This is a genomic window from Paenarthrobacter sp. NPDC090522 (assembly GCF_044769225.1).
Taxonomy (GTDB): Bacteria; Actinomycetota; Actinomycetes; order Actinomycetales; family Micrococcaceae; genus Arthrobacter.
The window spans coordinates 1-54,869 of the sequence record NZ_JBIVXL010000022.1; the positions used below are offsets into that span (position 1 = coordinate 1).

58 protein-coding genes, 1 pseudogene and 1 riboswitch (1 of these 60 running past the window's edge) are annotated in these 54,869 nt (G+C 63.4%); of the genes and pseudogenes, 29 read left to right on the forward strand and 30 right to left on the reverse strand.

What is annotated here, in order from left to right; genetic code table 11:
• Window positions 1-362 (reverse strand): annotated as a pseudogene (locus tag ACIQT2_RS20755) (tyramine oxidase); the annotation flags it as partial.
• 158 nt (window positions 363-520) lie between these two features.
• On the opposite strand from ACIQT2_RS20755, the gene ACIQT2_RS20760 reads away from it, so the two are divergent.
• A complete protein-coding gene (locus ACIQT2_RS20760) occupies window positions 521-739 on the forward strand; it encodes a hypothetical protein (RefSeq protein ID WP_402950314.1) in 219 nt (72 codons plus the stop codon).
• A gap of 251 nt (window positions 740-990) precedes the next feature.
• Here the strand turns inward: ACIQT2_RS20760 and ACIQT2_RS20765 are convergent, their stop codons facing one another.
• The 5 genes from ACIQT2_RS20765 to ACIQT2_RS20785 form a co-directional block, all read right to left on the reverse strand.
• Window positions 991-2,478 carry an APC family permease gene (locus ACIQT2_RS20765; RefSeq protein ID WP_402950317.1) on the reverse strand — a complete coding sequence of 496 codons (1,488 nt, stop codon included), beginning with the start codon at window positions 2,476-2,478 and terminating at the stop codon, window positions 991-993.
• A gap of 621 nt (window positions 2,479-3,099) precedes the next feature.
• Complete coding sequence (locus tag ACIQT2_RS20770; protein WP_402950319.1) at window positions 3,100-3,942, reverse strand: pyruvate, water dikinase regulatory protein; 843 nt, start codon at window positions 3,940-3,942, stop codon at window positions 3,100-3,102.
• Entirely contained in the window at window positions 3,943-6,345 is a 2,403-nt protein-coding gene (gene ppsA, locus ACIQT2_RS20775; protein WP_402950321.1) for a phosphoenolpyruvate synthase, read from the reverse strand.
• Window positions 6,346-6,609: 264 nt separating this feature from the next.
• Window positions 6,610-6,948: a DUF1801 domain-containing protein gene (locus ACIQT2_RS20780; RefSeq protein ID WP_402950323.1), complete on the reverse strand. Its 339-nt coding sequence runs from the start codon at window positions 6,946-6,948 to the stop codon at window positions 6,610-6,612.
• A gap of 190 nt (window positions 6,949-7,138) precedes the next feature.
• Window positions 7,139-7,498 carry a hypothetical protein gene (locus ACIQT2_RS20785; protein ID WP_402950325.1) on the reverse strand — a complete coding sequence of 120 codons (360 nt, stop codon included), beginning with the start codon at window positions 7,496-7,498 and terminating at the stop codon, window positions 7,139-7,141.
• Between the two features lie 141 nt (window positions 7,499-7,639).
• Between ACIQT2_RS20785 and ACIQT2_RS20790 the strand changes: the two genes are divergently transcribed.
• Together ACIQT2_RS20790 and ACIQT2_RS20795 are read left to right on the forward strand one after the other, a co-directional pair.
• Entirely contained in the window at window positions 7,640-7,765 is a 126-nt protein-coding gene (locus ACIQT2_RS20790; RefSeq protein WP_402950327.1) for a hypothetical protein, read from the forward strand.
• Window positions 7,762-8,418, forward strand: coding sequence for a nucleoside/nucleotide kinase family protein (locus ACIQT2_RS20795; RefSeq protein ID WP_402950330.1), 657 nt, complete (start codon window positions 7,762-7,764; stop codon window positions 8,416-8,418). Before ACIQT2_RS20790 ends, ACIQT2_RS20795 begins: the two co-directional genes overlap by 4 nt.
• Window positions 8,419-8,463: 45 nt before the next feature.
• On the opposite strand, the gene ACIQT2_RS20800 is transcribed toward ACIQT2_RS20795, so the two are convergent.
• Complete coding sequence (locus ACIQT2_RS20800) at window positions 8,464-9,129, reverse strand: GntR family transcriptional regulator (RefSeq protein WP_402950333.1); 666 nt, start codon at window positions 9,127-9,129, stop codon at window positions 8,464-8,466.
• Window positions 9,130-9,260: 131 nt separating this feature from the next.
• Between ACIQT2_RS20800 and ACIQT2_RS20805 the strand changes: the two genes are divergently transcribed.
• The 8 genes from ACIQT2_RS20805 (at window position 9,261) to ACIQT2_RS20840 (ending at window position 14,879) form a co-directional block, all read left to right on the forward strand.
• Window positions 9,261-9,791 carry a type II 3-dehydroquinate dehydratase gene (locus tag ACIQT2_RS20805; RefSeq protein ID WP_402950336.1) on the forward strand — a complete coding sequence of 177 codons (531 nt, stop codon included), beginning with the start codon at window positions 9,261-9,263 and terminating at the stop codon, window positions 9,789-9,791.
• Between the two features lies 1 nt (window position 9,792).
• Complete coding sequence (locus tag ACIQT2_RS20810) at window positions 9,793-10,527, forward strand: fumarylacetoacetate hydrolase family protein (protein ID WP_402950339.1); 735 nt, start codon at window positions 9,793-9,795, stop codon at window positions 10,525-10,527.
• Between the two features lie 11 nt (window positions 10,528-10,538).
• Window positions 10,539-11,297: an SDR family NAD(P)-dependent oxidoreductase gene (locus ACIQT2_RS20815; protein WP_402950341.1), complete on the forward strand. Its 759-nt coding sequence runs from the start codon at window positions 10,539-10,541 to the stop codon at window positions 11,295-11,297.
• Window positions 11,298-11,397: 100 nt separating this feature from the next.
• The gene (locus tag ACIQT2_RS20820) at window positions 11,398-11,985 is read left to right on the forward strand and encodes a dihydrofolate reductase family protein (RefSeq protein WP_402950345.1); all 588 of its coding nucleotides are present in this window, start codon (window positions 11,398-11,400) and stop codon (window positions 11,983-11,985) included.
• 49 nt (window positions 11,986-12,034) lie between these two features.
• Window positions 12,035-12,613, forward strand: coding sequence for a dihydrofolate reductase family protein (locus tag ACIQT2_RS20825; RefSeq protein ID WP_402950348.1), 579 nt, complete (start codon window positions 12,035-12,037; stop codon window positions 12,611-12,613).
• 234 nt (window positions 12,614-12,847) lie between these two features.
• Complete coding sequence (locus ACIQT2_RS20830; RefSeq protein ID WP_402950351.1) at window positions 12,848-13,540, forward strand: histidine phosphatase family protein; 693 nt, start codon at window positions 12,848-12,850, stop codon at window positions 13,538-13,540.
• Between the two features lie 23 nt (window positions 13,541-13,563).
• Window positions 13,564-14,112 (forward strand): DUF3090 domain-containing protein, encoded by a 549-nt coding sequence (locus ACIQT2_RS20835; RefSeq protein WP_400336583.1) that lies wholly within the window; start codon window positions 13,564-13,566, stop codon window positions 14,110-14,112.
• The gene (locus ACIQT2_RS20840; RefSeq protein WP_402950354.1) at window positions 14,112-14,879 is read left to right on the forward strand and encodes an SCO1664 family protein; all 768 of its coding nucleotides are present in this window, start codon (window positions 14,112-14,114) and stop codon (window positions 14,877-14,879) included. Before ACIQT2_RS20835 ends, ACIQT2_RS20840 begins: the two co-directional genes overlap by 1 nt.
• 22 nt (window positions 14,880-14,901) lie before the next feature.
• Here ACIQT2_RS20840 and ACIQT2_RS20845 read toward each other — a convergent pair whose 3' ends face one another.
• The 8 genes from ACIQT2_RS20845 to ACIQT2_RS20880 are packed head-to-tail and all read right to left on the reverse strand — an operon-like array spanning window position 14,902 to window position 22,234.
• The gene (locus tag ACIQT2_RS20845) at window positions 14,902-16,065 is read right to left on the reverse strand and encodes a pyridoxal phosphate-dependent aminotransferase (protein WP_402950357.1); all 1,164 of its coding nucleotides are present in this window, start codon (window positions 16,063-16,065) and stop codon (window positions 14,902-14,904) included.
• Window positions 16,062-17,000: an NAD(P)-dependent oxidoreductase gene (locus ACIQT2_RS20850; RefSeq protein ID WP_402950360.1), complete on the reverse strand. Its 939-nt coding sequence runs from the start codon at window positions 16,998-17,000 to the stop codon at window positions 16,062-16,064. The genes ACIQT2_RS20845 and ACIQT2_RS20850 overlap by 4 nt, the downstream gene beginning before the upstream one ends.
• Entirely contained in the window at window positions 16,978-17,775 is a 798-nt protein-coding gene (locus ACIQT2_RS20855; RefSeq protein ID WP_402950363.1) for an aldo/keto reductase, read from the reverse strand. Before ACIQT2_RS20855 ends, ACIQT2_RS20850 begins: the two co-directional genes overlap by 23 nt.
• A 34-nt stretch (window positions 17,776-17,809) precedes the next feature.
• A complete protein-coding gene (locus ACIQT2_RS20860; protein WP_402950365.1) occupies window positions 17,810-18,967 on the reverse strand; it encodes a M24 family metallopeptidase in 1,158 nt (385 codons plus the stop codon).
• 48 nt (window positions 18,968-19,015) lie between these two features.
• A complete protein-coding gene (locus tag ACIQT2_RS20865; protein ID WP_402950368.1) occupies window positions 19,016-19,693 on the reverse strand; it encodes a 4-carboxy-4-hydroxy-2-oxoadipate aldolase/oxaloacetate decarboxylase in 678 nt (225 codons plus the stop codon).
• Window positions 19,690-20,736, reverse strand: a complete 1,047-nt coding sequence (locus ACIQT2_RS20870; protein ID WP_402950371.1) for a biotin-dependent carboxyltransferase family protein — start codon at window positions 20,734-20,736, stop codon at window positions 19,690-19,692. Before ACIQT2_RS20870 ends, ACIQT2_RS20865 begins: the two co-directional genes overlap by 4 nt.
• Entirely contained in the window at window positions 20,736-21,446 is a 711-nt protein-coding gene (locus ACIQT2_RS20875) for an allophanate hydrolase subunit 1 (protein WP_402950374.1), read from the reverse strand. Before ACIQT2_RS20875 ends, ACIQT2_RS20870 begins: the two co-directional genes overlap by 1 nt.
• The gene (locus ACIQT2_RS20880; RefSeq protein ID WP_402950378.1) at window positions 21,443-22,234 is read right to left on the reverse strand and encodes a LamB/YcsF family protein; all 792 of its coding nucleotides are present in this window, start codon (window positions 22,232-22,234) and stop codon (window positions 21,443-21,445) included. The genes ACIQT2_RS20875 and ACIQT2_RS20880 overlap by 4 nt, the downstream gene beginning before the upstream one ends.
• A 263-nt stretch (window positions 22,235-22,497) precedes the next feature.
• On the opposite strand from ACIQT2_RS20880, the gene ACIQT2_RS20885 reads away from it, so the two are divergent.
• The 8 genes from ACIQT2_RS20885 to ACIQT2_RS20920 all read left to right on the forward strand — a co-directional run bounded on the left by ACIQT2_RS20885 (window position 22,498) and on the right by ACIQT2_RS20920 (window position 30,203).
• Window positions 22,498-23,514: a 2-hydroxyacid dehydrogenase gene (locus tag ACIQT2_RS20885; protein WP_400336573.1), complete on the forward strand. Its 1,017-nt coding sequence runs from the start codon at window positions 22,498-22,500 to the stop codon at window positions 23,512-23,514.
• 7 nt (window positions 23,515-23,521) lie between these two features.
• Window positions 23,522-24,229, forward strand: a complete 708-nt coding sequence (locus ACIQT2_RS20890; protein ID WP_400336572.1) for a GntR family transcriptional regulator — start codon at window positions 23,522-23,524, stop codon at window positions 24,227-24,229.
• Window positions 24,230-24,313: 84 nt separating this feature from the next.
• Entirely contained in the window at window positions 24,314-25,102 is a 789-nt protein-coding gene (locus ACIQT2_RS20895) for an SDR family NAD(P)-dependent oxidoreductase (RefSeq protein ID WP_400336571.1), read from the forward strand.
• Complete coding sequence (locus ACIQT2_RS20900; protein ID WP_402950382.1) at window positions 25,095-26,018, forward strand: sugar phosphate isomerase/epimerase family protein; 924 nt, start codon at window positions 25,095-25,097, stop codon at window positions 26,016-26,018. Before ACIQT2_RS20895 ends, ACIQT2_RS20900 begins: the two co-directional genes overlap by 8 nt.
• 13 nt (window positions 26,019-26,031) lie before the next feature.
• Window positions 26,032-26,820, forward strand: a complete 789-nt coding sequence (locus ACIQT2_RS20905) for an SDR family NAD(P)-dependent oxidoreductase (protein WP_402950385.1) — start codon at window positions 26,032-26,034, stop codon at window positions 26,818-26,820.
• Window positions 26,813-27,595, forward strand: coding sequence for an SDR family NAD(P)-dependent oxidoreductase (locus tag ACIQT2_RS20910; RefSeq protein WP_402950387.1), 783 nt, complete (start codon window positions 26,813-26,815; stop codon window positions 27,593-27,595). Before ACIQT2_RS20905 ends, ACIQT2_RS20910 begins: the two co-directional genes overlap by 8 nt.
• A 25-nt stretch (window positions 27,596-27,620) precedes the next feature.
• Complete coding sequence (locus ACIQT2_RS20915; protein WP_402950390.1) at window positions 27,621-28,661, forward strand: L-idonate 5-dehydrogenase; 1,041 nt, start codon at window positions 27,621-27,623, stop codon at window positions 28,659-28,661.
• 222 nt (window positions 28,662-28,883) lie between these two features.
• Entirely contained in the window at window positions 28,884-30,203 is a 1,320-nt protein-coding gene (locus ACIQT2_RS20920; RefSeq protein WP_400336566.1) for an MFS transporter, read from the forward strand.
• A 15-nt stretch (window positions 30,204-30,218) separates the two neighbouring features.
• Here the strand turns inward: ACIQT2_RS20920 and ACIQT2_RS20925 are convergent, their stop codons facing one another.
• Complete coding sequence (locus ACIQT2_RS20925) at window positions 30,219-30,428, reverse strand: hypothetical protein (RefSeq protein ID WP_402950392.1); 210 nt, start codon at window positions 30,426-30,428, stop codon at window positions 30,219-30,221.
• A 381-nt stretch (window positions 30,429-30,809) separates the two neighbouring features.
• Between ACIQT2_RS20925 and ACIQT2_RS20930 the strand changes: the two genes are divergently transcribed.
• From ACIQT2_RS20930 to ACIQT2_RS20940, 3 genes are all read left to right on the forward strand, one after another.
• Window positions 30,810-32,207: an MFS transporter gene (locus tag ACIQT2_RS20930; RefSeq protein WP_402950394.1), complete on the forward strand. Its 1,398-nt coding sequence runs from the start codon at window positions 30,810-30,812 to the stop codon at window positions 32,205-32,207.
• A gap of 74 nt (window positions 32,208-32,281) precedes the next feature.
• The gene (locus ACIQT2_RS20935; protein ID WP_402950397.1) at window positions 32,282-33,031 is read left to right on the forward strand and encodes an SDR family oxidoreductase; all 750 of its coding nucleotides are present in this window, start codon (window positions 32,282-32,284) and stop codon (window positions 33,029-33,031) included.
• Window positions 33,032-33,062: 31 nt separating this feature from the next.
• Window positions 33,063-33,977, forward strand: coding sequence for a LysR substrate-binding domain-containing protein (locus ACIQT2_RS20940; RefSeq protein ID WP_402950400.1), 915 nt, complete (start codon window positions 33,063-33,065; stop codon window positions 33,975-33,977).
• On the opposite strand, the gene ACIQT2_RS20945 is transcribed toward ACIQT2_RS20940, so the two are convergent.
• The 4 genes from ACIQT2_RS20945 to ACIQT2_RS20960 all read right to left on the reverse strand — a co-directional run bounded on the left by ACIQT2_RS20945 (window position 33,966) and on the right by ACIQT2_RS20960 (window position 35,868).
• Complete coding sequence (locus ACIQT2_RS20945; protein WP_402950403.1) at window positions 33,966-34,493, reverse strand: DUF427 domain-containing protein; 528 nt, start codon at window positions 34,491-34,493, stop codon at window positions 33,966-33,968. The two genes, ACIQT2_RS20940 and ACIQT2_RS20945, sit on opposite strands and share 12 nt — an antisense overlap.
• 38 nt (window positions 34,494-34,531) lie before the next feature.
• Complete coding sequence (locus ACIQT2_RS20950; RefSeq protein ID WP_402950405.1) at window positions 34,532-34,810, reverse strand: winged helix-turn-helix transcriptional regulator; 279 nt, start codon at window positions 34,808-34,810, stop codon at window positions 34,532-34,534.
• Window positions 34,807-35,211 carry a VOC family protein gene (locus tag ACIQT2_RS20955; RefSeq protein WP_402950408.1) on the reverse strand — a complete coding sequence of 135 codons (405 nt, stop codon included), beginning with the start codon at window positions 35,209-35,211 and terminating at the stop codon, window positions 34,807-34,809. Before ACIQT2_RS20955 ends, ACIQT2_RS20950 begins: the two co-directional genes overlap by 4 nt.
• Window positions 35,212-35,301: 90 nt before the next feature.
• Window positions 35,302-35,868, reverse strand: coding sequence for a pyridoxamine 5'-phosphate oxidase family protein (locus tag ACIQT2_RS20960; protein WP_402950410.1), 567 nt, complete (start codon window positions 35,866-35,868; stop codon window positions 35,302-35,304).
• 128 nt (window positions 35,869-35,996) lie between these two features.
• Here ACIQT2_RS20960 and mtr point away from each other — a divergent pair, with 128 nt between their 5' ends.
• Complete coding sequence (gene mtr / locus ACIQT2_RS20965; RefSeq protein ID WP_402950412.1) at window positions 35,997-37,421, forward strand: mycothione reductase; 1,425 nt, start codon at window positions 35,997-35,999, stop codon at window positions 37,419-37,421.
• Between the two features lie 117 nt (window positions 37,422-37,538).
• Here the strand turns inward: mtr and ACIQT2_RS20970 are convergent, their stop codons facing one another.
• From ACIQT2_RS20970 to ACIQT2_RS21005, 8 genes are all read right to left on the reverse strand, one after another.
• Window positions 37,539-38,669: an ABC transporter substrate-binding protein gene (locus tag ACIQT2_RS20970; protein ID WP_402950415.1), complete on the reverse strand. Its 1,131-nt coding sequence runs from the start codon at window positions 38,667-38,669 to the stop codon at window positions 37,539-37,541.
• Between the two features lie 645 nt (window positions 38,670-39,314).
• Complete coding sequence (locus ACIQT2_RS20975; protein WP_400336556.1) at window positions 39,315-39,596, reverse strand: hypothetical protein; 282 nt, start codon at window positions 39,594-39,596, stop codon at window positions 39,315-39,317.
• A 125-nt stretch (window positions 39,597-39,721) separates the two neighbouring features.
• Window positions 39,722-41,368, reverse strand: a complete 1,647-nt coding sequence (locus ACIQT2_RS20980) for a dipeptide ABC transporter ATP-binding protein (protein WP_402950417.1) — start codon at window positions 41,366-41,368, stop codon at window positions 39,722-39,724.
• On the reverse strand, window positions 41,365-42,318 hold the full coding sequence (locus ACIQT2_RS20985) for an ABC transporter permease (protein ID WP_402950419.1): 954 nt from the start codon (window positions 42,316-42,318) through the stop codon (window positions 41,365-41,367). The genes ACIQT2_RS20980 and ACIQT2_RS20985 overlap by 4 nt, the downstream gene beginning before the upstream one ends.
• Window positions 42,319-42,328: 10 nt before the next feature.
• Window positions 42,329-43,276, reverse strand: a complete 948-nt coding sequence (locus tag ACIQT2_RS20990) for an ABC transporter permease (protein WP_402950421.1) — start codon at window positions 43,274-43,276, stop codon at window positions 42,329-42,331.
• Between the two features lie 7 nt (window positions 43,277-43,283).
• Complete coding sequence (locus ACIQT2_RS20995) at window positions 43,284-44,921, reverse strand: ABC transporter substrate-binding protein (RefSeq protein WP_402950423.1); 1,638 nt, start codon at window positions 44,919-44,921, stop codon at window positions 43,284-43,286.
• Window positions 44,918-46,333, reverse strand: coding sequence for an NtaA/DmoA family FMN-dependent monooxygenase (locus tag ACIQT2_RS21000; protein WP_402950425.1), 1,416 nt, complete (start codon window positions 46,331-46,333; stop codon window positions 44,918-44,920). The genes ACIQT2_RS20995 and ACIQT2_RS21000 overlap by 4 nt, the downstream gene beginning before the upstream one ends.
• 41 nt (window positions 46,334-46,374) lie before the next feature.
• Complete coding sequence (locus ACIQT2_RS21005) at window positions 46,375-47,472, reverse strand: LLM class flavin-dependent oxidoreductase (RefSeq protein ID WP_402950427.1); 1,098 nt, start codon at window positions 47,470-47,472, stop codon at window positions 46,375-46,377.
• Window positions 47,473-47,507: 35 nt separating this feature from the next.
• Window positions 47,508-47,617, reverse strand: a riboswitch (SAM riboswitch).
• A gap of 226 nt (window positions 47,618-47,843) precedes the next feature.
• Between ACIQT2_RS21005 and ACIQT2_RS21010 the strand changes: the two genes are divergently transcribed.
• Complete coding sequence (locus ACIQT2_RS21010) at window positions 47,844-49,187, forward strand: PLP-dependent cysteine synthase family protein (RefSeq protein ID WP_400336549.1); 1,344 nt, start codon at window positions 47,844-47,846, stop codon at window positions 49,185-49,187.
• Between the two features lie 260 nt (window positions 49,188-49,447).
• Window positions 49,448-49,621: a hypothetical protein gene (locus ACIQT2_RS21015; RefSeq protein ID WP_400336548.1), complete on the forward strand. Its 174-nt coding sequence runs from the start codon at window positions 49,448-49,450 to the stop codon at window positions 49,619-49,621.
• Window positions 49,622-49,690: 69 nt separating this feature from the next.
• On the opposite strand, the gene ACIQT2_RS21020 is transcribed toward ACIQT2_RS21015, so the two are convergent.
• Window positions 49,691-50,632 carry a LysR family transcriptional regulator gene (locus ACIQT2_RS21020; protein WP_400336547.1) on the reverse strand — a complete coding sequence of 314 codons (942 nt, stop codon included), beginning with the start codon at window positions 50,630-50,632 and terminating at the stop codon, window positions 49,691-49,693.
• Window positions 50,633-50,755: 123 nt separating this feature from the next.
• Here ACIQT2_RS21020 and ACIQT2_RS21025 point away from each other — a divergent pair, with 123 nt between their 5' ends.
• Genes ACIQT2_RS21025 through ACIQT2_RS21035 form a run of 3 tightly spaced genes read left to right on the forward strand, consistent with a single transcriptional unit; the run spans window position 50,756 to window position 53,390 of the window.
• Window positions 50,756-51,748: a DUF1852 domain-containing protein gene (locus ACIQT2_RS21025; RefSeq protein WP_400336546.1), complete on the forward strand. Its 993-nt coding sequence runs from the start codon at window positions 50,756-50,758 to the stop codon at window positions 51,746-51,748.
• Window positions 51,749-51,768: 20 nt separating this feature from the next.
• Complete coding sequence (locus ACIQT2_RS21030; protein WP_400336545.1) at window positions 51,769-52,815, forward strand: methionine synthase; 1,047 nt, start codon at window positions 51,769-51,771, stop codon at window positions 52,813-52,815.
• A gap of 2 nt (window positions 52,816-52,817) precedes the next feature.
• Window positions 52,818-53,390 carry a flavin reductase family protein gene (locus tag ACIQT2_RS21035; protein WP_400336544.1) on the forward strand — a complete coding sequence of 191 codons (573 nt, stop codon included), beginning with the start codon at window positions 52,818-52,820 and terminating at the stop codon, window positions 53,388-53,390.
• A gap of 115 nt (window positions 53,391-53,505) precedes the next feature.
• Here ACIQT2_RS21035 and ACIQT2_RS21040 read toward each other — a convergent pair whose 3' ends face one another.
• Window positions 53,506-54,681, reverse strand: a complete 1,176-nt coding sequence (locus ACIQT2_RS21040) for a phosphotransferase (RefSeq protein ID WP_402950430.1) — start codon at window positions 54,679-54,681, stop codon at window positions 53,506-53,508.
• A gap of 85 nt (window positions 54,682-54,766) precedes the next feature.
• Between ACIQT2_RS21040 and ACIQT2_RS21045 the strand changes: the two genes are divergently transcribed.
• A protein-coding gene (locus ACIQT2_RS21045) for a MarR family winged helix-turn-helix transcriptional regulator (RefSeq protein WP_400336542.1) crosses the window boundary here: on the forward strand, window positions 54,767-54,869 show its beginning. The gene runs 362 nt beyond the window's last position; only the first 103 of its 465 coding nucleotides appear in the window; it begins with the start codon at window positions 54,767-54,769; its stop codon lies beyond the right edge, outside the window.

The window sequence follows — 54,869 nt, forward strand, 5'->3', positions numbered from 1 at the left end:
GGGTCCTTCCGGCACGCATCCTCACACTCAGCGAACTCATCCAACATGAACGGCGGCTGGACATTCTCCGCCAACTGCTTCCACGAATCCACCGTGCCGGCCTCGAGATCAACCACGGCCTCAAACGACCGCGCTACCGCACGATCCACCAACACCGCATCAGCCTCACGCCGAACCGGAACACCGGCCCGCAAATCCTCCTTGGACGGCTCACGCAACTCCACACTAATAAACCGGAACGACTCAGCCGCAGCAGGCCCCTCCTTCAACACCGCCACCGCACGCGCGATCTCCACCCGCGACAACGGATCCAACGGATGCGAAACACCCACCAAAACCTCAGTATCAGCATTCAAAGTCACAACTAACTCCTTTGTTTCCTGGGAAGGGACGCCAGCTGACGGTCCGCAGGCCCTGGGAAGCGGTGTGTCTACATCCCGCAGGGCCCGGTGTTACTCATCAGGGCGACACGTACAAAACGCGCCATTGATGCGCCGGAACCGTTCAGCATTGTCCGGAAATGGTCATCAAGGCCGATGGAACGGAGCGTAACGAGCACCGTTGGCCCGGTGGGGCCGGCGGCGGTCGTACGTTGCCTGGCATGCCCTGGTTTCCAGGGACTCAGAAAAGCTCTGCGATGAGCCCGTCTGCTGTGATGCCAGTCACCCGCATTCCTTTCATGCAGCAAAACTACGCCATGAATTTCTTTGATGCGAGCGATTTATTGAGAATTACCTGAGAAATTATCCGACATTAATTCCCACTGTAGTTAACATTTTGGAAACATCGGCGAAACATGCTGCCGTGCCGGGGAAACGCCATGTGGCCCACCACCGCACGAAGACAGCTGAAGGCCCTGACGGTCCCATGCCACTCCGTGGTGGTCATGTGCCGTCAGGGCCTTCAGCTGCATTTGTTGGGCCACGGGCCTGCGAGGGAGCGGCGCACGAAGCCCGAGCGGGTCTTTCGCGCGCCGTTCCCGCCCGCTTCCTACGGGGTGGGATCCAGTACCCTTTCCTGCTCGGTTGCGTCGACGGTCTGCACCGTTTCCTCTATGGGTTCGCCGTGGGGACGTCGCTTCTCCCGCTGGGAGTAAAGCCAGATGGGCAAGTACAGGGCAAGGACCAGGAAGCCTACCCAGGTTGATGTCCAGCCGATCTCCAAGCTGTTCAGGTAGACCACGCCCACCACGCAGAACGGCACGTTGAACAGGCCAAAGACCAGGGCCACATGCTTCCAGCCCTTCGGCGCCTTGAACGGACGCTCCAGGTTGGCAAAGGCCGGGTGCTTCTTTGCCCGGACGTAAGCCAGCAGGCTGATCCCGTTGGCGAGTGTGTAGCCGATGGCCGAGGCTGCGAGGATGGCGGCCGCGTTGCCCATGGAGATGAGGACCAGGTTGAACGCACCGATGATGAGCATGGCCACGAACGGTGTTCCCTGGCGGTTGGTCTTTCCAATGAAAGCCGGCAGGTTTCCTTCGGTTGACATGGAGTGCATGGCCCGGGATGAACCCAGGTAGGCCGTTTGGATGATCAGGACCATTGCCGCAACCAGCATGATGATCGTGACGATCGAACCGGCCTGGCCAAAGACTGCCTGGGCTACCGGGATCAGCGGAGATACGGCTTGGGCCTGCACGCCATCAACACCAAGGACGCCAATGACGGCGGTTTGCAGGAGGACGTAGAGCACCAGGCAAATCAGGCCACAGGCCAGCAGCGCCTTGGGGACGTCCTTGGCCGGGTTCTTGTATTCGGGTCCGTAGATTGCCGCCGTTTCCCAGGCGCAGGCGCTCCACTGCGAGATGGCAAAGATGCCGAAGAGCATCAGGATGTGGTGCAAGTCCCAGCCCCAATCGGACGGCCACCAGTTTCCGGTGATGTTGGACATGTCAACGTGGCCCGTGGCGAACGGTGCGACAGCCAGGACCACCAGCGGAATCAGCGAGATGGCAGCCAGGATGTACCCGAGAATGGCGCCGTCCTTCAGCCCGAACCAGTTAACCACATACAGGCCACCAAAAATCACGACACCGGAGATCAGGGCAAGCTGGTATTCGCTGAACGTCTCCCCCAGCACCGGGAACAGGCCGTGCAAATAGCCGCCCACCAGGATGGCGAAGATGGCGAGAATGGGATTCCATCCGAACCAGTAGCTCCAGGCGGTGAACCCGCCGATCAGCTTGCCCTTGTCGTACTTGCCCTTGAAGTCTTCATTGCGGAAGACCAACTGCGCAAATCCAGGCAGTCCTGATGCCTTGGGAAAAGTGGTGGCCATCTCGGCGTAGGCAGCGTTTTGCAGGAAGCCCTGAAGCACCGAAATCGCCCAGATGAGGATGGCCGCGGCAGACACATACATCGGCAGGTATCCCAGGGAGGGCAGGATCAGCAGGGGCACGCCCAGGGCAATGGCCATGCCCTGCTTCCAGTTGATCGACCTCTTCAGATGGTCGACGCCATCTACACGATTTTCACTCATAACATCTCCTTGATGTACTGACAGCAGGTGGCCGCGCGGCATCGATCCCGGCCCGGTGGAAGCGTGGAAAGCATCCGCGGACACGCAAAAGAGTCCGCGGGAAGGGGAATCCCAGGCAGGGAGGCGCGAAATGGTCACAATCGGTGGGATCCCGGGGCCGGTGAAACAACGGTCGCGCACCCGGAACCAGGCTTTGAGGCAGGCCGGGACGTCACCGCTTCGCCGGCGGTAACGGCCCCGGAATCTGCAGGCGGTGCCGGCCGGAGATCGCCTCAACCCCGGTGGGGGTGGAAGGAAACCACCGGCAAACCCGGCACACTCTGCTCCAACGGATTTGACCGGTTCAACTTCGAACACAGCCAGTGTGATGCGGGTCACTTGCATTCATTGATGGATCAAAACTACGCCGTTGAAAGCAATTTCGCGAGGCGTTTATCAAGAATTAAGTGAGAAATTAGATGGAGTATTTTCCCAACCCAGTTAACATGCTGGAAACATACCTGAAACATGCCTGAGAGCATTCCGGGAGTTGTAAAGACGACCATGATGGTGTGGCAGGAAACAAAGACGGCGTCCGCATGCCGGGCATCAACTGCGGCATGAGGGGCATCCACGACCCTGTCAGTGGTGCAGTTGCATCTTCTGGAGCACCGTCGCGGAGATCTCTTCGACGGACATGGAAGCCGAGTTCACGTAGGGAATGTTGTTGGCCCTGTACATGTCCTCGGCGTTGCGGAGTTCAAAGGTGCATTGCGGCAGCGAGGCATAGTTGCTCCCGGGACGCCGTTCCTGCCGGATCTGGCTCAACCGGACCGGCTGCGACGTGAGGCCGAAACATTTGGTTGCGAACGGCAGCAATGGCCTGGGCAGCGAAAGGGTTTCGAAGTCTTCTTCCACCAACGGGAAGTTGGCGGCAAGGATCCCATGCTGCAGCGCCAGGTACATCGTGGTGGGAGTCTTACCGCACCGGGAGGGGGCGATCAGGATCAACTCCGCGCGTTCCAGCGCCCGAAGCGACTGGCCGTCGTCGTGCTCTATGGCGTATTCGACGGCGGCCATCCGCGACTGATACCGGACGGCGTCACCGACGCCATGCGCCTGGCCTGGGAGGCCATTGGCCGAGGAGCCGAGTGCTTGCTCCAGCTGACCGATATGGGCGCCGAACAAATCGAAAAAGTGGCCTGTGCTTTGTGACAGGACGGCACGGACGTCGGGGTTCACCGTCGTCGAGAAGACCAAAGGCCGCGGCCCGGCAGCAGCCACCCGGTCGATGACAGCTACGACGTCGTACGCCTGTTCCACCGTGGTGATGAAGGGAATGGTGCGACGTTCCAGTCGTTGGGCCGGGAACTGGGTCAGCAGCGTGTTGCCGAGGGTCTCGGCCGTGATTCCGGTGCTGTCGGAAAGGAAGAACACCGTGGGGGCGGGCTGGGTGCCAGCCCCCACGGTGTGGTGGTCGACCATTTAGACGGCGGCACGGGTGCCGGTGCGGGCCAGGCGGAGCCAGGTTTCGGTGACGGCGTCCGGGTTCAGGGAGATGGAGCTGATGCCCTGTGCCAGGAGCCATTCGGCGAAGTCCGGGTGGTCACTGGGGCCTTGGCCGCAGATACCGACGTACCGGCCTTTGCGGCGGCAGGCACTGATCGCCATTTCCAGCAGCTTGGTCACGGCGGGGTTGCGCTCATCGAAGCCTTCGGCCACGAGGGCTGAGTCGCGGTCCAGGCCCAGGGTGAGCTGGGTGAGGTCGTTGGATCCGATGGAGAACCCGTCGAAGTACTCCAGGAACTCATCTGCCAGGAGGGCGTTGGCCGGAAGTTCGCACATCATCACGATCTCCAGGCCGTTCTCGCCGCGGCTGAGCCCGTTGGCCGCGAGCAGCTCGATGACGCCGCGGGCCTCGTCCAGGGTCCGGACGAACGGGACCATGAGCTTGATGTTGCTCAGGCCCATTTCGTTGCGGACGTATTTCAGGGCTTCGCATTCGAGCTCGAACGCCTGCCGGAAGGATTCTGACAGGTACCGGGAAGCGCCCCGGTAGCCGATCATCGGGTTCTCTTCCTCGGGTTCGAACGCCGGGCCACCAATCAGGTTGGCGTACTCGTTGGACTTGAAGTCCGAGAGCCGGATGATCACCGGTTCCGGGGCGAACGCCGCGGCGATGGTTGAGATACCCTCGGCCAAACGCTTGATGTAGAAGTCCCGCGGGCCGTCGTAAGCGGCGGTCTTCTCCCGGATCTGCCGCACCGTGAAGTCATCCAGGGTCGCAGGCCGGGCCACTTCGCCGGCCACGGCGAGCAGCGCGTTGGGGTGGATACCGATCTGCCGGTTGATAATGAATTCCAGCCGGGCCAGGCCAACACCGTGGTTGGGGAGCTTGGCGAAGCTGAACGCCTGTTCCGGGGTGCCGACGTTCATCATGATCTTCACCGGAGCCTCGGGCATGGTCTCCAACGACGTTTCCTGAAGCGTGTACTCCAACAAGCCCTCGTAGACCAGCCCGGCTTCGCCTTCGGCGCAGGAGACCGTGACGGGGGTGCCGTCCTTGAGGATCTGGGACGCGTACCCGGTTCCGACGACGGCGGGGATGCCCAGTTCACGGGCGATGATCGCAGCGTGGCAGGTCCGCCCACCCCGGTCCGTGACGATCGCCGCGGCTTTCTTCATGATCGGTTCCCAGTCCGGGTCCGTCATGTTCGCCACCAGCACGTCGCCCTCCTGAAAGGATGCCATCTGGTCGATCGAGGACAACACCCGCACCTGCCCGGCGCCGATCCGCTGACCAATGGCCCGGCCTTCAACCAGCACAGTGGACCGCTCGGCAAGCCGGTAACGGGACACCGAGCCCGCGGCCTTGCGTGACTCGACCGTTTCCGGGCGGGCCTGCAGGATGTAGAGTTCCCCGTCCACCCCGTCCTTGCCCCACTCAATATCCATCGGACGGCCGTAATGGGCCTCGATGGCCAGCGCGTGCCGGCCCAACTGCTCCACCTCGGCATCGGACAGGCTGAAGCGCTTCCGCAGCTCCGGGGCCACCGGGATGAAGTCCACGGTGCGGCCCACCTCACGGGACTCGGTGTAGACCATCTGGATGGCCTTCTCCCCCAGCCCCCGCTTCAGCACGGCCGGACGCCCGGCCACCAAGGCAGGCTTGTGGACGTAGAACTCATCCGGGTTCACCGCACCCTGGACCACGGCCTCACCCAGACCGTACGAGGACGTAATGAATACCGCGTCCTGGAAACCGGTCTCAGTGTCCATGGTGAACATCACCCCGGACGCGCCGACATCGGAACGGACCATCCGCTGCACACCTGCCGACAAAGCAACTTCCGAGTGTGTGAAGCCGTGATGGACGCGGTAAGCAATCGCCCGGTCGTTATACAGGGACGCAAACACGTCCTTGATCGCCACCAGGATGTTCTCAATACCGTGAATGTTCAGGAACGTTTCCTGCTGGCCGGCGAAGGAAGCATCCGGCAAATCCTCAGCCGTCGCAGACGAACGCACAGCCCACGACACGTCATCGCCGTGCTCCTGGGTTAGGCGTGCATACGCGGACCGGATTTCATCTTCGAAACCCGCAGGAAACGGCGTTACACGGATCAGATCCCGGATCTGCTGGCCGACACTGGCCAAAGCGGCCACATCGCCGCTGTCCAGGCCCTCCAGAATATTCACGATCCGGGCATCCAGCCCGGATCCACTCAAGAACCGCCGATAAGCATCGGCCGTGGTAGCAAAACCGTCCGGAACCTTCACCCCTGCAGAGGCGAGGCTGCCAACCATCTCGCCAAGAGAAGCGTTCTTGCCGCCAACCTGGTCAAGGTCGGACAGGCCAAGATCGGAAAACCAGAGAACGTCAGTCATAAATGGTGTCCTTCGTTGGGCACGCGCTGACAAGCGCTGAAATATAGGGTGATGCAAGAGTGGGCGGATCACCTGCGAAGAAGCAAACGGATGTGACCAGCACAACTTAACGCAATCGTCATGAAAGACCCATGACTTTGCGAAAGAGCGCAAACCCCTTAAGGGCAACAAAGCACGACGGCGGGAGGCCGCTTTGGTTCCCGGGGAACCGAAACCGGCCTGCCGCCGTCGTTCACTCGTTCCTGGGTCCGCCAGTGGCGGACGTCAGCCGGCCGCCTTGACCACCAGGGCCTTGATCCTGGCCTCGGTGGCATCGTCCAGCGAGGTGATGTTCCAAGCGACGGGGTGCATGTGGGCTCCCTCCTCATGGGCAGGATTCACCACTTCCCCAAAGCCGAAGACGATATATTCCTTGTCCGGTTTGATGTAGCAAACATCCTTGCCGTCCTTCACGTAGAACGGCAGTCCCCAGCGGACGATAGGCTCCAGGGACGGCGCGTTGTCCCTGATGATCCGGTGCAGGCGTTCGCCGATCTCCCGATAGGGTGCCGGAGCCTCGCCGAGTTTGGCGAGGACTGCTGCATCGCCTTTCTTCGTAAACATGGTGTCGCGGCCTCCTTGGGGCGGATTGCGGGTCAACGGGCAGTATGGAAAGGATAGCCGCAGGCCCAACGGTCGACGAAGCTACGCTGCCTCATCATCCTCGCTGTCGAGAATGCGACGGATCCTGGCAATGTCCAACGATTGGTTGCCCCACTGGAGGTTCAACTCGTACAGGGCCCTGCGGCAGTTGTCACACATGGCTTCTCCAGGGATGGTCCGGCGGGTTGGACCGTGCCGTCAGGGACGGACAGGTGGGGATTTCGCCGTCGAAACCCCCGGGCCCCAGTCCTTCACGCGCAAGGTCGTGGAGCAGTTGGTGGTAGCTGGAGAGTGCCAAGGCCGGAAGCTGATGCAAAGAAGCCAACGTCGCTTGCGGCCTGTCCACGCGGAACAGGGCCAGCAGCGCCTGGTCTTCCTGGGCGTCATTCAGGGCCCGGTAGGTGCCTACGGGGCACTCCCTCACAAGTGCCTGAGCGTAGAGACTCAGCTGGCGGGGCGGCGTCTGGTTGCCGGCCCGCCGCCAAATGGTGACTGTATCTTCGTGGTCCACGATGACCCTCGATTCCCTGGTTGTCCGCGGAACCGGCCCCCGTCTCAGCCCCTCTGATGTGTCTAGTATATGAACATTTAATGTCACAGTTCAAGAGTGAATTAGGTTTAAAGGTACTGTTCCAGGTATAGGGTAATCACCATGGTCATGCACTTCCCCGCCTCCGACGGCGACGCCGAGGCGGACACGCCTGCCCACCATCACGAGGCCACCGAGCGGTACTCTCAAGAGCTGCGCACCCTTCTGGATGGAGCGCTCAAAGATTGAATTCCTCCCGCGCCGAACAATCAGTGCCTGCCGTCCTCTACGATATTTCCGACCTTGAGCGGCGCCTTCGTGGCGCAGCCAGTCCGGGCGAGCGGATGATCGTCGGGTTGGTGGGGGCTCCGGGCGCGGGCAAATCCACTCTTGCCGAACGCCTGGCCGAGCAGTTTGGCCCAGACGGCGCCGTCGTTCCCATGGATGGATTCCACTTGGCGAACTCCATCATCGACGGGACGCCGCTGCGGGAACGGAAGGGCGCGATCGACACGTTCGACGTCGGCGGGTATCTTTCCCTGCTTCAACGGCTGCGGCGCAACGATGAGGATGTCATCTACGCGCCTGCCTACCGCCGGGGCCTTGAAGAGCCCGTAGCGGCATCCATCGCTGTTCCCAAGTCGACCACTTTCGTCTTCACGGAAGGCAATTACCTCTTGGCCCGGCAGGGCCGCTGGAGCGAAGTCCGCAGTTACCTGGACGAAGTCTGGTTCGTTGAGACATCACAGCAGATCCGTGTGGCCCAGCTCATCCAACGACACGTAACCTCCGGAATGGCACCGGCTGATGCTGAAGCCTGGGCGAATGGTCCGGATGAAGCCAACGCGCGGTTCATCGAGTCAACGAGGAATTTCGCCGACCTCGTTGTCAGGCGGCGCTAGGGTTCGCGATCTGCCCGGTCCCGGTCCAAGTCGATGACCAGCGGGTTATTTGGCCGCGTCTTCCGGGAGCGTGCTGAGAATGCTCTGGACGCTGGTCTGCAAGTGTTCCCTCATAGCCTTGTCGGCCGCGGCTGCGTCACCCGCTTTGCAGGCCTCCAAAATACGGCTGTGCTCGTCATCCAACTGGGGCGAAGGGCTGCTGGTCGTCGCATAGATCTGCAGGTATGCCGATGAGGATCCTCGCAGGTTGTCGATCAATTCCACCAGCTGCTCCATGCCGGAGAGCCTGTATAGACCCATGTGGAACTGGTGGTTCAATTCCACATACCGGTCCGGATCCGTGCACTGGGTCATTTCATCGATGATCGCCTGGAGGGGTGCGGCATCGTTTTCGTGGAAATTGCCGGCAGCATGCCTGACTGCGAGGGCTTCCAATTCCGTGCGAATGGCGTACTGCTCGCGCAACTCCGCAACCGAGGGGGCGAAGACCGTAGCGCCCCGCTGCGGTGAATGGCGCACCAATCCCTCATGCCGAAGGATGGCAATGGCTTCGCGCACCGGAGTGGTACTCACGCCAAAACGGGCGGCCAGTTCGTTCTGGCGCAGCTTCTCCCCCGGCGCGATCCGCCCAGCGGCGATCTCGGCGCGGAGTTCGGCCGCGATCGCCCCCGCAATGGTGGTTGAGCGGAGCTGACCCGTGACTGTTGACATGGGCCAAGTATCGCAGGCAACTAGGACTTGAGACAATATGCATATTCGACATTGACCACTTCGGAAAATATGCATATTGTCAGTTGTGTTGCGGCAAGGTTGCCGCGACCTACTGCGAAAGGAATCCCACGATGCAAGGACTCCGGGTCCCGAACGCCCCACAATGGCGGATTGCCGTCATCCAGGGCCCTAACATGTCCGCTCTCGGTAAACGAGATCCTGGCCTCTTCGGCTCTGTAAGGTCCTTGGAAGACCTGAACGATCAGCTGGATGGTTTTGCCGCGAAGATCGATGTTGAACTCCGACATTTCTCGTCAAACATCGAGGGGGAAATCCTCAACTTCATCCATGACAGCGATGACGTTGACGCGTTCATGATCAACCCCGCCGGACTCACGATGTTCGGCATGGCCACCCGTGACGCGCTCCTGGATTCCGGACGGCCCTACCTTGAGGTTCACTTCGCCAACCTCGCCCAGTGGTTCAGCACCTCCGGCACTCCGGACGCGAAATCCATCTTCAGCCATGGGGCGTCCGGAGTCATGGAGGGCCTGCGGCATCACGGCTATGTCGGTGGAATGCTCGCGCTCACCCTCGCCCTGGACGACCAATCGTTCCTGGGCAAAACCGCTCGTACAAACACCCACCGGAAGGAGTCCTGACATGACCACCTGCACCCAGTCCCCCACCGTTCCCGCCACATCCGGTGCCGCAGACGGGCTGCCGATAGGGCCGCCGTCGAAAATCATTTGCGTTGGGTTGAACTACCGCGACCACGCCACCGAGGCAGGCCTCGGCGCGCCAACCCGCCCCCTTCTCTTTGCCAAGTGGCCGAATACGCTTGTTGGCAATGGCAGTGAGATCCTGGTGCCCGAGGGCCTGCGCACCGACTACGAAGCAGAACTGGCCGTTGTCATCGGCCGACGGGCTCGGAACATCCCAAGCGAAGAAGCCCTTGACTACGTGGCCGGCTACCTCTGCGCCAACGATGTTTCCGCAAGGGAACTGCAGTTCGACGACGGCCAGTGGGTTCGCGGCAAAAGCCTGGACACGTTCTGCCCCATAGGTCCGGCCATGGTCCCGGCTGACCAGGTCCCGGACCCCCAGAACCTGGGGATCAAGCTCTGGTTGAACGGAATCCTCATGCAGGACTCCACCACAGCCAACATGATCTTCAGCGTTGCCGACATTGTCAGCTTCGTCTCGCAGACAGCCACGTTGGAGCCTGGCGACCTCATCCTGACTGGCACGCCCGCCGGCGTGGGCGTCTTCCGCAACCCTCCCGTCGGCCTGAAGGACGGCGACGTTGTCACCGTGGAAATCGAAGGCGTCGGTAAACTCACCAACCGCGTTAAGTCCGTTCAACGCTCGACGGCGCACGCTGGCCAGCGCGACTGAAGGAACCATCCATGCAACTCAACGGAAAAGCTGCCCTCATAACCGGCGGCGGCCAGGGAATCGGCGGCGGAATCACCCGGCGGTTCCTCGAGGAAGGCGCAAGGATCGCCATCGTGCAACGCCGCCCGCTGGAGGAACCCCTGGCCAGCCACCCGAACGTGCACTTGATCCAGGCGGACCTGACCGACATGGCGGCGATCCCTACCGCCGTCGAACAAGCAGCCGGGCACCTGGGTGCCATAGACGTCCTGGTCAACAACGCCGGCATCATGTTCGAGCGTGGCGTGGAGGACATCCTGCCCAGCGAATGGGATCTCATGATGGCCCTGAATCTGCGGGCGCCACTCTTCCTGATCCAAGCCGCACTTCCCCACCTCCGGCGCAGCGGCGGCGGAAGCATCATCAACGTCGGCTCGATCGAGGGACTCGCTGCCAATCCTGGGCACGCTACCTACTCAGCCTCGAAAGCCGGCCTCCACGGAATGACGAAGGCGCTGGCCGTCGATCTGGGCGCAGACGGCATCCGTTGCAATGCCATAGCCCCGGGATGGATCGCTTCCGAACTCAGCGAAAAGTACCTCGACGCCCAAGCCGACCCGGTTGCTGCCCGAGCGGGGCTTAGGGCCTTGCACCCGGCCGGCCGCATCGGGCAACCGGGGGACGTCGGGGACCTGGCCGTGTTCCTGGCCAGCGACCGCGCGGGATTCATGACAGGTGAGGTGCTGGTCCTGGACGGAGGACGGATGGCGAAGCTTCCACTGCCGTTTTAGGCCGGCAGGGCATTGACTCGCTGCTTGCGTTGGCAAAGACTGGTGAACCTGTCCCCCAGCCACCTGCTGAAAGCCCGCAAATCGCGGTCAGGAGGAAGCAATGTCCACGATCACCGTGTTCGAAAGCGTCACCTTGGACGGCGTCATGCAGGGTCCGGGCCGCGCCGATGAAGACACAAGGAACGGCTTCACCCATGGTGGCTGGGCGAACGGTTTCCAGGACGAGGTGTCCATGAGCTACGCAGGCGAGGGCATGAGCGCCGGCGGGGGCCTCCTTTTTGGGCACCGCACTTACGACGACGTGTTGGGGCACTGGACCTCCGTGGGGCCCAACCCCTTTGTTGACGTGCTGCTTGGTTCGGACAAGTTCGTCGCCTCCCGGAATCAAGAAGCCACGCTGCCCTACGGGAACAGCGAACTCCTTGCGAGCGACGCCGTGCAGGGCCTGGTGTCGCTCAAGGAGCGGTACCCAGCCGACCTCATGATCATGGGCAGCGGCGATCTGGTGCGCCAACTCCACGCCGCGGGCCTTGTGGATCGCTACAGCCTGCTGATCCATCCGATTATCCTCGGATCAGGAACCCGGCTCTTTTCCGACTCGACCCGTGCCGACCTTGAGCTCGCGCGCAGTCTTGTCACCACCACGGGCGTCATCATCGCCGAGTACACGGTAAGGCCGCCACGGTAGCCACTACGTTTCCACCCCCACCACACGATCCCGTTCGCCAAGGAGACCCATGCCAGCGATGTATACGTTCGATGTCTTCTCCAGCCTCGATGGCTTTGGCGCCGCAACAGGCAATTGGACCGGTTACTGGGGTAAACAGGGCCCGGAACTGTTGGAGCACCGTCTTGCCCAGTACAGCCAGGACCAGCGAATGGTGTTCGGAGCAACCACCTACCGGGCCTTCACGGAAATGCTCGCGGCCGACGGCTCCGAAGCGGAGGTCCACGATCCCTGGGTCACGGCAATGATCAACCTGCCCGCAACGGTTGTTTCAAGCACCCTGGAGGAACCCCTCGACTGGAACGATGCGACCCTGGTCAGCGGCGACGCAGTTGACGTTGTCGCGCGCCTCAAGAGCGAATCCAATGTTCCCCTCCGCTCCCACGGAAGCCTCGCAATGAATCGTTCACTCATGGCAGCGGGACTGGTGGACCGGCTGCAGGTAACCATCTTCCCCGTCATCACCGGTCAAACCGGACTCGGTCCGATCTTCAGGGACGCTCAGGACTTCGACCTTGAACTGATCGGCCACACGACCCTCGACGGCCACACCCAGGAACTGATCTATCGGCCCACGCTGCACGGCTGAAGCACCTGACTGCCCGTGGATATCCAAGGACAGCGGTGCCTCGATACCAAGTGACTAGTCCCGCACCTCCAGTTGGAAGCCGCATCGGCAGCGGAGCACGGGGTGCCGACCCTCACGGCCGGCGTCTTCGCCGTCCCGGTCTACCTGTTCAGGCACCGGCCTCCGCAGGCTGGCAGGGTGCGTTTCCATCACTTCCGGAAGGAAAGTCGTCGGCCACGTGGCTAGGCTGGACGGATGGCGACAGTTATCCTCGTGCGGCACGGCCGCACCACAGCCAATGCCACGGGACAGTTGGCAGGCAGGGCTCCGGGAATCAGCCTGGACCAGACCGGGCACGAACAGGCTGTCCGGACCGGAGAGCGGCTCGCGGCCGTTCCGGTGGTGGGGGTGGTTTCCAGTCCCTTGGAACGCTGCCTGCAGACCACCCAACACATCCTCGACCGCCAGCCCGGCAGGCCGCATGCACCCATCGATCCGGACCTCACCGAATGCGACTATGGCCAGTGGCAGGGACGCGCGCTCAGTGAGCTTGCGAACGAGGAATTGTGGCCGGTGGTGCAATCGCACCCGTCCGCCGTCGTGTTTCCCGGCGGTGAAGCCATGGCCGCGATGCAGGCGCGCTCGGTAGCAGCCATCCGCCGACACGATGCAGCCTTTGAGGCCGAGCACGGTGCCGGGGCCGTATGGGTGGCCGTCAGCCACGGGGACATCATCAAGTCCATCCTCGCGGACGCGCTCGGCATGCACCTTGATTTGTTCCAGCGCATCAATGTGGGCCCCGCGTCCGTGTCGATTGTCCACTACGGAGCCACCAGGCCCAGCGTTTATGCCACCAACACAGAGGCGGGCGATCTGTCCTGGCTCTCCAAAGGCATCCTGAGCGGCGACGCTCCGGTGGGCGGTGGCGCCGGGCAGAAGACTCCCTGAACTCCGTGTGCAAAAATACTCACATGCCTACGCGCGTTCACGAGTTCGATTGGCCTGACCGGGTTGTCATTGGCACCGTTGGCCTCCCCGGGGCACGCACGTTCTACCTTCAGGTGCGTGCCGGGAAACAGATGGTGAGTATCGCCCTTGAGAAGCAGCAGTCATCCCTGCTCGCGGAAAAGATCGACGAGATTCTCGACCAACTCATCACCGTGGAGGGCAACCCCTTCAGTGTCCCCAAGGGAACGCCCGTTGAACTCGTGGACAACGACCCGCTGGAGGAACCGCACGAGCAATTCCGAACCGGCGCCATGAGCCTGGGCTGGGATCCATCCACTGCCCAGGTGGTCATCGAGGCCTACCCCATCGCCGACGTCGATCCCGACGAGGAACCCCTTGAGGCGGAGGTCGCGGAGTTCGCCGAGATGATGGTGGTGCGCATGCCGGTCGGTGCGGCGCGCGCCTTCGCCAAGCGCACCCGCGAGATCGTGGCCGCCGGACGCCCGATGTGCGAGCTGTGTGGCTACCCCATCGACCCCGAGGGCCACACCTGCACGCCTCCCGAGGCCTGATGCGGGATCAGGACCTGCTGGCCGGTGAGCTGACGCTCACAGGCCGCATCACCACCGCATCGAACGCTACCTTCCTGGGCAGCATCGGCGACGTCCAGGTGGTTTACAAGCCCATTGCAGGCGAAAGTCCGCTATGGGATTTTCCGCATGGCACCCTCGCCTACAGGGAGGTGGCGGCGTACCTGGTCTCGGAGGCCTTCGGTTGGGACATTGTGCCGCATACGTGGCTGCGCGAGGGCCCCTTGGGCGAAGGCATGGTCCAGCTCTGGAAGCAGCAGGACCCAGACCACCCCGCCGTTGACCTGATGGCTTCCGACCATGTGCCCGAAACCGGCTGGAAACAGGTCCTCGAAGGGCAGGACGGGACCGGACAGATGGTGGCACTGGTTCATGAGGACACGCCGGCGCTCAGGCGGATGGCCGTGTTCGACATCGTGGCCAACAACGCTGACCGCAAGGGCAACCACGTCCTGGCCATGACGGATGGACACAGGCACGGCGTGGACCACGGGCTTACCTTTCACAGTGAGCACAAGCTGCGCACGGTACTTTGGGGATGGTTGGGTGACTCCCTGACCCCCGAGGAGCAGGACGGCATTGGCCGAGTCAACAAAGGACTTGACGGCGGCCTGGGCCAGGACCTCGCGGAACTGCTTCACGCCGAAGAGATCGAAGCGCTCTCTGCGCGCTGCGAACACTTGCTCGGGGCAGGGAGATTCCCGGCCCCGAGTGGCGAAATGTCCGCGGTGCCGTGGCCGCTGTTTTAGTGGGTTGACCGCTGTTCCAGGGTCACAGCCGGGCGAAAGCCTCCCCCAACCGCCGCACACCCTCGCGGATGTGCTCCTCGCTGGCCGCGTAAGACAACCGGACATGGTGTTCACCATGTTTTCCGAACTCGCTTCCCGGCCGCACCGCAACACCTGCTCCGCGCAGGTGCGCGCACAGCTCGACGGCGGTCAGGCCGGCGTCGTACCGGGGGAAAAGGTAGAACGCACCCTCCGGCGAGCTGGCGTGCAGACCCTCGATGTCCGCAAGCCCGTCAATCATGAGCTCGCGGCGGCGTGTGTACGCAGCATGCATTCGGCGAACATCCGGATCCGCGGTTCGCAGGGCCGTCAGGGCCGCGAGCTGGCTTGCCGTATTTACGGAACCATTGAAAGTGCCGTGCACCCGTGCAGCCGCAGCAATAACCTCCGGCGGCCCCCACAGGTAACCGACACGCCAGCCCGTCATCGCGTAGGACTTGGAGAACGTCTGGCAATAGATGGTCCGGCCCCGCAGGCTGTCCACTTGCAGCGCTGAAGTGAAGGGTTCGGGCGTGTAAACGAGGTCGCTGTAGGCCTCGTCGGAGAGAACCAGCGTGTCGGTTCCGGCCAGGAGCCCGCCCAGCGCTTCCAGTTCGACCTGTGTATGCACGATTCCGGTGGGATTGGAAGGGTTGCAGAACACAAAAAGCTTGGCGCCCAAGAGGGCACGGCCCAAGGCCTCGAGGTCCCAGTGCAGGTCTGTGCCCAAGGGGACGGGAACGCATACACCGCCGGCCATGCTGATCAGATCGGAATAAAGAGAGTACGTCGGGTCCGGAATGACCACCTTGTCCCCCGGGTTGACCAAACCCAGGATGGCGGCCGACAAAGCGGCAGTCCCGCCCTGGGTCACCAGGACATCTGCCGACTGGACAGCGTGGCCGGCCAGCACGGAAAGCTTCGCGGCAAGGGCCTCGCGAAGAACTGGTTCACCGAGCAGGGGCGCATAGTGCGTGTGGCCCTCGGCCAGGGCCCGGTTGGCCGCTTCCCTGATCTGGAGCGGCGTGTCGAAGTCAGGCTCGCCCATGGCCAGTGACACGAGGTCGCCCGTGGATTGGGGCTGCTGGACCCGCATGGAGGTGCTCAGGATGCGTTGCACAGCGTGGGAAGCCGGGACAGTGGTGGTGGTTTGGACGGCTGGAGTCATGGGGAGCTGATCCTGTTCTGGTTGGTGTGGTGCAGTTGCGGGGCCTCCAGCACTTCCTGGATGACGGCGTGGTCATGGCCCCCAAGACCCTGATTGACCGCTTCCTCAAAGAGGGCTGCGGATTCCCGGGCCAGCGGAAGGCGCGCACCCACGTCATCTCCCAAGGCAACGGCATACCGCAGGTCCTTGAGCTGGTTGACCGCGCTCCCGCCCAGCTCATAGGTGCGCCCCAGCAGCTTGTCTGCTTTGAGGTCGAGCACGGCACTGGATGCCAGGCCGCCTTTGAGGACTCGTGCGAGTTGACTGTCTGAGAGGCCGGATTTGCGTGCAAGGTGGAGGGCTTCGGCCAGGGAAACCAAGGTCCCGGCCACTACCAACTGGTTGCACAGCTTGGCAGCGGCGCCGGTCCCGAGGGGACCCATGTTCTCGATGGTGGTGGCAAAGGTCCGCAGCAGCGGAAGGAGGTCACCGAAGGTCTCCCGATCTGCCCCGACCATGAGGCTGAGCGTTCCCGCCGTGGCACCGGCATCGCCGCCGCTCATCGCGGCGTCCACCACCGTGATATCGAAGGGCGCCACCCGGGCGGCGAGCGCCCGTACCTTGTCAGGAGAGGTGGTGCTCAGGACAATGAGCCGGGCAGTTCCGTCGTGTTGCCACTGTTCCAGGACAGACGACGGCGTCAGCCGGTCCAGATGGTCAATGTCCGGTAGCGCAGAGAGGATGACCCGGGACGACAAGCGTTCCACTCCGTCGGCCACTTCAGCGTGGGGCCGGAGTTGCTCGGCCGTTTCCCTGGTGCGGTTCCAGACGCGGAGGCGATAACCGGCGTCGGCGATGTGGCCGGCGATGGGAGCGCCCATCGGCCCCAAACCGATGAGCCCTACCGTGTCTGCCGGGCCGCCCCCGGCGGGCTCACTCCAGTTCGCTGAGGTCATCAATGGTCTTCATTTCGGTTTCGCTCAACTCGAACCACATCACGTCCAGGTTCGTGGCCATGCGGTCCTGATGGGCGGACTTGGGCACTACCGCGACGCCGTGCTGTACGTTCCAGCGGACGATCACCTGGGTGACCGATGCGCCATGGGCTTGGGCGATTGCAGCCAGGCTTGGGTCGTCCAGTCGGGCACTCCTGAACGGGCTGTGGGCTCCCACCACCACTCCGCGTTCGGCGCAACCGGACAGGTAGCGGGCGCTGAAGTGGACGGGACTCCACTGCAGTTGTGCAACCTCCGGATAGACGCCGGTTTCGGCGTGCAACTGGTCCAACAGGCGCAACTGGTAGTTGCTGACGCCGATGGCGCGGACCAGGCCCTTCTCGCGGGCGCGAACCAGCTGCTTCCAGGCCGATACACCTGCACTCCCACCGGGGGGCCAGTGCATGAGCCAGAGATCAACGTAATCGGTGCCGAGGGCTTTGAGGCTGGCATGCAGGGTTTGGAACTCGTAGCCCACGGAGTCCGGCGGAAGCTTGGTGGTCGCGAAGACTTCTTCGCGGGGAACGTCCGTGCGGCGAAGTGCTTCTCCGACCGCGTCCTGGTTCTGGTAACGCGTGGCGGTGTCCACGCTGCGGTAGCCGGTTTGCAGCGCGTGGAGCACGGCTTCGGTAGCTTCGGCTCCTCGAAGCGGGTGGGTACCGAAGCCGATGAGCGGCATGTGCGTGCCCGCTGCGAGCTGCACAGTGGGTGCTGCGGTGAGTGTCTGCTGAGTCATGGATTTCCTTGGTGTCGTCAGGACCATTTGCGGGTCAGTAGAGATGGATCAGTCGCTGGGGAACGATGTTGAGCCGCTCGTGTCCGGAGCCCGTTACCAGCACCGTGGACTGGAAGGCGATGCCCGGTCCGCCGTCCAGGTTTGCCGCCGTGCGGATGGACAAGGCCATGCCCGGTTCAAGGACGTCGTTGGAGCCGGCCGAGAGCAGGGGCCTCCCGACGCCGGTTCCCACCGAATAGCCGATCACCGGATCCAGCCGTTCGGGTGCGACAGCTCCCTGCAAGCCCCGCTTGTAGGCTGCGTACACCTCATCGGCCCGGACGCCCGGCGCTACGGCCGCAATGGCGGCTTCGGTTGCGGCGGACAATGCATCGGCGGCACTTTTCAGGGAAGCGGAAGGCTGTTCGAAGACGATGGTGGTTCCGGCTGCTCCGGTGTACAGGCGGCTGAGTGGGTAGAGCGCGAAGGGAAGCGGTTGTCCCGGGTCAAGCACACCCGTCTCCGGTACCCGGCCAAGGAGCGTGACGAGGCTGTTCTTGGGGAAGTGTGAGGCCCGTGTAACTCCTGCACTGTGCTCCAACGGCGACCAGGCATCGCCGCCACCGGCACTGCGGAGCGAGCGGTCCACGTTGCGGACGATTTCGTAGGCCCGCAGTTCCGGTGTCATCCGGTCAACCACAGCGGTGTAGGCGATATCTGCGAGGTTGGCGGCTTCCCTGAGGAGGCGGAGTTCCTCGTCGTCCTTGATGCGGGCAGCGGCGTCCAGGATGGGTGCCGCGTCCACCGACTCCGCTTGCGAAAGAATGGCAGCAAGCGCCGGTCCATGTACCTGTGTCGCCTCACCCTCCAGCGCAACCCTCGAACCTGCGCCGAACGTACCGAGGTACATGGCCAGCACGGCCTGCCGTCCGCTGCCGCCAACGTCACCGATCGGCCAGTAGTCCGCGTTGCCTTGGTATCCGGAATGTTCGACGGCGGTCCGGTCGGCTTCGGAGGCGAGGAGCCTCAGTGTCCCGCTGGCTTCGAGGACCAACAGGGTTCCCGGCGCCGTAAAGGGCCGGATGTTGACGCCGGCCACGTAGGCGATGGCTGTCGCACTGCCGGCGATGAGCACGTCTGCGCGCGCTTCCTGCAGGTGCCGTGCCACGCGTTCGGCACGCTGTTGTACTGGATTGATGGTCAAAGGTGCCATGGAGAGGCCTCTCGTTTGGTGACTTTGGCGGACAGGAGGGCTTTCAGGTCAGTGCTCCACGAGGAGGCCCTTGGCCTTGAGTTTTTCGGCCAGGCCGTGGAGTTCGATCACCGTCTTACCGCCGGCACGGTGCTGGGCCATGATGGTCGCCTCGTTGTCCTCGCGTGCCTTGCAGCTTCGGATGACCTCTTCGGCGTCTTCGGGCTTGATGAGGACGATTCCGTCGGCGTCCCCCTTGAGGATGTCCCCTGGGTTCACGATCTGACCGCCCACGGTGATGGGGTAATTAACCGGTCCGAGGGTCTCCTTCACGGTTCCCTCAATGCAGACAGATCCGGAGAACACCGGAAAGCCGAGTTCGATGATTTCGGCACTGTCACGCACGCCGGAGTCGGTGACGAAGGCAGCGAGCCCCTTGGACTGGCAGGCCGTGGCGAGCACTTCACCGAACGATCCGGACTGTTCCAGCTCGCCGGCGTCCACGATCACCACATCGCCGGGTTGGGCGTAGGAGATGCCCACCTGGACCATGATGTTGTCCCCGGGCTGGGCCTTGACGGTGAAGGCCGGGCCGCAGAAGGACATGCCCGGGTGGAGCGGCTTGATGCGGTGTGACAAGGCGCCCTTGCGTCCCTGCGCTTCGTGGATGGTGGCGGAGGAGAATTCGTTGAGCCGGGCTACAACGTCGGCGGACGGGCGGTCTACTGTAGTGCGAACGTGGATCATGACAACCTGCTTTCAAGCGATATTTCGGGATGGTTCAGGGATTCGGGTGCCGTTTCCGGCTGTGGCGGGAGGCCGGCGTCGAAATTTCCGACGCCGTGGGCGTGCAGCGCCTCCCAGGTTCTTTGACGGAGCCGCGCAATGGACAGTTGCCGCTCCCGCTGGGAAAGCGAAGCTTGTTCGAGGGTCACGTGACGGAACCGGACGCGGTGCCCGGGACGCACTTGGGCCATCGCGTCCAGCGCTGGTCCGGTCAGGACGCCGAGCACCGGGTACCCCGCTGTGACGCCTCGGCCGCGGTGCAGGACCAGGAGCTCCGTGGTGGACGGTACCTCGATGGCTCCCACCGGGACACCGCGGGAAAGTACCTCGTCGGAGGAAATCCTGCTGGGAAGCACGCCGGCCAGCCGCAGGCCCACATGGTTGCTCCGCGGACTCACCACATACTCGTTACTGAACAACAGTCCAGCACTGGCGCCGAATTCGTCGATGTCCGGACCATCCGTCACATCGATGACCGGTGAACGGTCCATCCTGCGCTGCACCTGGCCCAACTGGAACAGGGGCAGGTCGAAGAGGGGGTGCTTCAGGGGCGCCGGCCGCGCGTTGCACGCGAGCCGCTGGTTCTTTTCCAGCCGCAGGCCGAATCCGAGCATGCTGTCCGGGGCACAGCTGCCCAGCAGCATGGGGACCGCGAACGAGCCGTGGACTGCCAGATAGCTGCGCAGCCCGATCGCGGCAGGGTCAACCGTGACTACCTGCCCGGCGCGAACGGAGAACGGGGTATGGTGCGGAACAGAATAGTCGTCCACACGTATCGTGGACGCTGCGCCGGCTACTGCCAGGAGCATGTCCGCTTCGGCAGCGAAGGACAACCTGCTTGCCGTCACCTCCAAAAGCGGGGCGTTGTCATGGTTTCCCACCAGGATGTTGGCCACACGCGCCGCGTATTGGTCCAGCGCGCCGTTGACCGAGAATCCAAGTGCCGGCCCATTGAACCGGCCAAGGTCGGTGACCACCGTCATGGCTGCGGAGAGAATCAACATCACAACGCCATCCCACTCAAACGGAGCCCGGAATAGTCGTCCCATTCGGCGGCCTCAATGGCCCTGAAGCGGATCGTGTCGCCCGGACGGTACGGAACCAAGGTGGGACTGGCCCAGTCCAGGACACTGACCGGAGAGAGGCCAATGAGCCGCCATCCGCTCGGCGCCCGCACGGGTCCCACCACGCCCTGCTTCCCGGCCACGGACACCGCATTGGCGGGAACTTCCAGCCGTGGATCAGGCAGGCGGGGAATCGGCCGCGTGAACGCCGGACCATCGATCATGCAGGAGGCTGCCGGACCGCCAAGGCACCTCACCACATGGTCCCTGGCAGTGTGGAGGGCGACGACTTCTTTTTCGCTGATGCCGAGGTGGCCGGCAACGAAGCCGAGGTCCGGGCCGTGCTCTCCGCCGTATACGACGGGCAGCGTGAAGTGGCGCGGTCTCCGTGCGGCTGCGCCGGGGGTGGCCAGTGCCTGTTGCACCAACGATTCGAAGCCCGCGGAAAGAGTGAGGAAGGATTGCAGCTCCGGGTCGAACTCGACGAGCAGCGAATCGTAGGTGGGCACGGTTCCGTAGACGCCTGGAAGTGGGTTGTTGGCCACCCACGAGGCAATCTTGTGCACGGCTTCCCATTGCTCTTCGAAAGTGGCATCCTCGACCAGCAGCCGGAAGGCCGCTTCGCCGGATGGGACAAGCCTGGTCTTCATGGGCGGGCCAGGGAGTTCTGACGCAGTGTTGCAGCGAGCGGGGCGATGGTCACTCCGGCGTCCAGCAGGGCATCGCGGACCCGCGTGGCCAGTTCTACGGCGTGCGGGCCGTCGCCGTGCAAAAGGATGGTGTCAACGTCGACGTCGAGCAGCTTGCCTTCGCGGCTCAGGACCGTGCCTTCGCTGGCCATACGCACTGTCCGTTCCACCACTGCGTCCAGGTTGTGGATGAGGGCTTCGGGATGGCTTCGTGGAGTGAGGGTTCCGTCGTCCTCATAATTGCGGTCGATCACGCCCACCATGCCAACCCGGATGCCGTGATTCGCTGCGGCGTCCACCACGGCGCCGGCCTGGGTGAGCACAAGGATGGAGGGATCGAACTGGGCCACGGCCTGCACCATCGCATCGGCATAGTCGGCCCGGGTGATCACCAGGTTGCCAAGCCGTCCATGCGGGCATAGATGCGTTACCGAGGTTCCGTGCGCGGCGGCGAACGCAGAGAGGGCACCGAGCTGGTACAGCACGTCGGTACGGACTTCTTCGGCAGTCAGGTCCATGGAACGCCTGCCGAAGCCCACCAGGTCCGGAAAGCTGGGGTGCGCGCCTATCCCAATGCCGCGGCGCACGCATTCTGCAACCGTGCGGTCCATGACCCGGGGATCACCGGCGTGGAATCCGCAAGCGATGTTGGCCGAGGTCACCAGATCAAGCAGGGCGTTGTCATCTCCCATGGTGTAGGCACCGAAGCCTTCGCCAAGATCGGCGATCAAGTCAACTGTGGTGGTCATCTGGCATCCGTCTCCGCTGTTCTTCGTGGGCCGGTTCCCCGTGGAGGGTTTGGCTTTGTGTTGAGAAAAACGTATGAGCCATCCGCCGTGAGCGCTAATACCCATTTCGCATACACGTATATAGCCCGCTTATGGAAAACAAGCGCGCATCGAATGTGTTGATGGAACACTTGACAAAGCCGGGAACGTGCAGGAAACAATAAAATATAGAATTCTTCGCAGCCATCGAACTGCGCTTCCTGCCCCACTTCGAATGAGGAACCATGGCATATCGAGTAGCAATCACCAACGGTTACGCGGCCCTTGACGGCAGCACGATCTTTGGCGACATTGGCCTGTCAGCCCTGACCGACGCCGGCCTCGAATGGCAGGTCCTGCCAGAACCCGTCGATTCGCTGCGGGCCGCTGAGCTCGAAGACTTCGATGCCGTCCTCGTCATGGGGCCGGAGCGCATTACGGATGCCTCGCTGCAGGCACCGGCCCGCTTGCGCCACGTGGCACGTTTCGGTGCCGGATACGATGCGATCGATGTTGCCGCCTGCACTCGCCACGGCGTGGTACTGACGAACACTCCCGACGCCGTCCGGCGGCCGGTTGCCGATGCCGCCGTCGCCCTCTTGTTCGCGCTGGCCCACAATCTGGTGGTGAAGGACCGGCTGGTCCGCGAGGGCCGGTGGAACGAGCGCGAAGACTGGCACGGCTCCGGGCTGGACGGCGCAACCGTCGGCATCGTCGGCTTCGGCGGCATAGGCCAGGAAACAGCCCGCCGGGTCAAAGCGCTGGGGCTCCGCACCGTTGCCTGGAACCGATCGGACAGGTCCGCCGAGGCCGCCGGTACCGGCGTGGAACTCATGTCTTTGGAGAACGTCCTCGCTACGAGCGACTTTGTCATTGTCACCGTTGCCGGCAACACCGGAACACGCCACCTCATTGGCCACGCCGAACTGGAGATGATGAAGCCCGGTGCGCGTTTGATCAACCTGGCGCGCGGAAGCGTCATCGACGAGGAGGCCATGATCGCCAGGCTTGCCGACGGGCGACTCGCCGGAGCCGGACTGGACGTTTTCGAGCGTGAACCGCTTCCGCGGGAGAGCCCCCTGGTGGCGATGGACAACGTGATTCTCGCGCCGCATTCGCTGTGCTGGACCGAAAGCTTCACCAAGGCCGTTTCGGGAAGCGTCATGAGCTCGATCATTGATGCAAGCCGTGGGAAAACCCCGGCGAACACCGTGAACCCGGAAGCCTGGGCGAACGCAGGCAAACCGGCGCTGGCCGGATAATGGTGCCATGCAGACACTGAAAGAGCATGCCAGCCCTCGCCGCGTCCAAAGGTCAGGGCTGCGCGAAAGCGTCTATGAGTCCATTCTGGAGATGCTCGTGGAAAACGAGTTCGCCGAGGGCGCACCGCTCCGGGTGGAAGCTCTGGCCCAGCTCCTGGAGGTTTCGCCCACTCCCGTCCGCGAAGCCCTGGTCCAACTGGAGGCCACGGGACTGGTCACGTACGTGTCCAACAAGGGCTACAGCGTGGCGCCACAATTGTCCGCCGCGGACATGGCGTCCATGATGGACGCCCGGCTGGTACTGGAAATCGCAGCGGTCCGCCGGGCCGCGGAACTCGCCGACCCGGCCCTGGCACGCCACCTGCGTAAACTCCTGGAGGGCCAGGCGAAAGCAGCCGCGCGCGTTGCCGAACTCAAGGGCGAACGGCAGAAGTCTGCCTTGCGGGATTACCTCAAGCTCGACCACCAATTCCATGACGGAATCATGCAGGGGTGCGGCAACAAGTTCCTTTTCCGCATGGCCGCCAGCCTTGATGCCCAGGCGCAGCGCGTCCGCCAGTCGTTCCTGAACGGCATTCCGGACGCGCAAGACGTGCTCGCCGAACACCACGCCGTTGCCGAGGCGATCGCTGCCGGCGATCCGGACGCAGCGGAGAAGGCAATCACCAGGCATCTCCACCGCGTCCTGTCCCTGTCCGTCGAACAGGCAGGGTAGTCATTCCACCCCTCCCCCACGGCGGCGCGCGAGGTCCAAAATTATATAGATTATCTAATTCTTGATGAAGGGAAACGAGACACCATGACAGAACCGTCACCAACGAAGGCCACGTCCCCACAGCGTGGAACTGCCGTCATCACCGGCGCCGGCTCACGCCGGGGCATCGGAGCCCGGACAGCTGCGCGCCTCGCAGCGGCCGGATGGAATCTTGGCCTCATCGACGTGGACGGCCCCGCCGTGAAGGAGCTCGCCGGACAGCTGTCAGCCGACTTTGGCGTGCAGGCCGCGGGCACCGGGTGCGACATTTCGGACGAAGCCGACGTCGACTCGGCCTTCAGGATCTTCGAGGAAGAGCTGCCGCCAGTCCAGGCCGTGGTCAACATCGCCGGCATCAGTTCGCCCAAGACGTTCCTGGAGTTGGATCTTGCCACCTGGGAACGCGTGCTGCGGGTCAATGCCACGGGCACGTTCCTCATCACCCAGCGCGCCATGGCCGGCATGATCGAACGCGGCTACGGGCGCGTGGTCAACCTGGGATCAACGGCCATGCAAAACGGAGGCGGGACGTTCAGTAAGTCATCCTACGCAGCTTCGAAGGGCGCTGTGGAAGCCTTCAGCCGGGCGATTGCCCTCGAAACCGCACAGTACGGGGTGACGGTCAACGTCATCGCACCGGCCATCATCGACACGGACATTATGGGCGGCCCCATCACGGACGAGCGCAAACCGGCGTTCCTCGCCCAACTTCCCGTTGGACGCCTTGGCACCACTACTGAAGTCGCTGCCCTCATCGAATTCCTCATTGGCGAGGACGCCGGCTACATCACGGGATCCACGTACAACATCAACGGAGGCCTCCGCATTGGCTGACCACACCATCGCAGCTGCCATGCTGCAATTCCCAAGCGTTGGCCCAGCCGGAGAGCCCGTCTCGGAATCCACCCCCGAGGTATGGAGTCAGCATCTTCAGCCAGTAGTGGAAGCCGGCTTCACCGCCGTCGAGGTTTCCACCTCATGGCTCCGCCTCGGAGACTTGTCCAACGCCCGCCTCACCGATTTCCGGAACGTCCTGGCCGATGCCGGGCTTTCCGTGCCAGGCATCTCCGTGGTCAGGCAGAGCGTGATCCATCCGGTGCGCGGGAAGGAGAACCTTGAGTTCGCCCGCAGGACCATCGACGCGGCCGCCCAACTGGGGATCGACGTCGTGTGCCTGGGCCTGCACGACGAATTGCTGCCGGCCCAAAAGTCGGCAACCTGGTTCTGGACCGTTCCCGGACCACAACGCCCGGAGGACCCTGAGGTTCGGGACCTGGCCATCCGCCGCTACCGTGAACTCGCTGCCCACGCTGAGTCCTCGGGCGTCCGGCTATCCCTGGAGCTCTATGAGGATACGTACCTGGGCTCCGCCGACGAAGCCGTCACGTTCCTTGAGGACATCGGCCACGCATCCGTCGGCCTGAACCCGGATGTGGGAAACCTCATCCGGCAGCAAGGTCCGGTTGAGCCTTGGGAGTACATCCTGGACAGGACTCTTCCCTACGCCAACTACTGGCACGTGAAGAATTACGCGCGGCTCGAGGACCCGGCAAAGGACCTTGTCCTCACGCATCCCACTTCCCTCGAATTGGGAACCGTCAACTACCGCCAGGCCGTCCAGTACGCGATCGCCCACGGCTTCACCGGCGCCTTCGTCGTGGAGCACTACGGCGGCGACGGCCTCAGCGTTGGAGCGACGAACGCCCGCTACCTGCGCACGCTTCTGCCCACCCACGCAACCCTTTCCTAGACAGGAGACCACCGTGTCACTAGCCCCCTACCCCGCCTCAGCGTTTCCGAAGGAACGCACCGCAATCGTCACCGGCGCCGCGTCCGAACGTGGCATCGGCCGGGCCACGGCCCATCACCTTGCCCGTCACGGCTGGGCCGTTGCGGTCCTGGACCGCGAACACTCCGCAAGCCAGGCGGTGGCGGAAGAGATCGCCGGGACCTACGGCGTGCCTGCCCTCGGTATCGGCGCCGATATCAGCGACCGCAGCGCGGTTGCGGATGCAGTCGCAAGAGTCGACGCCGGGCTGCCGCAATTGGTGGGACTGGTCAACAACGCCGGCATCAGCTCACCGGTCCCGTTCCTGGAAGTTTCGGACGAGGAATGGCGTCGCGTCATCGACGTGAACCTCACCGGCACCTTCCACATCACCCAGGAGGCCGCGAAAGTCATGGCCCGCCACAGCGTAGGACGCATCGTGAACATCTCTTCGGCGTCCGCCCAACGAGGCGGCGGTGTCTATGGGCGGGCCGCCTACTCCGCTTCCAAGGCCGGCCTTCTCGGCATGGCACGCACCCTCGCCAGGGAACTGGGACAGCACGGCATCACGGCGAACTCGGTTTCCCCCGGCTCCATCGACACGGACATCATGGGCGGCCGGCTCAGTGATGACCGCAAGTCCATGCTCCTGCAGGAACTGCCTGTGGGCAGGATCGGCACCGTAGATGACGTTGCCCACGTCATCGAGTTCCTGTTGCGCGAGGAATCCGGCTACCTCACCGGCGTCACCTACGACGTGAATGGAGGATCCCACATTGCCTGAGCAGCCAGCCGCCGTCGAAAACGAACTCCAAGCTGCCGCCACCGCGGATTTCCAGGCTAACCTCACCGGAAAGACCGCAGTGATCACGGGTGCCAGTTCGGGTATTGGAAGGGCCATCGCCGAACTGTTCCTTGGCAACGGGGCTACGGTCATAGGCATCCAGCGCCGTGACGGTGGCATCGACCATCCCCGTTACTCCCACGTGGCCGCGGACCTGGCCTCCCCAGGGAGTGTGGCGCATGCAGCGAACCACATCCTTGGCCACCACCACGTGGACATCCTGGTGAATAATGCCGGAATCAACATCCGCCACGGTTTCGAGGAATTCGTCCTGGACGACTGGGACACGGTACTCCAGGTGAACCTCCGGACAGTGGCGGAACTCATTCAGCTCTTTGGACGGCCCATGCTCGAGCGTGGCTCCGGAACCATCATCAACATGGCGTCCATGTTGTCCTTCTTCGGAGGCTTCACGGCTTCCGCCTACGCGGCGTCCAAGGGCGCCGTTGGGCAACTAACCAAATCGGTGGCCAATGAGTGGGCTGCCCGCGGGGTCAACGTCAATGCCATCGCTCCCGGGTTCATCGCCACGGAAATGAACACCGCCCTGCTGGCAGACGAGACCCGCGAACGCCAGATCCGCGAGCGGATCCCCGCCGGGCGCTGGGGCCGGCCCGCGGACATTGCCGGGGCGGCACTGTTCCTGGCGTCCGACGCTTCGCGCTACCTTCACGGCGTCGTCCTTCCGGTCGATGGCGGCTACCTCTCGCGATAAGCGAGTACTTTCGAAAGGCAAGACCATGCATGCAGTAGTTGCACACGGCCCGGGCGATCTCAGGATAGAGAACCTTCCCGAGCCATCCCTGGCCCCTGACAGAGTGCTGGTGCGGGTGGTGTACGGAGGCATTTGCGGCTCCGATCTCCATTATGCAAAGGATGGCCGGAACGGCGCCTACACCATCGCCGAACCGCTGACCCTCGGCCACGAAGTGGTGGGCGTCGTGCACCAGGTGGGTGCCGCCGTCGTCAGCGCCCTGCCCGTTGGGAGCAGGGTGGCGATCCACCCCGCCCGCCCCACCCCCTTGCCCGGCGGTGTCCATGGCGCCGGTTTCAACCTGATACAGGGAGGCAGCTATTTGGGAAGTGCCTCCACGAGTCCGCACACGCAAGGCGGCTTTGCAGGGTTCATCGAAGTCACACCCGAACAACTGCGGGGGCTCCCGGACGAACTCCCCCTGCGGACGGCCGCCCTTGCCGAACCGCTCGCCGTCGCGATCCACGGCGTGTCCCGCCTCGGCGACAAGGTCAAGGGCTCGAACGTCCTGGTGAGCGGTGCCGGCCCCATCGGCAACCTGGCCATCCTGGCGCTGCGCGCGGCGGGTGCGGCGAAGATCACCGCTTCGGATATCCAGGACTTTCCCCTGAAAGTTGCCCGGGAGGTAGGGGCGGACGACGTCGTCAGGCTGGGTTCGGGCGAAAAGCCACAGGACGAAGGATTCGACGTCGTTGTGGAGTGCGCGGGCGTGGTGCCATCCGTCGTGGCAGCCCTGGACGCGGCCCGCCGTGGCGGCGCTGTGCTCCAGTTGGGCATGCTGCCTGCGGGTCCCCTGCCGGTCCCCCTGGCAGGTTTGATCGCCAAGGAGCTGACGTTCTTCGGCTCGCAACGTTTTGACGTGGAACTGGATGCCGCCGTGTCCCTTTTGGCGGCTGAGCCGCGGGCGGCGGCGATCGTATCGCAGGTGTTCGAGCTTTCCGAGGCGGTGGAAGCCTTCGCGTGCGCGGCAGACTCTTCGCGCTCTTCCAAGGTCCTCCTGAAGATTGGCGCCGATCCGGACCAGTAGCGGGCGCTGATAAGGCACCCCGGCATGCCGCAGGGCACTGGGGTGCCTTCGGCGTGCCCTGTGAATTGCATAAAGGATTGCTTTGCTTGCATCGGAATCCGGTATCTACAAACATCTGGTGGCCCCTGTGACCTGCGTCGCAGAATTGACCCCAAGTCCCCGCAGAAAATATAGAAAATAGATTCTGCCTCCGGACTTTGGCCCAACTCTTCAGGAGGCTTGATGTCCCAGACAGCAGCACAGGTCAACGACCTGAGCACAACCCACCAATCGGCGATCAACAAAAAGTCCGTCTTCGCAGGGCTGGCAGGAATCTTCGTCGAACTCTATGACAACGCCATCTACGGATTCCTGGCAGGCATCCTTGCGCCGGTCTTCTTTCCGCAGGCGGACCCGGCCACGGGAACCCTCCTGGCCCTGGTCGCTTTCGGCATCCCGTTCTTCATACGTCCACTCGGCGCAGCCATCGGCGGCTATTGGGGTGACAAGATCGGCCGGCGCCGGGTCCTCATCGTCCTGGTGACCATGATGAGCGTGGCCACCGGATTGATTGGCGTTCTCCCCAGTGCCGCCACCATCGGCCTCGCAGCCCCCGTCTTCCTGGTGCTGCTGCGCTTCATCCAGGGCTTCTCCATGGGCGCCGAAACAGGAAACGGCAACTCCTACCTGGCCGAAAACGCTCCGCAGAACAAGCGCGGACAAGTGGTGAGCTACGCCAATGGGGCAACGTTCATTGCCATGATGTGCGGAACGCTCCTGGCGGCCGCCCTGACCGCGGGGCTGGGCACCCAGGCCATGACGGAGTGGGGATGGCGCGTGCCGTTCCTCATTGCCTTCCCCTTGGGTATCGCAGCCCTCTTCCTGCGGCTTAGCGCAGGCGAATCCCCGGAATTCGACAAGGTCAAGGATGACGGCCTGGTAGTGCGGAACCCGCTCCGCGAGGCTTTCGCCAGCCGTGACGCCCGCCGTGGGATGCTCCTGACCATCGTCCTGCCGCTCTTCAACAGCTCCGGCTACTTTGTCCTCTTCATCTACATGCCGAGCTTCATGTCCTCGCAGCTGAAGTTCTCCTCAGTGGAGGGCTTGATGGTCACCGGAGCTGCGCTCCTGGTGGGCGCCGGCACCTCGTTGCTTGCAGGCCGCCTCTCGGACAGGTTTGGCCGCAAGCCCCTGCTCGCAGGTTCATCCGGTCTGATGGTTTTGTGCGGCTTCCCCTGCTACCTGTTGCTCACGCAGGGGTCCGTGGTGTTCGCGCTGCTCGGTGCCATCATCATGTCCATCATCTTCTCCGGCACGTTCGGTGTGGTTCAGACTGCCATGACGGAACTGTTTCCCACCCGCATCCGTACGGCGGCCTACGGCTTTGGCTACAACTGCGGTACAGCCATCTTCGGTGGGGCTGCCCCGGCGCTCATTGCCTTCCTCATCGGAGTAACAGGCAGCATCTGGGTTCCTGCGGCATACTTGGTCCTGACCTCGGCGATCGCCTGCATCACCGCACTGCGGATCCGCGAGACGGCGTTCGTGCCGTTGCCGAAGTAGCAGATCTATTCCTGCTCAGAGTCGGTCCGCGTCTTCCACCAGGGTCCACTCGGTGCTTGCATCGTGGTGCGAGGGCATGATGGTGCCTTCGAAGACGAACGTCGCCTCGGCAAGGGGTTCATGAGGCTGCCACCAGCCGTTCGCAGGGCAGGGAGATCCAGTACAAGCCACCAGCGAATCCCGGCATCCGCCGGGTTCCTGGTGGTTCCTGTTGAAGTTGTCCATATCAGGCTCCCCCCGCCGAAGAATAGGCGTTTACCGTGGCCTAAGAACATCGGCCGGCAGCTCAATGCTAGGCATCGCAAGCGATCGTCGCGTAAGACAAAATCAGGATGCCCCGATAGCGCTTGCTTATGGATGATGGCGCTGATCCCGGGTGGGCTACATCCATAACGTATTGCTATGTAGCGACATAAAAGCTGTCTTTGTGTGACCCACACCTCACGGATTAGTTTGATCTCAGAGGCCAGTCGGCAGAGCTGCACGAACAGACAACGCCCGTGCATAACAGCTCAAGCAGGTCCTACCGGTCGTATAACTCGAGATCCCTTTCCCAGCTCGCACAGAACCGGAAGACCGCTTCTCACCCATCGCCATGGAGACGAAATGACAAATACCACTCTTCCTAAGAAGACACCGGCCAGGGCGGCAATCGCCGCCTGGATCGGAACCACGCTGGAGTACTACGACTTCGCCGTGTACGGCACCTCATCGGCGCTGATCTTCAACGTCCTCTTCTTCTCCCCTGAGCTGCCGCAGGGCATCAGCGTGCTGCTTGCGATGGTCACCTTCGCTGTCGGCTACGCCGTACGTCCCCTCGGTTCCCTCATCCTGGGTCCCATGGGTGACCGCTTCGGCCGTAAGTTTGTCATGATGATCACCCTGTTCGGGATCGGCGGTTGCACCTTCCTGATCGGCTGCCTGCCGACGTTCGCGCAGGTCGGAGCCCTCGCGCCGATCCTGCTGGTACTCATCCGCGTCATCCAAGGTCTCTGCCTTTCCGGTGAGCAGGCCAGTGCCATCAGCATGAGCCTGGAACACTCTTCTGAGCGCCGTCGCGGGTTCATCACCAGCTTCACCACGCTGGGAGCCTCCACCGGCACGCTCTTGACGTTGCTGGTCTTCATCCCGATCGCCGCCATGCCCAAAGAGCAGCTGCTGACCTGGGGCTGGCGCATCCCGTTCTGGCTCTCCGCGCTGGTGGTAGTGGTGGCCTTCCTGATCCGCCGCCATGTCCAGGAGCCGCCGGAGTTCGTCAAGAACCAGTCGCGCAACGTGAACTCGTCTCCGCTCAAGCACCTCCTGCGCTTCCACTGGCGCGCCGTTCTCCGGATCGTTTTCTGCGCGATCATCGCCGGCACCAGCTACATGATGCAGACCTTCTCGGTTGCCTTCGGAACCACCGGATACGGGCTGGACAAACCGACCATGCTCCTGACCACCACCGTCTCGGCCGTGGTCGCCCTCGCCATCACTCCCTTGGCCGGCTTCCTGGTCGACAAGATCGGCCGCAAGACCATGTTCCTCCTGGGAACGGTTGGCGTAGGCATCACGATGATGCCCTACCTCTGGGCAATCACTACCGGCAACTGGGCGCTGATCTTCATTTTCGGCATCATCAACTACTCGCTCTTCTACTCGATGGTGAACGCCTCCTGGCCGTCCTTCTTCTCCGAGATGTTCCCCAACCGACTGCGCGTCTCCGGTCTCGCCCTTGGCACCCAGATCGGCTTCGCTGTCTCGGGCGTCATCGGCCCGGTTCTTTCGACGGCCCTCGCCGGCCCGGATCTCAAGGGCTGGGTTGGCCCGTCCATCATCGCCCTTGGATTCATGATCATCGCTGGCGCATCGGCGCTTACCGCCAAAGAAACCACCAAGTACACGCTGGAACAGCTCGACGACCTGCATCAGAGCGAGCAGGAAAAGGCTGTCGTAGCCGCCGCAGCGGCAACGCCCGCCGGCGACGCACGCAACCTCGCCGCCCAGTCCGGCGCAGAGAAGTAGCGGTCACATCGAAGGGCGGGTGCTGTCGCTAAGCGATGGTGCCCGCCCCTTTTCCCACCTTTTTGGAGGATCCCATGTCTTTTTCCGATTACACCACCGCCCTGGTCACGGGTGCGTCCACCGGTATGGGCGCCGCGATCGCTGAGCGCCTGGCCAAGCGCGGCCTCACGGTCCACGCCGTGGCCCGGAACGAGGAACGCCTGACCGAACTGGCCGAGCGCACCGGTGCTGTCCCGCACGTGGTGGACCTGACCGACACCGCAGCGCTGGCCGCCGCCGTCGGGGACCTCAAAGTGGACGTGCTGGTCAACTGCGCCGGGGTGTCCCGTCCCGGAAACATCCTGGATTCCTCCGAACAGGACATTGACGAACTGGTGGACGTGAACCTGCGCGGGCTGCTCCAGCTCACCCGCCTGGTCCTGCCGGGCATGGTGGAACGGGACCTGGGCCACGTGGTCAACATCAGCTCCATCGCCGGGCTCTACAACTTCTACGGCCACACGGTCTACCACGCCACCAAGGCCGCCGTGCACCAGATCTCCCGCCAGCTGCGCAACGACACCGTGGGCAAACGCATCCGCGTCACCGAGATCTGCCCGGGCCGGGTGGAGACGGAGATCTTCGGCCGGAACATGGGCGGCTCCCCCGAGGCCATGGAAGAGGCGTGGAAGACCTACTACGAAGGCTACGAATCCCTCACCACCGACGACATCGTCAACGCCCTGGACTACGCGATCGAAACCCCGCGCCACGTCAACGTGGGCATGCTCGAACTCATGCCCACCTTCCAGGTCCCCGGCGGACTCACCTTCGACCGCCGCTGACCCTTCCAAGACCACGGAGATGGAATAACGAATGGACACGCGGCGCTTGCGCTATTTCGTGAAGATCGTGGACAGCGGCACGATTACCCGTGCCGCCGAAACGCTTCATTTGGCGCAGCCCGCTCTCAGCCAGCACCTCAACGCCCTTGAAGCCGAGTTCAAGCAGCGTCTGCTGGTGCGCAGCCGCAACGGCGTCATTCCGACGGCGGCCGGGAAATCGCTGTACCGGTACGCCCAAGGCATCCTGAGGCTCGAAGATGAAGCGCGCCGGGAAATCAACACCGAGAGTTCCAGCCCCACGGGCACCGTGACGATCGGCCTGGGCACTTACACACTGTCTTCGAGCCTGACCATTCCCATACTGGAGGCCATCCGATCCCGGTTTCCCCGCATCGTCATCCGGGTTGTCGAAACCCTCACGGTCATCCACAGCCAGGCCATCAGGATGGGCTTGGTGGACGCGGCGCTGATCTACGATCCCGGACCGGTCAAAGGCGTCAGGTTCGAACGCATCTCCACTGACGCCCTGGTACTCGTCACTCCCGCTGACTTCGAACTGCCGGACAGCACCGACACTTCGGTCGCCGTGAGCTCCCTCGGCAACCTGGACTTCATGCTTCCCAGCCCCACGCACACCCTCCGCGGCCTGGTTGAACAGGCCTTCAGCAGCCTGGGCATGGAACTGACAGTTGCCATTGAGATGGATCACGGCCACTCGTTGCGGGAAGCCGTCCAGTTGGGCCTTGGCGTTACCGTGCTGCCTGAGCCGGCCGCCGTCGCCATGTTTTCCGATGATCAGTTCACGATCCGGCGCATTACCGACCCGGGACTGTCGGCTGCCTTCGCCCTGGCGACGTCCGACGACGGTCCACAATCGGCAGCCGCCGAGGTAGTCATCGAGACCATCAGGCAGATCATCCTGGACGCCGGGGTCTCACCATCCTGAAGTGCCCGGGCCTCCCTTGAAAGGCCCAACGATCTGACGGGTGATCCAACCGCCGTAAAAGCCGCCTTCTTGGAAAGTCACCTGCTCGCCATTCACACGGCAGTGCTTCATGTGTTGCGGATAAAGTGCCACCCGGCCCCTTAGCGCCTCGAAGCCCGGTTTCGGTTCCTGGTAGGTCCAGCCACCGCGAGGGACGCTGATGCCGCCGGCCACCACGTCGAAGTAGTCCGCCCGCCCCTTGAACTCACAGAAACTCGCGCCATCAACGGGGACCAGGACACCGGCCGGAAACGCATCCAACGGCACGTAGTAGACCGGCGGATGGCTGGTTTCCAAGACGCGCACAGCATCGGTGGTGTCCACGATGACCTGCCCGCCCAGATGGACCTCAATCCGTTCCTTCCGGTTCTCGACCCTGGGCGGCCGGGGGTAGTCCCACACGGATTCCTGGCCGGGTCCGGGCTTGATGGGTCGCGGGCGGGGCCTGCCGGCGAAAAATCGTTGAGCGGAAACCATGGGTCCATGATCCCACTGACGAAGCAATCCACGTCATGTCATTCCCCGCTGCCCCAGCGTGCCAGGGCGGCGATGGCCTCGCTCAAAGCGAGCCCGCGATCGGTCAACGCGTAGGCCCGGGTGTTGTGCCGCAGGGGCAGCCGCGACAGCACGCCCGCGGTCTCGAGCTCGCGGAGCCGGGTGGCGAGTATGTTGGTGGGAATCCCGAGGTCACGCTGCAGGTCGCCGTACCGCTGTGGCCCGTCGAGCAGCCGTTCCACGATCAGGAGGGCCCACCGCGCTCCGACGATGTCGAGGGCAGCGGCGAGGTTGCTCACGCGGTCGGATCAGCGTCCGGCTTCATCCAGAACGGTGAGTAGTGGTAACCATCGGGATCGTCGAACTGGCGCTGGTACATGAAGGGGTAGTCGTCGGTGTCACCGATCCGCCCGCCGGCAGCACCGGCGCGTTCGGTGAGTTCGTCAACCGCCTCGCGGCTGCCGAGGTCGAACGAGACCGTGACCTTCGAGGGGGTGTCGGGCCCGCCGATCAGCTCTTCGGAGCCACCGACGCTCGCATACATCTCGCGGCTGCCGAGCATGACGTATTGCTCGGGAGCGATCGCGAAGCAGGACACATTGTGATCGGACATCTCGGCGTTCAGGGTCCATCCGAGGGCGGTGTAAAAGGCGGTGGAGCTCTCGACGTTCTCAACTGGGCAGGTGATGAATAGGCTCATGCGGCCATACTTGCAAAATGCAAGTGCGGCGTCAAGGCCCTGCGGCTTTGCACCCCGCAGCAACCATCCTCGCCGTCAAGCACCCGTCGGTCAGGGTACAACCTCCTGGCCATGCCAAGCTCCGTTGACCAGGTCGAACTCCCATCGAACCTGCCCGCTCCCAGAGAAATCGAGCCAGTCCAGATGGTCCATTTCCAGACCCACCCAGGCGAATCTGTCGAATGCCGCCGCCTCATCGGACGTCTCCCCTGCCAGATCTTCGACGTCCATCAGAGGACTCCCCGGGATCAGTGGCGAAGCGTACAGGTGCCGGCTGTGAGGGGCGAAGTGGCGCCAAGCACGGGCACGCTCATCCGAGTCCTCGATGATCCTCGCCGTGCCTGTGACCCGCAACTGGACCCCACGGTGGTCGTCGTACATCGTCAACGCGACCTGGGGAACCCGATCCATCTCGGAGACCTTCCCAGACGATGAGTTGGTTGCGATCATGATCCGCCCGGCCTCCCGATCGACGGCGCGGAGGATGACAGCCCGGACTCGTGGTCCGCCATCCAGACCAACAGTGCCAAGAAAGCCCAACGTGAACCCGGTGCGCCCCTTCGTGGCATCTTCCAAGCACGTCAGAAGGTGTTCAAGAATCTCTTTAGCTGCACCCATCCTGCTATTCTCGCAATTGCCTGGCCCCTTGGAACGACAGCCAATCTGGACCGGGCAGCCAGCTGCTGTAACGGCGTCGGACTTTGGAATCCTGTGGGTGAACAACACTGGAGAGAGTGAGGACCCCTATGCACACTGTTGCCAGCGGCATCGCCGTGGATCGACACTACGACCTGATCATCATCGGCACGGGGTCCGGGAATTCCATCCCCGGACCCGGGTTCGACGACCAGTCGATCGCGATCATCGAGGAAGGCTCCTTCGGCGGCACCTGCCTCAATGCCGGCTGCATCCCGTCCAAGATGTACGTCCATACCGCAGACACGGCACGTGAAATTGCTGAGTCGGGACGACTGGGATTGGAAGCCACAGTGAGCTCTGTCGATTGGCCGGGTCTGGTTAACCGTATCTTCGGGAACCGCATCGACCCCATCGCCGACTCAGGTGAGGAGTACCGCCGAGGCCCGCAGACCCCGAACATCGACGTCTACGACCAGCATGCTGTTTTCGTTGGAGAACGCACGGTCCGCACCGGCCAAGGCAAGCACCAAAAGACCATCTCAGGTGATCAGATCGTCATCGCCGCCGGTTCCCGCCCCTCCATCCCTGAGGCCATCGCCGCCTCGGGCGTGCGGTACTACACCAATGAGGACATCATGCGGCTGCCCGAGCAGCCCAAGTCCGTGGTGATCATCGGCGGAGGCTACATCGCCATGGAGTTCGCCCACGTCTTCGACGCTCTCGGAACCGACGTCACGGTTATCCCCCGTTCGACGCTCCTGCGCCACCTCGACCACGACCTCCACGACCGGTTCAACACCCTGGCGGCACAACGCTTCGACATCCGGTCAGCCCGAACCGTGGTGGACGCCGAGCAGACAGCCCAAGGGGTTACGGTCAGGCTCGACGACGGGACCTCCGCGACGGGGGAAGTACTGCTGGTAGCCACCGGGCGCATCCCCAACGGCGACCTGCTGGACCTGCCATCCGCCGGGATCGCGATGACGGAGGGAGGGCGCATCGAGGTTGATGAATACGGCAGGTCGACCACCGCCGCTGGTGTCTGGGCCCTCGGAGACGTGTCCTCCCCCTACATGCTCAAACACGTCGCCAATGCCGAAATGCGCGCTGTACGCCACAACCTGCTGAACCCCCACGATCTTCAGCGGATGCCGCACCAGCACGTCCCCGCAGCCACATTCACCCACCCCCAGATAGCCACCGTGGGCATGACCGAGCACCAGGCCCGCGAACGCGGCCACAAGGTCACCGTAAAAGTGCAGGATTATGGAGACGTCGCCTACGGCTGGGCCCTGGAAGACACCACCGGGATCTGTAAGCTCATCGCGGACCATGAGACTGGAAAACTCCTCGGTGCCCACTACATGGGCCCGCAGGCATCCACCCTGATACAGCAAATGATCACGGTGCTGGCCTTTGACCTGGACGTCCGCGACTTCGCCACCAAGCAATACTGGATACACCCCGCACTGCCCGAGGTGACGGAAAACGCCCTGCTCGGCCTCGAATTCGACAGCACCGACCACGACTAGAAGATCACCGGGCGGCGCAGAGTACTTGTCCCCCGGCGAACCGGATCTTAGCCGGATCTTAAAAGTGGAAGGTGCCCGGGCTGGTATGCCCGGGCACCTTCTGCGTTGCGTGCCTTGCTATTCCTGGCCGAGTCCGGCGGCGGAGGTCTTCTTGCCTTCCACTTCGTTCAGGGTGCGGAGGTCGAAGATGCCGTTGATGTCGGCGGTCTTGGTGGTGCCTGCGTCCACGCCGTCCTGGAGGAGCTTCTTGTAGGTCCCGGCCAGCGGGTCGGTGGTGAACTTGATGTTCTGCAACGCCCGGTCGATCACATTGGCCGGGAGTGGCTTGCCCGCGGTGTCCTTCAACACGGCGTTGATGGTGGTGGCCTTCTCCTCGGCCGAGGCGGAGTTCAGCCAGTTCACGGATTCAACGTGGCCCTTCAACAACGCCTTGACGGTCTCGGGGTGTTCGGCGGCGAACTTCTTGTTCACGATCAGGATGGTGGTGGTGAAATCACCCTTCTCCCACAGGTCCTTTTCATCCACCAGGACCTTCGCCCCGGCTTCGAGCACCAGACGGGAGGCCCACGGCTCAGGCAACCACGCGCCGTCGAGCTTTCCGTCCTGGAACAACTTCAACGTCTGGGCGTTCTCGGTGGGGTTGATGGTCACATCACCACTGCCATCCGGGTTGGTCTTGTACCCCTGGTGCCCCAGCCAAGCCCGCAGCGCCACGTCCTGGGTGCCGCCGAGCTGCGGCGAGGCCAGGACCTTGCCTTTGAGGTCCGCTGCGGAGTTGATCTCCGGCTTGACCACCAACTGGGCACCACCGGCTGCCGCACCGGCGATGATGCTGATGGACTCCCCGTTGCTCTTGACGAAGGAGTTGATGGCTGGGTTCGGGCCGATGTACGTGGCATCGATCGCGCCGGCGTTCAGGGCTTCGATCGCGGCCGGGCCGGCGTTGAACACCTGGGTGCTGAGCTTGGTGCTGCCGAGTTCCTTGGCGATGAAGCCCTTGCTGGTACCCACCAACGCCGGGCCGTGCGTGACGTTGCTGAAGTAACCAAGCTTCAGCTCAGCCGCCGGCGAGGTGGTCACTGCCGGGGCTGCCTGGTTGTTGTTCGACACAACGGAAGCTACTGCTGCGCCGGCACCGATCAGCAGGACCACGCCTGCTGCAATGCCGATCTTAAGGGCGCGGTGTTTGGGCTTGGCGGATTCACCGGCAACGATGCGGGTGGAGGAGTTGTCTTGGGGTGACGACACGGGACGTGTTCCTTCGGGGAGAGGGCAGGCTTGCTGGGTCCAAGCCTGGAACGGAGATGGTGATGCAGATGCGGGGTAGCCTGCAACCCGGGACAGGTCCGTGAACGTACGGTCCGGGTCGGGAGGCGGCGGCTGCAGGAATTACTGCCCTGCGGCCTTGGCTGCATTGAGATTACGGTTGCCGTGTGACCCCAGACAATGAAAAAAGACACCTTCGGTCACTGGGAGTCGTGCACCTTCATGGACCGCAATGTGGCGTTACGCAGCGTCCAATTTCGTCATTGAAGCCGGCATCTGTGGCTCGGATTCCAAGTAGTCGGGACGTTGTTTGTGAGTACAAGTCCCCAGAACGCCCCGGCACGTTGCCGTAAATCGAGTACAAACTACTCGTGTTCCTCACCCCGCTGAACTGTTGACTGGTTTATGGAAGGACGGTTAGCCCCAAGCATCGCCGAACTTCCACCGCATCGCATCGGTGGTCTCCTCCAACCGGTGCTCCGGCCGTCGAAAGGCGGTCCGGCCCAGAACGAAGCCGGCGGCGACAGAGTCTTCTGAGACCGAGACTCTCCCCCCAGCCGCCGCCGGCTTCAAAACCCCACTGCCGCCAGGACGTGAAACAGGCAAACCAGCAGCGCGGCCCGGGTTCTACGGAGAGGCAGCTGCCCCGGCGATGGCATCACTGTCCGTGAGGGGATCGAGGATCCGCAGACCCGGATAGACACGGACCAGGCCTTGTTCGTCGTCGTGGGCCACGCCATGGTGTCGCAGTGCCGTGCAGAACACGTCCTGAGGTGCGGGGTGCTGGCCAGCGGTCAGGCACCAGCTCACGTACAACCCGTAAAGTGTGCCGAGGTCGAGGCTGTCATCAAGGGTTGGGTCTTGGACTACGCGCTCGTCCAGGAAAGGGCTGATGTGGATGTCGGTCATTGCGAAGGCCTCCGGCCTCTGGGAAAGGGCCGCCGGTTGCATCAGCGAGCTGCCCACTCTTCCAGCCCTAAAACAGCCTGTCAAACGCATCGCATCATCGAAGAGCCGTTGCCCAGTGGCCATTGTCAAATACCGTTGCCACATTTGTTCAGAGTCAGCCGACGGCCCGGGATCGCACTGATAAGCGCCTTCGTGTATTCCTCCGCCGGGTTTACCAGGACGTCCGTGGCGTCGCCGATTTCCACGAGCTTCCCGGATTGCATCACTGCGACGCGGTCCGAGATTTGCTGCACCACGGCGAGGTCGTGCGAGATGAACAGGTAGCTCAACGACTCCTGTTCCTGCAGTTCCACCAGCAGCGACAGGATCTGGGCCTGGACTGACACATCCAGGGCCGAGACCGCCTCGTCCAGCACCACAAGTTCGGGTTTCAACGCCAACGCCCGGGCGATCGCTACGCGCTGCCTTTGCCCTCCTGAGAGCTCAGCCGGGCGCCGCGAGGCGTAGTCGGAGGGCAGATGCACTTCCTCCAGCAAGGAGCTCACCCGTTCCCGCCTCCCGCCTGGAGTGCCCTCGGAAAATGCCCTGAGCGGTTCAGCAATGATGTCCTCCACCGAGAAGCGTGGATCCACCGAGGCATAGGGACTTTGGAACACCACTTGGAAACGGCGCCGGAGCTGCCGCAGCCGTTCACCACGCACGGAGGCTAGGTCGACGCCGTCGAACACTACCGAACCGGACGTTGGCTTCTCGAGACGCAGCAGCAACCGCGCCACGGTGCTCTTTCCGGACCCCGATTCGCCCACCAATGCCAGAGTCTCGCCGCTTCGGATATCAAGGGAGACATCGTCCACGGCGGTGAGGCTCCGGGCACCACCAGCTGTCCGGGGCAGCGGGAAGACCTTGCGCAGGGCGGTCGCTTCCACCAAAACGGCACCACCCGCCGTCGAACGCTCGACAGCAGATACTGTACGTAACCGCCGTGGGCTCAGCCCGGGGGCGGCCTCGATGAGTTGCCGGGTGTACTCGTGGTTCGGGTCTCCCAGGACCTCGGCCGCGGACCCTTCCTCCACAACCACGCCCTGCTTCATGACGATGATCCTGTCCGCCCGGTCCGCGGCGACGCCGAGGTCATGCGTGATCAGGAGGACAGCCGTGCCGCGCTCGGTGGTCAGGGCAGCGATGTTGTCCAGGATCTGTCGCTGGACGGTGACATCCAGGGCGCTGGTGGGTTCGTCTGCGATCACGAGTTTGGGTTGCGCGGCGAGTGCCGTTGCGATCAGGACACGTTGCCGCATACCCCCGGAAAACTGGTGCGGGTACTGCCGTGCGCGGGTTTCAGCGTCACGGATGCCACTCTCCCGCAACAGCCCAACGGCCCGCCGCCGTGCTTCTTTCTTGGGCTGGATCCTGTGGATCGTCAAGGCTTCCGCCACCTGCTCGCCCACCTTCTGGAGCGGGTCCAGGGACGCAGTGGGGTCCTGGGGTATCAGCCCGATCTCCCTACCCCGGACACCCTGCCATTCCTTGCGGGTCAGTTGGGTGAGATCAACGCCGTCGAACGCAATGCTGCCGGAGGAGAATCTGGCATTGCCGGGAAGCAGGTTGATGATGGAATGCGCAGTGGTAGTCTTGCCGGAGCCCGACTCCCCCACGATTGCCACTACTTCGCCGGCGTTGACTTCAAAGGACACCCCGGACACGGCAGTCTTCGCCTCGCCGTTGACCAGGTACTCCACCTGGAGGTCTTGGACCCTGAGCAGCGGGCTCATGCACGGTTCCTTTCAGCGTCCTGGAACGCGTGTGAGATGCGGTTGGTGGAAAGCACGACGGCGGCAATCACCACGCCGGGCAAGGTCACCAACCACCAGGCCGCCACCAGGTAGTCGCGGCCTCCGGCCACGAGGGAACCCCACTCGGCGGCCGGTGGTGGTGCGCCGAAGCCAAGGAAGCTCAGGGACGAAATGGAGAGCACGGCCATACCGAATTCCAGGGCGGACAACGCCAGGACCGGTCCAGCGGCGTTGGGAAGGACATGCCGGAGCAGGATGTTGTGCCAGCGGACACCGGCCGAGCGCGCCGCCTCAACATACACGGCCGTATTGACGCGCAGCGTCTCGGCACGCATGATCCGGGCGAAGTTGGCCACACTCGCCACGCCTACGGCGACGGCAATGTTGATGGTCCCGAACCCCAGGACCGTGATCAAAGCCAGCGAGAGCAGCAGGCTGGGGATGGCCAGGAGCACATCCATGACGCGCATGATCACATCGTCCACCCAGCCCCGGAGTGAGCCGGCAAGCAAGCCCAACGCAGAACCCGCAACGAGTCCGACGGCCACGGCAACCGCGGTGGCCGCCAGGGATGTCGCCGAACCGTGGACCACGCGGGAGAACAGATCGCGGCCCAGGCTGTCCGTGCCGAACCAGTGCTCGGGCGAAGGTGCCTTGAGCCGTGCCGAAGGAACGCCCGTGTCTGGCGGCCAGGAGGTGAAGGCCGTCGGGACCAGGGCCCAAAGGATCACGAGCGCGACGACCAGTACGGACAGCACCAGGCCGGGACGTGCCGCGGCTGCCCTCGCCAGTCGCCCCGCCCGGGGGTACTTCGCGGCCACGCCCGACGCCGGGTGGACGGCTGCTGCGTCTTCCCCCAGGCCGGAAGGCGGCAATGAAGGAGAAGCCGGTAGAGGGCTTTCCACCCGGGTATCAAGTTGCTGCGACATGCTGGCCCTCCTAGGCCTTGGCTCCGCGCGCGGTGTTGATGCGCGGATCCACGAGTGGGTAGATCAGATCGACAATCAGACTGGTGACCACAAAAATGGCAGCGGCCAGGACAACCAAGGTCTGAACCACGGGGATGTCCCTGCTGTTCACCGCTGTGACAGTAAGCCGGCCGATCCCTGCGCGGGAAAACACGGTCTCACTCACCACGGCTCCGGCCAGAAGGTTGCCCACCAGGATGCCCAACATGGTCAGCGTGGGAATGGCCGCATTCCGCAGGGCATGGCCAAAGTTGATCAGTGCTTCGCTGGCTCCTTTGGCCCTGATTTGCTCGATGTATGGCTCCCCGAGTGTCTGGTGAAGGCTGCGCGTGAGCAACTGGGCGATCACCGCTGAGGTGGGTATCGCCAGAGTCAACGCCGGCAACACCAGGCTCTCAGCGCCGTCGTTGCCGATCGCAGGGAACAAACGCAACCGGAAGGAGAAGAACTGAAGCAGCAGCAGGCCGATCCAGAACGTGGGCACGGCGATTCCCAGCGGTGGGAGCGAGGAGAATACCGTGCGGATCCAGCGGTTGCGGCTGAACGCCGCAACCACTGCCAACACGCTTCCGAGCACCACAGCCAACGCGAAACCGGCGATGGCCAGCTTGATGGTTTCCGGCATCACTTCGGCCACCGTGGTCGTGGCAGGCACGCCGTTCTTGATCGAGACCCCGAAGTCCAATTGCAGGGCTTTCACCAAGGCAATGAAGTATTGCTCGTGGATTGGCCTGTCCAGTCCGTACTCGCTACGCAGCTTGGCCACGAGCGCAGGGTCCACGGCGTTCTGTTCGTCGCCGCTGGCCATGATGCTCACGGCGTCGCCGGGCAGCAAGTACAGGATCAGGAAGGACACGGTGTAAGCGGCCCAGAGAACGAACGCTCCCTGCAGTAACCGACGGCCGATGTAGCGGATCATGGGATGCCTACTTGCTCAGCCAGGCGTCGTAGAAGTCCAAGCGGCTGGACGCCTCAAACTTGAGGTCGTGGACCTTCCCGCTGGCAGAGATCGTGGTGGAGAGCTCGTACAGCGGGATGGAGTGTGCATCCTTGATCAGGGCCTCCTGGGCCTGGTCCACCAGCTTTTGGCGGGCATCCTTGTCCAGGGCCGCGGCCTGCTCGCCCAGGGTGTCATCAACGGGGAGCTTATCGCGGAGGTTGCTGCCACCGCGGGCAGTGTTGGAGGCAAAGACCGTGCGCAGGACGTCCGGGTCGCTTCGGGTCAGGTTGCCGTAGGAGAAGTCATAGGTCTTATCCGCCTGGGCAGCCGTGACATCGGCGATCGTGGTGAACTTCAACTGCAGGTCAACGCCGATTTCCTTGAGCTGCTGCTGGATGAGTTCCAGGACTTCCTTTGGTGACTGCCAGTAGGTGACCTTGAAGGAGAGCTTCTCGCCGTTCTTCTCGCGGATGCCGTCCGCTCCGGGCTTCCATCCGGCGTCGTCCAGGAGCTTTTTGGCACCGTCCGGATCGTGGGCCAGCAGCGAACTGTAGTCCTTGAAGTAGGGGGTGGTGTGGGACAGGACGCCCTTGGCAGGCTGGTCCGCCTCCGTGAGCAGCGTCTTGGTGATTTCTTCGCGGTTGATGGCCTTGGAGATGGCCTGTCGGACCGCGGTCTCCTTCAACTTGGGGTTGGACTCGTTGGAGTACAGGTTGTAGACGACTCCCGGGTTGGCCCGGGTTTCGTTCCAGAAGCCGTTGCCACTGAACAGTCCGATGTCCGCGGCCGAGATCGCTGCCGTCGCGTCAATCTGCCCGGACTGCAGGCTGCCCGTGCGGTTGCCTGCTTCCGGGATGATCTTGAACGTCACTGTGTCCAGGTACGCCTCGCCCTTGTTGCTGTTGGTGGAAGACGGCCAGTTGTAGCCTGCACGGCGTTCGAGCACGGCTTCCTTGTCCACGGTGTAGCTCTTGACGTTGAACGGACCCGAGCCGGAGAACTTTCCGGCGCAACGGTCTGCTTCGGAGAGCTTGGCCGAAGCCGGAGACAGGAGCCCCAGGGTGAACGTGGACGTTGCCTGCAGGAACTGGGCGTTGGGCTTGGAGAAGTCCACCACAACGGTCTGCGGATCCTTGACGGTGATGGCGCTGACATCGCTCAGGTAGGTGGAGCCCAGGGTTGCCTTGGCGCCGAGGGCCTTGATGGCTTCGAAGTTGGTTTTCACCGACTGGGCGTCGATGGCAGTCCCGTCCGCGTAGCTCGCGCCGGTGCGCAGGGTGAAAGTGAAGCTGGTGGCATCAGCGTTGTTCTCGAACTTCTCGGCCAGCCACGGCACGATTTCGCCGGTCTTCGGGTCCTGCGAGGTCAAGGAGGCCACGGTCTGGCGGGCAATCGCGATCGCGTCGTTGTTGCCTACCTGCTGCGGGTCGATGCAGCCACGGTCAACGGAAACAGCGAAGTTCAGGTTCCCACCCGGAACGGGCGAGGACGCGGCACTTTGCTGCGCACCGGCGTCGGCCCCTCCACCGCAAGCGGAGGCCAGGAGCGCAATGGCTCCCAGGACGCCGGCGACGGCGGCGGGTTTCTTTCCGCGGCCTGCTGGGGCCGGTTTGGGGAGTCTCATGCGACGTCTTCGCTTTCGGTGAGTTGGGTGCTGGTGAGTGAACTGCGCTGGGTCAGCGGCGCACGGAGGCCGAGGTTTTCGCGGAGGGTGCTGCCTTCGTATTCGGTGCGGTACACGCCGCGGTCCTGCAGCCTGGGAACGAGTTCATTGACGATTTCGTCCAGGCCGGAAGGAACGATCCACGGGGTGATGTTGAAGCCGTCCACCGCCCCGGTGTGGGCGTATTCGGCAAGCTTGTCGGCGACGTCATCGTAGGATCCCACCAGGCCACGGCCATTGAGGCGGGACCTGGCGGCGACGAACTGCCGGATGGACAAGCCCTTGTCCTTGGCTTCCTCACGCCACTGGGCAGCGAGCTCCTTGGCGCTCTTGCCGTGGAAGGCGTTGCCGCGGGTGGGGTTGGTGACGTCAACCACCGGGTCGATGTCCGGGAGGGGCCCGTCGGGGTCGTACCCGGCCAGGGTGCGGCCCCAGTACTGTTCCAGGTAGGCGATGGCCGTTTCCGGACCCACCTGTTGGGAGCGGACCCATTGGTGTTTCTCTTCCGCCTCGGCGGACGTGGCTCCGAGGATGAATTCCTGGCCGGGGAAGATCTTCACGTCATCGGCCGGGCGGCCTGCTTTGAGGGTACGGGCGACGATGTCTTCGCGGAATTTCTTCGCGTCCTCCAGTTCGGGGTGCGCCGAGAAGATCACGTCGGCGTTCCGCACGGCGAAGTCCCGGCCATCGGGTGAGTCGCCGGCCTGGAACAGCACCGGGTGGTGCTGGGTGGAGCGCGGGAGGCGGCCGGTGATCTCGACGTCGAAGCTTGCATCCTTGCGGTGCACGGGTGTGATGCTGTCCTCGCGGAGCCAGCGGGCGTCGTTCCGGGACCCGGCGATTGCGCCGTCGGCCCAGGAATCCCAGATCGCTTTGGCCGTCTGGACGAACGCTTCGGCACGGATATAGCGGTCCTCGTGCTTGAGGAACCCGCCGCGCCGGAAGTTGGCGCCGGTCCATGCGTTGTCCGTGGTGACGATGTTCCACGCGGCCCGGCCGTCGGACAGGAGGTCCAGGCTGGCCAGGCGGTGGGCGAGGTCTGCGGGGTCGTTGTAGGTGGTGTTCTGGGTAGCCACCAGGCCGATGTTGGTGGTGATGGCTGCCAGGGCAGCGAGGGCGGTCTGGGCGTCCGGGCGCCCTGCGACGTCAAGGTCGTGGATCTTGCCGAGGTGCTCGCGGAGGCGGAGCCCCTCGCCCAGGAAGAACGCGGTAAAGAGACCCCGTTCAGCTGTCTGGGCCACGCGGCGGAAGGATTCGAAATCGGTCTGCGAGCCGCTGGCTGCGTCCTTCCAGACCGTGGTGTGGTTGACGCCCTGGAAGAAGACGCCGAACTGGATCTGCCCGTTGCCTGCGATGCGGTGGTGCTTGGTCATGGGTGAGCTCTCTTGTGGTTTCTGTGATGAGTCGGCGTCGGTCAGGCCGCGGCAAAGCGGTTGGCCGGGCGCGGAAGCTGGAACGTTTCCCGCAGCGTGGTGCCCGGTTTGAGAGGCGTCACCAGCCCGGTCTTGTGTAGAGCCGGCAGCACTTTGTAGGCCAGTTCGGGGAGGTCGACGTCCAGGACAGCAGGCTTGAGGCGAACGCCGTCTGCCGCTGCGAACAGCGTGGTGAGCACTTCCACCAGGCCTTCGGCGCTTCCGGCGTAGCGGGCTCCACTCCGCCATTCCTCGTGGGCGTCCAATTCGGCCAAGCGCTCCTCGGCCGTCTGTCCGCGGGCGTCCAGAATGACGTCCAGCTCTACCAGTGTCCGCTGTGCGCCCGCCGCTGCTGCCGCGTGGGCCGCCTGCGGAAGCGCCTCGACAGTGGTTGCGGATGCCAAGGCAACGTCTGCCTCGACGGCGGGAATGAGGTCCGCGGGGGCAAATACCACCAACTGCCCCTGCAGGGGACGGGGGATGATGGACGGTCCCTTAACTGAGAAGCGGTTACCTTCGAAGTCGGCGTAATGCAGCTTGTCCCGGTCGAGGTAGCGGCCCGTGGACACGTCCCGGATCACGGCGTCATCTTCCCAGGAATCCCAGAGCCTGCGGCTGGCTTGGACCACATCGGCTGCCTCGGCCGCGACCTCGTTCTCTCCCAGCGGCGTGCGGCCCACGGTGCGGGCTTCCTCCAGCAGGTTCGCGGTATTCACCAACCAACCGGCCCTGCCCTGGGAGGAGTAGTCCAGGCTGGCGAGCTGGGTTGCGATGTGGAATGGCTCGGTGAAGAGCGTTCCTGCTTCCGGAACCAGGCCCAGGGAGCCCGTGAGTGGCGCTGCGAACGCGGCGCGCTGAATGGCGTCGATACGCGTTGGGATTCCTGTGCTGTCGGCATCCACGGCCCGGGTGTCCTTGAACGTGGCAAGGTGAAATCCCGCGATATCGGCGGCCTGGACAGTCTCACGGATCCGAAAGCCCCCCAACAGCGCCTGCGGATCGTGGAGCGCCTTTCGCCACGCAGCCGGGTGGGCTCCATCGCCGTCGAGCTCCAGCCCAACAACGCGTGAACGGAATTCGGGTACAGAATTTGAAGGCATGTTCTCTCTTTTCAGAGGCCGCCGCGCGGCCGGTTGACATTCACTTGCCGCAAACGCGGCCAGGTCTGTTTCCGGAGCACCCCGCCACCTAATGCCTGAGGGTTGCCGCAGCGCGAGCCGGTCCTTGGCGCGCTGACTCTTGACCTGGAACTGAATCTAGAAGCACCTCCAAGGAATGTACAAACGCCCTGACGCGGGGCGTCAACGCGGGAAACATCGCGTCAACGGGCTGCCAAGTTCGTCATTTTCCACTCCGGCCTGTACCCCCGCGTGACGATGCGTTGCGTCGCGTTGAGCCGCATGTAGCGACGCCTGACGTGTTGCTCAACGCTTTTTGGCGCGCGGTTTTCCTGCCTCCTAGCGTGGGCGGCATGACCGTCTACGAATCAGTCCTCGATGCCATCGGTGGCACTCCCCTGCTCCGTTTGAAGAAGCTCGGCGCGGGCGTCCGGCCACGCATTTACGCGAAGCTGGAGTTCCAGAACATTGGTGGCAGCGTCAAGGACCGCGCTGCACTGTCCATGATCCGCGCAGCTGAACAGGCCGGACTCTTAAAGGCTGGCGGGACGGTGGTTGAAGGAACCAGCGGTAATACCGGGATCGGGCTGAGCCTGGTGGCGGCACAACTGGGCTACCGTTCGGTGATCTTCGCTCCCGCTGCCACTGCAGCGGAAAAGGTCCGGCTGCTCCGGGCTTTCGGGGCAGAAGTGCACCTGGTGGCCGACTTCGTGCCGCGCTCACACCCGGACCATCTGGCGAACCGAGCGGCGGCCTTTGCAGCCTCAACCCCGGGTGCCTGGCTGGCACTCCAGTACGACAACCCGGCCAACCCCGACGCGCACTTTGCCGGCACAGGACCTGAAATATGGAAAGACACTGAGGGTGCGGTGACGCATTTCGTTGCGAGCGTCGGAACCGGAGGGACCATCAGCGGCACCGGCCGCTACTTGAAGGAAGCCAGCGACGGCCTGGTCCAGGTCATTGCGGCAGACCCTGAGCACTCCCGCTACGGTGGCGGCAACGGCTCACTCAAATACACCGAAGGTGCCGGTCACCCCCTTCACCCGGCCTCCGCGGAGGACATCTGGCCTGAAGCGTTCGACACCACCTTGGTGGACAAGTACTTCAGCATCAGCGATCGCGACGCCATCTTCACCGCCCGCCGTGCAGCACTCGAGGAAGGGCTGCTCATTGGCGCCACGGGAGGCACAGCCTTGGCGGCGGCTCTGGAACTTGCAGCCACCTTGGATGAAAGCCACACCATCGTTGCGGTCATCCCCGACTCGGGCAGGAACTACCTCTCCACCTATTTCGACGACGCGTGGCTCACCTCGCTCGGCTTCCTGGAACCGACGACGCCGGACGGAACCATCCGCTCGCTCCTCACCGGTGCGCCTGCCGGAGTTCATCTCCTGGCGAACGGCCTGACAGCGGCGGAGGCCGCCGTCGAACTTCACACCCGGTCGCTGGGGCCAAGCGAGCCGGCGTTCCTGGTGCTGGACCGTGGCGATAGCTTTGGAACCGTCCACCCGCGCGAAGTTGTGGGTGTAGTGACCCTGGAGTCGTTGTCCTCGGTGGATGACGCAGCTCCTGCTGCTTCGGCGGCTGTTGCTTACAGGACCGTCGCGGTCGGCGTCCCCGCCTCGGAGACGCCTGACCTGACGGAAGTAGCGGCAGTCCTGGTCGACGGTCGGATCGCCGCTACGCTGCGCTGATCCTCATCCGGTGAAACCGTGGACCTGTGGTCGTAGACGGCCCTGGCAAGGCGGGGTAACTCCACCCCGTCTGCCACGCCACGCCCCCTACCGCGATCGTCCCTGCCCGGCAGCCAAACCGGCCAGATGATGGTTCCAGACACGGGTCCCCTAAACACGGATCGCGCGTGCGCTTCGGAACAGTAGCAATCACTTTCCATGAATCTTCAGGGAGGCCATCATGGGATGTACGGAGTCCATGCTGTGAACCGGAGGCGGCCATGATCCAGGCTTTGCTCTGCAAACTGAACATCCGGCACGAATGGCACGTCGAACACGCCGACGATGGAACGGTGTACCGGCGGTGCCGTCGATGCGGCAAGGACGACGACGAACGCGGCAAAGGGATCCACGGTGATTTCGGCTCATGGGCAGGTCCCGGAGGGGCAGGCTGAAACCTCGGTCAACTGCTCAGCGGCCTCCGCAGGTGGCGGCCAAACTGACACCGTCCGCTGAGATTTCAGTCAGTCGAGTAGCGCTACGCCAAACTCAGCTACGACGGCCCGCAATTCCCCAAGGTAGCGCTGCGCTTGGTCGGTCAGCGGAATCGCGGCGTGACCGATCCAGCCGATCTCGATGCGTTCGTCAACGTCGAGCGGGATGGCGACGATCTCCGGGTCCAGCTGCCCGCTGATGATGCCCGTCGAGATCGTATAGCCGTGCAGCCCGATCATGAGGTTGAAGATCGTGGCACGGTCAGAGACCCGGATCTCCTGTTTACTGGACAGGGTGGAGAGAATCTCCTCGGCGAAATAAAAAGAGTTGTTCGCACCTTGGTCGAAGGTCAGCCGCGGCAAGCCGGCGAGATCGTCGAGTGTCGCTCGCTCTTTTGCGGCGAGCGGGTTCTTCCGTGAAATGAAAATGTGTGGATCTGCGAGGAAAAGCGGTGTGAACGCGAGCCCGGATTCCCGGAGCAGCTTGTCGATGACCTTCCGGTTGAAATCGTTCCGGTAGAGGATGCCTACCTCGCTGCGGAGCGTACGGACATCCTCGATGATGTCCCAGGTGCGGGACTCACGGAGCGAGAACTCGTATTCGGCCACCTCAGAGGCCTTGACCATCCGGACGAACGCGTCCACCGCGAACGAGTAGTGCTGCGTTGACACCCCGAGCAGACGTCGCGTCGGTGGCCTGCCGAGGTAGCGCTGCTCGAGGAGGGCGAACTGCTCGACCACCTGCCTTGCATAGCCGAGGAACTCTGCCCCGTCCTCGGTGAGGGTGACCCCGCGGGCGGAACGAACAAGGAGAGCACGGCCTACCCGGGTCTCGAGGTCCTTCATCGCTGCGGACATTGTCGGCTGCGCTACGTAGAGCAGATCGGCAGCCGCAGAGATCGACCCCTCCGCTGCAACCTCTATGAAGTAGCGGAGTTGCTGCAGGGTCAATCCGCTCGAAATCTGGGCCATAGGCAAATTCTATATGAATGCATAGCAACCACGAGTTACCTGATACCCCTCGAAAGGCTGCACCATGGATACGTCCCCTTCTGAAAGGCCGTCTCCGGCCCATCATCAACGGATTGGCAGCAAATGGCAGACGATTTCAGCTTCAATATCACCACGACCCGGTTCGACGAGGACTACACCCCGTCGGAAGGCTCCCGGATCACGACGAACTTCGCCAACCTCGCACGGGGCGAGCACCGCCAGGAGAACCTCCGCAACGCCTTGACCATGATCCGCCGCCGCTTCAACGATCTCGCAGACTGGGACAACCCGGACCGGGACCGCTACACGCTCGAGCTTGAGATCGTTTCCGTGCAGATACAGTTCACGGCGGAAGGTACGGATCAGCAGTTCCCCCTGTTCGAGGTTCTCGACATCCAGATCGTCGACCAGCTGAACGGTGTCCGTCACCAAGGGATTGTCGGGAACAACTTCTCCTCCTACGTCCGCGACTTCGACTTCAGCGTGGTACTGCCGGCGGCAACAGCAGAAGCGGGCAAGCCCACCGTTCCCGGGAACTTCGGCGATCTTCACGGCAAACTGTTCCAGCAATTCCTCGATTCCCCGGCCTGCCAGGAACGCTTCCCGCAGCCCCCGGTGGTGTGCATCAGCGTCTCAACGAGCAAGACGTACCGTCGAACGGAGAACCGTCACCCGGTCCTGGGCGTCGAGTACCAGCAGGACGAGTTCTCACTCACGGACGCGTACTTCGCAAAAATGGGACTGCAGGTGCGCTACTTTATGCCACGCGGCAGCGTGGCTCCCCTCGCCTTCTATTTCCGCGGCGACCTGCTCAATGACTACTCCAACCTGCAACTGATCGGCACGATCAGCACCATGGAGACATTCCAGAAGATCTACCGCCCGGAGGTTTACAACGCGAACTCCGCCGCCGCCGTCGTCTATCAGCCCAGCCTGGGAGAGCAGGACTACTCGCGGACGCAGATCGCCTACGACCGCGTCGAGCGCAGTCAGCTGGCGGTCAAGCAGGCGAAGTACACGGAGGAGCACTTCATCACGCCCCACAAGGACCTGCTGGACCAGTGGACCGCCAACTACCCCGCTCTCGTCAACTGACTCACGGAGAATCGTCAATCATGAACACACTTTTGCCTACCACCGTTGTCGGAAGCCTGCCGAAACCATCGTGGCTCGCACAGCCGGAGACTCTTTGGTCCCCGTGGAAGCTGGAGGGAGATGCCCTGCTCGAGGGCAAGCAGGATGCGCTGCGCATCGCGCTCCACGAGCAGAGCCGCCGCGGAATCAACATTGTCAGCGACGGCGAGCAAACCCGCCAGCACTTCGTGACGACCTTCATCGAGCATCTCAGCGGGGTCGACTTTGAACAGCGCAAGACCGTGCGCATCCGCGACCGCTACGACGCCAGCGTGCCGACCGTCGTCGGGCCGGTGCGCCGCGAACGCCCGGTATTCGTGGAAGACGCAAAGTTCCTCCGCGCAGCCACCGACCGGCCGATCAAATGGACCCTTCCCGGTCCAATGACGATGGTGGACACGCTCTTCGATGACCACTACAAGAGCCGCGAGAAGCTGGCCTGGGAGTTCGCCGCGATCCTGAACCAGGAGGCTAAAGAACTCGAGGCCGCCGGCGTGGACATCATCCAGTTCGACGAGCCCGCGTTCAATGTCTTCCTCGATGAGGTCAAGGACTGGGGTGTGGCTGCGCTTGAGAGAGCCGCAGAAGGACTGCGCGCTGAGACCGCTGTACATATCTGTTACGGCTACGGGATCAAGGCGAACAATGACTGGAAGGCGACGCTCGGCTCACAGTGGCGGCAGTACGAGGAAACGTTCCCGTTGCTGCAGAGTTCCAGCATCGACATCATCTCGCTGGAATCCCAGAACTCCCATGTGCCCATGGACCTCATCGAGCTCCTCCGGGGCAAGAAAGTCATGCTCGGGGCAATCGACGTCGCAAGCGAGACCGTCGAGACCCCGGAGGAGGTGGCCGACACCCTCCGCAAGGCACTGCAGTTCGTGGATGCGGACAAGCTCATCCCCAGCTCCAACTGCGGCATGGCACCGTTCCCCCGGGACGTCGCGCTGGCCAAGCTGAGTGCTCTCAGTGCCGGGACTAACATCATTCGCGAGGAACTCGCCCGTTCCGCCCCCACGGTGTCGTAACGATGTTTCACGCCTACCCCACAGACACGTGGCTTGCGGATCCGAAGCAAAGCTTCCCGTCCTCCCTCTCGGCCGACGAATTCAAGGCACTGTTCAGGGGCCACCCGGGAGGTGTCGCCGTCGTCACGGCGGATGCGGGCGAAGGGCCGGTGGCGCTGACGGTATCGTCGGTGGTGTCAGTGAGTGCGGAACCTCCGTTGCTGATTTTCTCGGTCTCGGCACTGTCCTCGTCGTCCAAGGTGCTTTCGCGCGCCGAAACCGTCGTCGTGCACCTGCTGGATGCGCACGACGTCGACCTGGCCAAGTTTGGGGCCACTCCCGGCGCCGATCGCTTTGACCAGACTCACCGCTGGTCGGCCCTTCCGACCGGCGAAGCGGTGTATGACGATGTCCGCGCCTGGGTGCGCTGCGCCGTCATCGATCGCATGGAGGTGGGGACCTCCACCATCCTGGCCGTTCACGCCCTGGAGTCCCGCGTGCTGCGTGACGTCCAAGCGGGCGAACCCGGCGACGCCCTGGTCTACCACAACCGTTCATGGCACCGCCTGGGCGAGCATTCAAGGCTCGAAGGCTGATTGCCGCCGGGCTTATGCGAGGCGGGAAGCGATAACGCGGACGACGGCGGGAGGGCAACTCCCGCCGTCGTCCTCGTTAACATCGGAACAACTTCCCTGAAGGGCCTCTGCCGGTTCAGTCCGTGGACGCCAGCAGGTCGAGTACGAAGCGGGCCATGTGCACGCGTCCGGCGACCAGGGTGCGGAGTTCGCCGGAGTCGGGTTCGGCCAGGCGCTGGGTAGCTACTGCCGTGAGTCCTGTGAAGAGGGCCATGGATGCCGCGTGGCCTCGACGCACTTCGGCTTCGGGGGTCTCGACGCCGGCGTCGGCCAGGCCCTCGCAGTAGGCCTTAAGGCACAAGGGTTCCAGTCGATAGAGCTCTTCCCCGCTCATGGTGCCTTGGTTGACCAGACCGGCCAGCAACTGGCCAAGGTCAAATCCGGCACAGGCTCCTCCGTACAGGCCCCAGTCGATGACCGCGAACTCTGTGGACGCGCCGTCTGTCCTCTCGATCAGGAGGTTTTGTGGGCTGGCGTCTCCGTGTGCGGGCAGCGCCGGAAGCGCAATCATCTCCTCCATGAGCCCGGCCGCCCGGAGGGTGAGCGAGCGAAGCCCGGCAATCAAGTGCGGATCCGCGGCTTCGGCCACGGCGGGGATCCTCCAAAGGTCATCTCCTTGAATACCGGGTATGAGGAGCATCGCGCCGACTCCTTTGAGGAAAAAGCGCATCCTGTCCGCGTCCTTTTCCACGCGAAGGGCCGGGCCACGGTCCTTGACTGCTGTGCTTCCGGCGAGCCTGCCGAGCAGGGTGGCCGCGTCACGGAATCTGTCGTCGTCCCATACCGCGCCCGGGCTTTCGGTGACGTCCTCCATCCACATCGCGGTCCGCTGTTCGTCCGTGTCCTGGATGCTGTAGACCTTGGGGAGCCGGCCGCCTGCAGGCATGGCGTCGGCCAGATCCGAGGCGTACACCTCTGCCTCGGTGCGCCATGGGTAGTGGCGCACCATGTCGCGGCGCATCTGCGGTGGGACCTGCTCGATGCCGCCCCACAGCAGCGGGGATTGAACAAGCTTCACCACCACGCTGAAAGGGGCGGAGTCTTCAGCGGATCCGATCCGGGCAGTTCCATCAACCCGCCAAAGGCCCCCGGTGGTCATGTTGAACATCGGGAAAGTGATCTCCGAAGCGCTGGCCGACAGCAATTCCACCGACGGCGCATCCAAGGCGGCGGCTGCGATGCCCGCCAGCGCACCTGGGTCGAGGGCTGCGGGGCCGAGTGCGTCCATGTTGTTGAGTACGGCGGCCTTCATGGGTTCGTCCCTCCGACTAGTGGCTGTGGTCGAGCCGACCAGCAACAGTAAACCAGCTTTACTAACTAGATGGTAAAGTTGGTTTATGACCGACGTCAATGGTTCAGCCCCCGCGGATTCCTTGCCGCACATTGCGGCGCTTCTGGGTGGCGCCTTTGGGAACTTGAGATCAGCGATCCAGGCCCGGT

Coding starts and splice junctions, on each gene's coding strand:
- ACIQT2_RS20760 (WP_402950314.1), top strand. CDS start 521: ATGGTCATCAAGGCCGATGGAACGGAGCGTAACGAGCACCGTTGGCCC.
- ACIQT2_RS20765 (WP_402950317.1), bottom strand. CDS start 2,478: ATGAGTGAAAATCGTGTAGATGGCGTCGACCATCTGAAGAGGTCGATC.
- ACIQT2_RS20770 (WP_402950319.1), bottom strand. CDS start 3,942: ATGGTCGACCACCACACCGTGGGGGCTGGCACCCAGCCCGCCCCCACG.
- ppsA (WP_402950321.1), bottom strand. CDS start 6,345: ATGACTGACGTTCTCTGGTTTTCCGATCTTGGCCTGTCCGACCTTGAC.
- ACIQT2_RS20780 (WP_402950323.1), bottom strand. CDS start 6,948: ATGTTTACGAAGAAAGGCGATGCAGCAGTCCTCGCCAAACTCGGCGAG.
- ACIQT2_RS20790 (WP_402950327.1), top strand. CDS start 7,640: ATGGTCATGCACTTCCCCGCCTCCGACGGCGACGCCGAGGCGGACACG.
- ACIQT2_RS20800 (WP_402950333.1), bottom strand. CDS start 9,129: ATGTCAACAGTCACGGGTCAGCTCCGCTCAACCACCATTGCGGGGGCG.
- ACIQT2_RS20805 (WP_402950336.1), top strand. CDS start 9,261: ATGCAAGGACTCCGGGTCCCGAACGCCCCACAATGGCGGATTGCCGTC.
- ACIQT2_RS20810 (WP_402950339.1), top strand. CDS start 9,793: ATGACCACCTGCACCCAGTCCCCCACCGTTCCCGCCACATCCGGTGCC.
- ACIQT2_RS20815 (WP_402950341.1), top strand. CDS start 10,539: ATGCAACTCAACGGAAAAGCTGCCCTCATAACCGGCGGCGGCCAGGGA.
- ACIQT2_RS20820 (WP_402950345.1), top strand. CDS start 11,398: ATGTCCACGATCACCGTGTTCGAAAGCGTCACCTTGGACGGCGTCATG.
- ACIQT2_RS20825 (WP_402950348.1), top strand. CDS start 12,035: ATGCCAGCGATGTATACGTTCGATGTCTTCTCCAGCCTCGATGGCTTT.
- ACIQT2_RS20830 (WP_402950351.1), top strand. CDS start 12,848: ATGGCGACAGTTATCCTCGTGCGGCACGGCCGCACCACAGCCAATGCC.
- ACIQT2_RS20835 (WP_400336583.1), top strand. CDS start 13,564: ATGCCTACGCGCGTTCACGAGTTCGATTGGCCTGACCGGGTTGTCATT.
- ACIQT2_RS20840 (WP_402950354.1), top strand. CDS start 14,112: ATGCGGGATCAGGACCTGCTGGCCGGTGAGCTGACGCTCACAGGCCGC.
- ACIQT2_RS20845 (WP_402950357.1), bottom strand. CDS start 16,065: ATGACTCCAGCCGTCCAAACCACCACCACTGTCCCGGCTTCCCACGCT.
- ACIQT2_RS20850 (WP_402950360.1), bottom strand. CDS start 17,000: ATGACCTCAGCGAACTGGAGTGAGCCCGCCGGGGGCGGCCCGGCAGAC.
- ACIQT2_RS20855 (WP_402950363.1), bottom strand. CDS start 17,775: ATGACTCAGCAGACACTCACCGCAGCACCCACTGTGCAGCTCGCAGCG.
- ACIQT2_RS20860 (WP_402950365.1), bottom strand. CDS start 18,967: ATGGCACCTTTGACCATCAATCCAGTACAACAGCGTGCCGAACGCGTG.
- ACIQT2_RS20865 (WP_402950368.1), bottom strand. CDS start 19,693: ATGATCCACGTTCGCACTACAGTAGACCGCCCGTCCGCCGACGTTGTA.
- ACIQT2_RS20870 (WP_402950371.1), bottom strand. CDS start 20,736: ATGTTGATTCTCTCCGCAGCCATGACGGTGGTCACCGACCTTGGCCGG.
- ACIQT2_RS20875 (WP_402950374.1), bottom strand. CDS start 21,446: ATGAAGACCAGGCTTGTCCCATCCGGCGAAGCGGCCTTCCGGCTGCTG.
- ACIQT2_RS20880 (WP_402950378.1), bottom strand. CDS start 22,234: ATGACCACCACAGTTGACTTGATCGCCGATCTTGGCGAAGGCTTCGGT.
- ACIQT2_RS20885 (WP_400336573.1), top strand. CDS start 22,498: ATGGCATATCGAGTAGCAATCACCAACGGTTACGCGGCCCTTGACGGC.
- ACIQT2_RS20890 (WP_400336572.1), top strand. CDS start 23,522: ATGCAGACACTGAAAGAGCATGCCAGCCCTCGCCGCGTCCAAAGGTCA.
- ACIQT2_RS20895 (WP_400336571.1), top strand. CDS start 24,314: ATGACAGAACCGTCACCAACGAAGGCCACGTCCCCACAGCGTGGAACT.
- ACIQT2_RS20915 (WP_402950390.1), top strand. CDS start 27,621: ATGCATGCAGTAGTTGCACACGGCCCGGGCGATCTCAGGATAGAGAAC.
- ACIQT2_RS20920 (WP_400336566.1), top strand. CDS start 28,884: ATGTCCCAGACAGCAGCACAGGTCAACGACCTGAGCACAACCCACCAA.
- ACIQT2_RS20925 (WP_402950392.1), bottom strand. CDS start 30,428: ATGGACAACTTCAACAGGAACCACCAGGAACCCGGCGGATGCCGGGAT.
- ACIQT2_RS20930 (WP_402950394.1), top strand. CDS start 30,810: ATGACAAATACCACTCTTCCTAAGAAGACACCGGCCAGGGCGGCAATC.
- ACIQT2_RS20935 (WP_402950397.1), top strand. CDS start 32,282: ATGTCTTTTTCCGATTACACCACCGCCCTGGTCACGGGTGCGTCCACC.
- ACIQT2_RS20940 (WP_402950400.1), top strand. CDS start 33,063: ATGGACACGCGGCGCTTGCGCTATTTCGTGAAGATCGTGGACAGCGGC.
- ACIQT2_RS20945 (WP_402950403.1), bottom strand. CDS start 34,493: ATGGTTTCCGCTCAACGATTTTTCGCCGGCAGGCCCCGCCCGCGACCC.
- ACIQT2_RS20955 (WP_402950408.1), bottom strand. CDS start 35,211: ATGAGCCTATTCATCACCTGCCCAGTTGAGAACGTCGAGAGCTCCACC.
- ACIQT2_RS20960 (WP_402950410.1), bottom strand. CDS start 35,868: ATGGGTGCAGCTAAAGAGATTCTTGAACACCTTCTGACGTGCTTGGAA.
- mtr (WP_402950412.1), top strand. CDS start 35,997: ATGCACACTGTTGCCAGCGGCATCGCCGTGGATCGACACTACGACCTG.
- ACIQT2_RS20975 (WP_400336556.1), bottom strand. CDS start 39,596: ATGACCGACATCCACATCAGCCCTTTCCTGGACGAGCGCGTAGTCCAA.
- ACIQT2_RS20980 (WP_402950417.1), bottom strand. CDS start 41,368: ATGAGCCCGCTGCTCAGGGTCCAAGACCTCCAGGTGGAGTACCTGGTC.
- ACIQT2_RS20985 (WP_402950419.1), bottom strand. CDS start 42,318: ATGTCGCAGCAACTTGATACCCGGGTGGAAAGCCCTCTACCGGCTTCT.
- ACIQT2_RS20990 (WP_402950421.1), bottom strand. CDS start 43,276: ATGATCCGCTACATCGGCCGTCGGTTACTGCAGGGAGCGTTCGTTCTC.
- ACIQT2_RS20995 (WP_402950423.1), bottom strand. CDS start 44,921: ATGAGACTCCCCAAACCGGCCCCAGCAGGCCGCGGAAAGAAACCCGCC.
- ACIQT2_RS21000 (WP_402950425.1), bottom strand. CDS start 46,333: ATGACCAAGCACCACCGCATCGCAGGCAACGGGCAGATCCAGTTCGGC.
- ACIQT2_RS21005 (WP_402950427.1), bottom strand. CDS start 47,472: ATGCCTTCAAATTCTGTACCCGAATTCCGTTCACGCGTTGTTGGGCTG.
- ACIQT2_RS21010 (WP_400336549.1), top strand. CDS start 47,844: ATGACCGTCTACGAATCAGTCCTCGATGCCATCGGTGGCACTCCCCTG.
- ACIQT2_RS21015 (WP_400336548.1), top strand. CDS start 49,448: ATGATCCAGGCTTTGCTCTGCAAACTGAACATCCGGCACGAATGGCAC.
- ACIQT2_RS21020 (WP_400336547.1), bottom strand. CDS start 50,632: ATGGCCCAGATTTCGAGCGGATTGACCCTGCAGCAACTCCGCTACTTC.
- ACIQT2_RS21025 (WP_400336546.1), top strand. CDS start 50,756: ATGGCAGACGATTTCAGCTTCAATATCACCACGACCCGGTTCGACGAG.
- ACIQT2_RS21030 (WP_400336545.1), top strand. CDS start 51,769: ATGAACACACTTTTGCCTACCACCGTTGTCGGAAGCCTGCCGAAACCA.
- ACIQT2_RS21035 (WP_400336544.1), top strand. CDS start 52,818: ATGTTTCACGCCTACCCCACAGACACGTGGCTTGCGGATCCGAAGCAA.
- ACIQT2_RS21040 (WP_402950430.1), bottom strand. CDS start 54,681: ATGAAGGCCGCCGTACTCAACAACATGGACGCACTCGGCCCCGCAGCC.